53 protein-coding genes, 4 tRNA genes and 2 pseudogenes (1 of these 59 cut by a window edge) are annotated in these 57,283 nt (G+C 65.7%); 37 read left to right on the top strand and 22 right to left on the bottom strand.

The window, feature by feature from the left end; translation table 11 throughout:
- From ACZ60G_RS08125 to hemQ, 3 genes are all read left to right on the top strand, one after another.
- Nucleotides 1–860, top strand: partial view of an acyl-CoA synthetase gene (locus ACZ60G_RS08125; RefSeq protein WP_465808334.1) — the 3' portion only. It extends 676 nt beyond the left edge of the window; the window shows 860 of its 1,536 coding nt (coding positions 677–1,536); the start codon falls outside the window, past its left edge; the stop codon is at nt 858–860.
- Nucleotides 861–962: 102 nt separating this feature from the next.
- Nucleotides 963–2,321 (top strand): protoporphyrinogen oxidase, encoded by a 1,359-nt coding sequence (locus tag ACZ60G_RS08120; protein ID WP_465808332.1) that lies wholly within the window; start codon nt 963–965, stop codon nt 2,319–2,321.
- 430 nt (nt 2,322–2,751) lie between these two features.
- On the top strand, nt 2,752–3,447 hold the full coding sequence (hemQ, locus tag ACZ60G_RS08115) for a hydrogen peroxide-dependent heme synthase (protein WP_465808330.1): 696 nt from the start codon (nt 2,752–2,754) through the stop codon (nt 3,445–3,447).
- Nucleotides 3,448–3,537: 90 nt separating this feature from the next.
- Here hemQ and msrB read toward each other — a convergent pair whose 3' ends face one another.
- The 4 genes from msrB to ACZ60G_RS08095 form a co-directional block, all read right to left on the bottom strand.
- On the bottom strand, nt 3,538–3,981 hold the full coding sequence (gene msrB, locus ACZ60G_RS08110) for a peptide-methionine (R)-S-oxide reductase MsrB (protein ID WP_465808328.1): 444 nt from the start codon (nt 3,979–3,981) through the stop codon (nt 3,538–3,540).
- 47 nt (nt 3,982–4,028) lie between these two features.
- Nucleotides 4,029–5,375 (bottom strand): glycosyltransferase family 87 protein, encoded by a 1,347-nt coding sequence (locus ACZ60G_RS08105; RefSeq protein WP_465808326.1) that lies wholly within the window; start codon nt 5,373–5,375, stop codon nt 4,029–4,031.
- A 310-nt stretch (nt 5,376–5,685) separates the two neighbouring features.
- A complete protein-coding gene (locus tag ACZ60G_RS08100; protein ID WP_465808324.1) occupies nt 5,686–7,242 on the bottom strand; it encodes an alpha/beta hydrolase in 1,557 nt (518 codons plus the stop codon).
- Between the two features lie 32 nt (nt 7,243–7,274).
- Nucleotides 7,275–8,036 (bottom strand): pyrimidine reductase family protein, encoded by a 762-nt coding sequence (locus tag ACZ60G_RS08095; RefSeq protein ID WP_465808322.1) that lies wholly within the window; start codon nt 8,034–8,036, stop codon nt 7,275–7,277.
- A 35-nt stretch (nt 8,037–8,071) separates the two neighbouring features.
- On the opposite strand from ACZ60G_RS08095, the gene zapE reads away from it, so the two are divergent.
- Nucleotides 8,072–9,088 carry a cell division protein ZapE gene (zapE, locus tag ACZ60G_RS08090; RefSeq protein WP_465808320.1) on the top strand — a complete coding sequence of 339 codons (1,017 nt, stop codon included), beginning with the start codon at nt 8,072–8,074 and terminating at the stop codon, nt 9,086–9,088.
- The gene (locus ACZ60G_RS08085; protein WP_465808318.1) at nt 9,085–9,894 is read left to right on the top strand and encodes a tyrosine-protein phosphatase; all 810 of its coding nucleotides are present in this window, start codon (nt 9,085–9,087) and stop codon (nt 9,892–9,894) included. The genes zapE and ACZ60G_RS08085 overlap by 4 nt, the downstream gene beginning before the upstream one ends.
- Nucleotide 9,895: 1 nt before the next feature.
- Here ACZ60G_RS08085 and ACZ60G_RS08080 read toward each other — a convergent pair whose 3' ends face one another.
- From ACZ60G_RS08080 to ACZ60G_RS08070, 3 genes are all read right to left on the bottom strand, one after another.
- On the bottom strand, nt 9,896–10,387 hold the full coding sequence (locus ACZ60G_RS08080; protein WP_465808316.1) for a GbsR/MarR family transcriptional regulator: 492 nt from the start codon (nt 10,385–10,387) through the stop codon (nt 9,896–9,898).
- 75 nt (nt 10,388–10,462) lie between these two features.
- Nucleotides 10,463–11,227 (bottom strand): ABC transporter permease, encoded by a 765-nt coding sequence (locus ACZ60G_RS08075; protein ID WP_465808314.1) that lies wholly within the window; start codon nt 11,225–11,227, stop codon nt 10,463–10,465.
- Nucleotides 11,228–11,267: 40 nt separating this feature from the next.
- Nucleotides 11,268–12,155, bottom strand: coding sequence for an ABC transporter ATP-binding protein (locus ACZ60G_RS08070; protein ID WP_465808312.1), 888 nt, complete (start codon nt 12,153–12,155; stop codon nt 11,268–11,270).
- Nucleotides 12,156–12,256: 101 nt separating this feature from the next.
- Between ACZ60G_RS08070 and ACZ60G_RS08065 the strand changes: the two genes are divergently transcribed.
- Entirely contained in the window at nt 12,257–13,009 is a 753-nt protein-coding gene (locus ACZ60G_RS08065; RefSeq protein ID WP_465808310.1) for an alpha/beta fold hydrolase, read from the top strand.
- A gap of 5 nt (nt 13,010–13,014) precedes the next feature.
- Here the strand turns inward: ACZ60G_RS08065 and ACZ60G_RS08060 are convergent, their stop codons facing one another.
- Together ACZ60G_RS08060 and ACZ60G_RS08055 are read right to left on the bottom strand one after the other, a co-directional pair.
- Complete coding sequence (locus tag ACZ60G_RS08060; protein ID WP_465808308.1) at nt 13,015–13,554, bottom strand: GNAT family N-acetyltransferase; 540 nt, start codon at nt 13,552–13,554, stop codon at nt 13,015–13,017.
- Nucleotides 13,551–14,777: an MFS transporter gene (locus ACZ60G_RS08055; RefSeq protein ID WP_465808306.1), complete on the bottom strand. Its 1,227-nt coding sequence runs from the start codon at nt 14,775–14,777 to the stop codon at nt 13,551–13,553. The genes ACZ60G_RS08060 and ACZ60G_RS08055 overlap by 4 nt, the downstream gene beginning before the upstream one ends.
- Nucleotides 14,778–14,975: 198 nt before the next feature.
- Between ACZ60G_RS08055 and ACZ60G_RS08050 the strand changes: the two genes are divergently transcribed.
- The 4 genes from ACZ60G_RS08050 to ACZ60G_RS08035 all read left to right on the top strand — a co-directional run bounded on the left by ACZ60G_RS08050 (nt 14,976) and on the right by ACZ60G_RS08035 (nt 20,565).
- A complete protein-coding gene (locus ACZ60G_RS08050; RefSeq protein WP_465808304.1) occupies nt 14,976–16,205 on the top strand; it encodes a cytochrome P450 family protein in 1,230 nt (409 codons plus the stop codon).
- A 149-nt stretch (nt 16,206–16,354) separates the two neighbouring features.
- On the top strand, nt 16,355–17,671 hold the full coding sequence (locus ACZ60G_RS08045; RefSeq protein ID WP_465808302.1) for a cytochrome P450: 1,317 nt from the start codon (nt 16,355–16,357) through the stop codon (nt 17,669–17,671).
- A 51-nt stretch (nt 17,672–17,722) separates the two neighbouring features.
- Complete coding sequence (locus ACZ60G_RS08040) at nt 17,723–19,246, top strand: flavin-containing monooxygenase (RefSeq protein ID WP_465808300.1); 1,524 nt, start codon at nt 17,723–17,725, stop codon at nt 19,244–19,246.
- A 407-nt stretch (nt 19,247–19,653) separates the two neighbouring features.
- Nucleotides 19,654–20,565, top strand: coding sequence for a LysR family transcriptional regulator (locus tag ACZ60G_RS08035; RefSeq protein WP_465808298.1), 912 nt, complete (start codon nt 19,654–19,656; stop codon nt 20,563–20,565).
- A gap of 5 nt (nt 20,566–20,570) precedes the next feature.
- On the opposite strand, the gene ACZ60G_RS08030 is transcribed toward ACZ60G_RS08035, so the two are convergent.
- Nucleotides 20,571–21,761 (bottom strand): hypothetical protein, encoded by a 1,191-nt coding sequence (locus ACZ60G_RS08030; protein WP_465808296.1) that lies wholly within the window; start codon nt 21,759–21,761, stop codon nt 20,571–20,573.
- Between the two features lie 400 nt (nt 21,762–22,161).
- Here ACZ60G_RS08030 and ACZ60G_RS08025 point away from each other — a divergent pair, with 400 nt between their 5' ends.
- Nucleotides 22,162–23,145: a hypothetical protein gene (locus ACZ60G_RS08025; protein ID WP_465808294.1), complete on the top strand. Its 984-nt coding sequence runs from the start codon at nt 22,162–22,164 to the stop codon at nt 23,143–23,145.
- On the opposite strand, the gene ACZ60G_RS08020 is transcribed toward ACZ60G_RS08025, so the two are convergent.
- Entirely contained in the window at nt 23,117–24,367 is a 1,251-nt protein-coding gene (locus ACZ60G_RS08020; protein WP_465808292.1) for a sigma factor-like helix-turn-helix DNA-binding protein, read from the bottom strand. The genes ACZ60G_RS08025 and ACZ60G_RS08020 overlap by 29 nt on opposite strands.
- A gap of 179 nt (nt 24,368–24,546) precedes the next feature.
- Between ACZ60G_RS08020 and ACZ60G_RS08015 the strand changes: the two genes are divergently transcribed.
- Nucleotides 24,547–25,554, top strand: a complete 1,008-nt coding sequence (locus ACZ60G_RS08015; RefSeq protein WP_465808290.1) for an MASE1 domain-containing protein — start codon at nt 24,547–24,549, stop codon at nt 25,552–25,554.
- 56 nt (nt 25,555–25,610) lie between these two features.
- Here the strand turns inward: ACZ60G_RS08015 and ACZ60G_RS08010 are convergent, their stop codons facing one another.
- The 4 genes from ACZ60G_RS08010 to ACZ60G_RS07995 all read right to left on the bottom strand — a co-directional run bounded on the left by ACZ60G_RS08010 (nt 25,611) and on the right by ACZ60G_RS07995 (nt 29,172).
- Entirely contained in the window at nt 25,611–26,318 is a 708-nt protein-coding gene (locus ACZ60G_RS08010) for an alpha/beta fold hydrolase (protein WP_465808288.1), read from the bottom strand.
- Nucleotides 26,319–26,353: 35 nt separating this feature from the next.
- On the bottom strand, nt 26,354–27,319 hold the full coding sequence (locus ACZ60G_RS08005) for an alpha/beta hydrolase (protein WP_465808286.1): 966 nt from the start codon (nt 27,317–27,319) through the stop codon (nt 26,354–26,356).
- A 27-nt stretch (nt 27,320–27,346) separates the two neighbouring features.
- Nucleotides 27,347–28,069, bottom strand: a complete 723-nt coding sequence (locus tag ACZ60G_RS08000) for an alpha/beta fold hydrolase (RefSeq protein WP_465808284.1) — start codon at nt 28,067–28,069, stop codon at nt 27,347–27,349.
- Between the two features lie 92 nt (nt 28,070–28,161).
- Nucleotides 28,162–29,172, bottom strand: coding sequence for a GlxA family transcriptional regulator (locus ACZ60G_RS07995; RefSeq protein ID WP_465808282.1), 1,011 nt, complete (start codon nt 29,170–29,172; stop codon nt 28,162–28,164).
- Nucleotides 29,173–29,250: 78 nt separating this feature from the next.
- On the opposite strand from ACZ60G_RS07995, the gene ACZ60G_RS07990 reads away from it, so the two are divergent.
- Nucleotides 29,251–29,853, top strand: coding sequence for a TetR/AcrR family transcriptional regulator (locus ACZ60G_RS07990; RefSeq protein ID WP_465808280.1), 603 nt, complete (start codon nt 29,251–29,253; stop codon nt 29,851–29,853).
- Nucleotides 29,854–29,949: 96 nt separating this feature from the next.
- Here ACZ60G_RS07990 and ACZ60G_RS07985 read toward each other — a convergent pair.
- From ACZ60G_RS07985 to ACZ60G_RS07975, 3 genes are all read right to left on the bottom strand, one after another.
- Nucleotides 29,950–30,024: transfer RNA gene (locus ACZ60G_RS07985), tRNA-Val, on the bottom strand.
- A 1-nt stretch (nt 30,025) separates the two neighbouring features.
- Nucleotides 30,026–30,096 (bottom strand) — tRNA-Cys (locus ACZ60G_RS07980).
- A gap of 44 nt (nt 30,097–30,140) precedes the next feature.
- Nucleotides 30,141–30,213, bottom strand: a tRNA-Gly gene (locus tag ACZ60G_RS07975).
- A 390-nt stretch (nt 30,214–30,603) separates the two neighbouring features.
- On the opposite strand from ACZ60G_RS07975, the gene ACZ60G_RS07970 reads away from it, so the two are divergent.
- Nucleotides 30,604–30,675: transfer RNA gene (locus tag ACZ60G_RS07970), tRNA-Val, on the top strand.
- Nucleotides 30,676–31,005: 330 nt separating this feature from the next.
- Here ACZ60G_RS07970 and ACZ60G_RS07965 read toward each other — a convergent pair.
- Nucleotides 31,006–31,882: pseudogene (locus ACZ60G_RS07965) on the bottom strand (IS3 family transposase); the annotation flags it as partial.
- Between the two features lie 116 nt (nt 31,883–31,998).
- On the opposite strand from ACZ60G_RS07965, the gene ACZ60G_RS07960 reads away from it, so the two are divergent.
- The 12 genes from ACZ60G_RS07960 (at nt 31,999) to ACZ60G_RS07905 (ending at nt 41,846) form a co-directional block, all read left to right on the top strand.
- Nucleotides 31,999–32,502 (top strand): TnsA-like heteromeric transposase endonuclease subunit, encoded by a 504-nt coding sequence (locus ACZ60G_RS07960; protein ID WP_465808405.1) that lies wholly within the window; start codon nt 31,999–32,001, stop codon nt 32,500–32,502.
- Between the two features lie 611 nt (nt 32,503–33,113).
- Entirely contained in the window at nt 33,114–33,503 is a 390-nt protein-coding gene (locus tag ACZ60G_RS07955; RefSeq protein WP_465808278.1) for a TcmI family type II polyketide cyclase, read from the top strand.
- Nucleotides 33,504–33,761, top strand: coding sequence for an acyl carrier protein (locus ACZ60G_RS07950; RefSeq protein WP_465808276.1), 258 nt, complete (start codon nt 33,504–33,506; stop codon nt 33,759–33,761).
- The gene (locus ACZ60G_RS07945) at nt 33,761–34,666 is read left to right on the top strand and encodes a cupin domain-containing protein (protein WP_465808274.1); all 906 of its coding nucleotides are present in this window, start codon (nt 33,761–33,763) and stop codon (nt 34,664–34,666) included. The genes ACZ60G_RS07950 and ACZ60G_RS07945 overlap by 1 nt, the downstream gene beginning before the upstream one ends.
- The gene (locus tag ACZ60G_RS07940; RefSeq protein ID WP_465808272.1) at nt 34,663–35,925 is read left to right on the top strand and encodes a beta-ketoacyl-[acyl-carrier-protein] synthase family protein; all 1,263 of its coding nucleotides are present in this window, start codon (nt 34,663–34,665) and stop codon (nt 35,923–35,925) included. The genes ACZ60G_RS07945 and ACZ60G_RS07940 overlap by 4 nt, the downstream gene beginning before the upstream one ends.
- The gene (locus ACZ60G_RS07935; protein ID WP_465808270.1) at nt 35,922–37,169 is read left to right on the top strand and encodes a beta-ketoacyl synthase N-terminal-like domain-containing protein; all 1,248 of its coding nucleotides are present in this window, start codon (nt 35,922–35,924) and stop codon (nt 37,167–37,169) included. Before ACZ60G_RS07940 ends, ACZ60G_RS07935 begins: the two co-directional genes overlap by 4 nt.
- Nucleotides 37,169–38,002, top strand: coding sequence for an SDR family NAD(P)-dependent oxidoreductase (locus tag ACZ60G_RS07930; protein WP_465808269.1), 834 nt, complete (start codon nt 37,169–37,171; stop codon nt 38,000–38,002). The genes ACZ60G_RS07935 and ACZ60G_RS07930 overlap by 1 nt, the downstream gene beginning before the upstream one ends.
- Nucleotides 38,003–38,004: 2 nt before the next feature.
- Entirely contained in the window at nt 38,005–38,331 is a 327-nt protein-coding gene (locus ACZ60G_RS07925; protein ID WP_465808267.1) for a hypothetical protein, read from the top strand.
- Nucleotides 38,328–38,684, top strand: coding sequence for an antibiotic biosynthesis monooxygenase family protein (locus tag ACZ60G_RS07920; protein WP_465808265.1), 357 nt, complete (start codon nt 38,328–38,330; stop codon nt 38,682–38,684). The genes ACZ60G_RS07925 and ACZ60G_RS07920 overlap by 4 nt, the downstream gene beginning before the upstream one ends.
- Nucleotides 38,681–38,923 (top strand): hypothetical protein, encoded by a 243-nt coding sequence (locus tag ACZ60G_RS07915; RefSeq protein WP_465808263.1) that lies wholly within the window; start codon nt 38,681–38,683, stop codon nt 38,921–38,923. Before ACZ60G_RS07920 ends, ACZ60G_RS07915 begins: the two co-directional genes overlap by 4 nt.
- A 77-nt stretch (nt 38,924–39,000) precedes the next feature.
- Nucleotides 39,001–39,948: a class I SAM-dependent methyltransferase gene (locus tag ACZ60G_RS07910; protein ID WP_465808403.1), complete on the top strand. Its 948-nt coding sequence runs from the start codon at nt 39,001–39,003 to the stop codon at nt 39,946–39,948.
- Nucleotides 39,949–40,007: 59 nt separating this feature from the next.
- Complete coding sequence (locus tag ACZ60G_RS07905) at nt 40,008–41,846, top strand: MFS transporter (protein WP_465808261.1); 1,839 nt, start codon at nt 40,008–40,010, stop codon at nt 41,844–41,846.
- Here ACZ60G_RS07905 and ACZ60G_RS07900 read toward each other — a convergent pair.
- From ACZ60G_RS07900 to ACZ60G_RS07890, 3 genes and pseudogenes are all read right to left on the bottom strand, one after another.
- Nucleotides 41,843–42,271, bottom strand: a complete 429-nt coding sequence (locus ACZ60G_RS07900) for a DMP19 family protein (protein ID WP_465808259.1) — start codon at nt 42,269–42,271, stop codon at nt 41,843–41,845. The genes ACZ60G_RS07905 and ACZ60G_RS07900 overlap by 4 nt on opposite strands.
- Nucleotides 42,268–42,876 (bottom strand): tetratricopeptide repeat protein, encoded by a 609-nt coding sequence (locus ACZ60G_RS07895; protein WP_465808257.1) that lies wholly within the window; start codon nt 42,874–42,876, stop codon nt 42,268–42,270. Before ACZ60G_RS07895 ends, ACZ60G_RS07900 begins: the two co-directional genes overlap by 4 nt.
- A 229-nt stretch (nt 42,877–43,105) precedes the next feature.
- Nucleotides 43,106–43,285: pseudogene (locus tag ACZ60G_RS07890) on the bottom strand (site-specific integrase); the annotation flags it as partial.
- Between the two features lie 535 nt (nt 43,286–43,820).
- Between ACZ60G_RS07890 and ACZ60G_RS07885 the strand changes: the two are divergent.
- From ACZ60G_RS07885 to ACZ60G_RS07835, 11 genes are all read left to right on the top strand, one after another.
- Nucleotides 43,821–46,085 carry a SulP family inorganic anion transporter gene (locus tag ACZ60G_RS07885; protein WP_465808255.1) on the top strand — a complete coding sequence of 755 codons (2,265 nt, stop codon included), beginning with the start codon at nt 43,821–43,823 and terminating at the stop codon, nt 46,083–46,085.
- A 279-nt stretch (nt 46,086–46,364) separates the two neighbouring features.
- Nucleotides 46,365–48,620 carry a solute carrier family 23 protein gene (locus ACZ60G_RS07880; RefSeq protein WP_465808253.1) on the top strand — a complete coding sequence of 752 codons (2,256 nt, stop codon included), beginning with the start codon at nt 46,365–46,367 and terminating at the stop codon, nt 48,618–48,620.
- Between the two features lie 70 nt (nt 48,621–48,690).
- Nucleotides 48,691–49,116, top strand: coding sequence for a TIGR02611 family protein (locus ACZ60G_RS07875; RefSeq protein WP_433526421.1), 426 nt, complete (start codon nt 48,691–48,693; stop codon nt 49,114–49,116).
- Entirely contained in the window at nt 49,083–49,787 is a 705-nt protein-coding gene (locus tag ACZ60G_RS07870; RefSeq protein ID WP_465808251.1) for a (2Fe-2S)-binding protein, read from the top strand. The genes ACZ60G_RS07875 and ACZ60G_RS07870 overlap by 34 nt, the downstream gene beginning before the upstream one ends.
- A 446-nt stretch (nt 49,788–50,233) precedes the next feature.
- Nucleotides 50,234–52,285, top strand: a complete 2,052-nt coding sequence (gene thrS / locus ACZ60G_RS07865; protein WP_465808249.1) for a threonine--tRNA ligase — start codon at nt 50,234–50,236, stop codon at nt 52,283–52,285.
- A 71-nt stretch (nt 52,286–52,356) separates the two neighbouring features.
- A complete protein-coding gene (locus tag ACZ60G_RS07860; protein WP_465808247.1) occupies nt 52,357–52,956 on the top strand; it encodes an ATP adenylyltransferase in 600 nt (199 codons plus the stop codon).
- A gap of 1 nt (nt 52,957) precedes the next feature.
- Nucleotides 52,958–53,641: a phosphatidylinositol phosphate synthase gene (gene pgsA / locus ACZ60G_RS07855; protein WP_465808245.1), complete on the top strand. Its 684-nt coding sequence runs from the start codon at nt 52,958–52,960 to the stop codon at nt 53,639–53,641.
- 23 nt (nt 53,642–53,664) lie between these two features.
- Entirely contained in the window at nt 53,665–54,663 is a 999-nt protein-coding gene (locus ACZ60G_RS07850; protein WP_465808243.1) for a phosphatidylinositol mannoside acyltransferase, read from the top strand.
- Nucleotides 54,660–55,784 carry a glycosyltransferase family 4 protein gene (locus ACZ60G_RS07845; RefSeq protein ID WP_329411205.1) on the top strand — a complete coding sequence of 375 codons (1,125 nt, stop codon included), beginning with the start codon at nt 54,660–54,662 and terminating at the stop codon, nt 55,782–55,784. Before ACZ60G_RS07850 ends, ACZ60G_RS07845 begins: the two co-directional genes overlap by 4 nt.
- Before the next feature lie 28 nt (nt 55,785–55,812).
- Entirely contained in the window at nt 55,813–56,856 is a 1,044-nt protein-coding gene (locus ACZ60G_RS07840) for an NUDIX hydrolase (protein ID WP_465808401.1), read from the top strand.
- An 88-nt stretch (nt 56,857–56,944) separates the two neighbouring features.
- Complete coding sequence (locus ACZ60G_RS07835; protein WP_465808241.1) at nt 56,945–57,142, top strand: hypothetical protein; 198 nt, start codon at nt 56,945–56,947, stop codon at nt 57,140–57,142.
- Nucleotides 57,143–57,283 lie beyond the last annotated feature (141 nt).

Below are 57,283 nucleotides of genomic sequence, written 5' to 3'. Positions count from 1 at the left end.
TGATGCCAGCCCCGGATCTCGGTGAATTTCTCACGTTGATCGAGCGGCACCGGATCACCCACACCTTCCTGCCGCCGACACTCATCTACATGCTGCTGGATCATCCGGCGCTGTCGGAAGCGAATCTCGGTTCGCTGCAGTGCCTTTGGTACGGCGCCGCCCCGATGTCGACGGCCCGGCTGGCCGCGGCGCTGGACCGGATCGGCCCGGTCATGGGCCAGCTGTTCGGACAGTCCGAAGCGCCCATGATGGTTGCTACGCTGGCGCCGAAAGATCACTTCCGTCCCGACGGCTCGATCGCCACCGAACGACTGTCATCGGCCGGACGGCCGACCCCGCTCACCCAGGTGGCCATCATGGATGCCGAGGGCCGGCTGCTTGCCTCGGGTGAGCGCGGCGAAATCGTGGTCAGGGGTCCGTTGGTGATGGCCGGGTACCACAAGAATCCGGATGCGACCGCCGAGGTGTCGCGGTACGGCTGGCATCACACCGGGGACATCGGTTACCTCGATGCCGACAACTACCTCTACGTCGTCGACCGGGCCAAGGACATGATCATCACCGGCGGATTCAACGTGTACTCCGCCGAGGTCGAACAGGCGATGCTGACGCATCCGGCGGTCCAGGACTGCGCGGTCATCGGACTTCCCGACGATAAGTGGGGTGAGCGGGTCACCGCCGTCGTGCAATTGAACCTCGGCCATACCGTGACCGTCGACGAACTGCGCGAGCACACCAAGGCGCGACTCGGCGGGGTGAAAACTCCCAAGCAGGTGGAGATCTGGCCCGATCTGCCGCGCTCGAAAATCGGTAAAGTGCTCAAGCCGGAGATCCGGGCGCAGCTGCGCGGCGACCGTTGAAAACACCCGCCCGGTCCTCGGACTCGGGCGCCGACCGTGTGCTCGGTCACGAAGGCGAGGGGTGTGGTCGGTGCGGATCCGGTGGCGGGCTACGGTCGCGACATGAGAATCGCGGTGGTCGGTGGCGGGATCAGCGGGCTTGTCGCGGCGTACCGGTTACGGGGGCTGCTGGGGACGCAGGCGGAGATCGTGGTCATCGATCGGGGCGCGCGGCTGGGTGGGATTCTCTATACCGGCGAATTGGCCGGGGAGCCTTTGGATCTCGGGGCGGAGGCGTTCGTCGGGCGGCGGCCGGAGGTGCCCGCGCTGCTGCGCGAGCTCGGGCTGGAATCGGAGTTGGTGGTGCCCGCCGGGTTGCGGCCGCTGGTCTGGGCGCAGGGCAGCGCGCATCCGCTGCCGGAACGCACATTGATGGGCATTCCGTCGGATGCCGAGTCGATGCGCGGGTTGGTCGATACCGAGACGCTCGAGCGGATCGATGCGGAGACGCAACGGCCGCTGGCCTGGTATCCGGACGCCGACATCGATGTCTACAGCCTGGTCGCCGACCGGTTCGGTGCGCAGGTCGCCGAGCGCAGCGTCGATCCGCTGCTCGGTGGCGTCTACGCGGGTAGTTCGCGCTCCATCGGGGTGCGCGCCGCACTGCCGACGCTGGCCGCCGCACTGGACAACGGCGCGTCGAGCCTCACCCAAGCGGTCGCGGCCGCGATGCCGCCGCCCTCGAACGCACCGGTTTTCGGCGGCCTTCGCGACGGCTACCGGGTGCTCCTCGACGCATTGGCCACCAAGTCCGAGGCGGAATTCATCACCGCGACCTCGGCCACCCACCTGACCCGCGCGACCCACGGCTGGGTAGTCGAACCGATCGGCGCGGTGGACGCGGTGGTACTTGCCACCCCCGCCCCGGTGACCGCGAACCTGCTGCGCCCCTTCGCGCCCGTCGCCGCATCGGCCGCCGGTGGCATCGAATTGTCCTCGTCTGTCGTGGTCGCCCTGGCCCTTCCGCGTGACACCGCGCTGCCGCAGAACTCCGGCGTCCTGGTTGCCACCGGAGAACCCTTGCGCGCCAAGGCCTTCACCCTGTCGAGCCGCAAGTGGACCCACCTTGCCCAACGCGAAACAGCCGCCGTCCGAGCCTCATTCGGCAAATTCGGCGACGACTCAACCCAGACTTGGTCCGACGCCGAACTCATCACCGCCGCCACCGAAGACCTCGCCACCGTCACCGGTGCCACCATCGAACCGATCTCGGCCGTGGTTCAGCGCTGGCCCGGCGGTCTCGCCCAATACGCCCCTGGCCATATCGACCGCATAGCCGAAATCGAATCCACCACAGCCGATTTCGATGGCCTCGCGATAGCGGGCGCTTACCTCCACGGCGTCGGTGTCCCCGCCTGCGTGGCCTCCGGCACCGCCGCCGCCCACCGCATAGCCAGCACCCTGACCCACACCGCCGCCTGATCCGCGCAGCGCCACCCGGTTCGGCTGCCGGGTAGGCAGCACCTCGAGCTGCGGTGTCTTGATGGCACTGCGCTGCGCAATGCGACTACCGGGTCGGCAGCGCCACATCCTGAGCCGAGGCAGCTGTGCCACAGACCGCGACTTTGGGCTGGCCAGCGCCAGATCTGAGCTCCCGCATCGTGATCGGCGCCGCGCCGCGCAGTGCGACTTCCGGGTGGTCAGGGCCCGACCTGCGGCGTCCAGTTCGGCGTTGCGCCTGCGCGTGCTGCGACCGGGCTGCAGCGCCCTGACCTGAGCCGCGGCGACCTGATCGGCACAGCGTCGCACACTGCCCGCCGCGGTGTGATGGTGGAGATATACGGCGCACGCATCCGCGTCGGGAACGGCCCGCACGGATGCATCGATTCGGCGCAGTGGCACGATAGGAATCATGGCGCGACTCGACTATCAAGCACTCAATTCCACCATCCGCTACCTGATGTTCTCGGTGTTCCAGGTGCAGCCGGGGGTGCTGGGGGACGACCGTGAGGCCGCCATCAAGGAGGCGCGGGCGTTCTTCGATGGGCTCGGCGAGCGTGATGTCGTAGTTCGCGGCATCTATGACGTCGCGGGGATGCGCGCCGATGCCGATTTCATGATCTGGTCGCATGCCGAGCGGGTCGAGGATCTGCAGTCGGCGTACGCGGATTTCCGGCGCACCACCGAACTGGGCCGGGCCAGTGCTCCGGTCTGGAGCAATGTGGCGCTGCATCGGCCTGCCGAATTCAACAAGAGCCACGTTCCGGCGTTCCTGGCCGGTGAGGATCCAGGCAACTACATCTGCGTCTACCCGTTCGTGCGCTCCTACGAGTGGTATCTGCTGCCCGACGACGAGCGCCGCAAGATGCTCGCCGACCACGGCAAGGCCGCACGCGGCTACCCGGATGTGCGCGCCAACACCGTCAGCTCCTTCGCTCTCGGCGACTACGAGTGGATCCTCGCCTTCGAGGCCCCGGAACTGCACCGCATCGTCGACCTCATGCGTGACCTGCGCGCCACCGAGGCCCGCCTGCACGTGCGCGAAGAGGTCCCCTTCTTCACCGGCCCTCGCGTCGAAATCGAAAAACTCATCGCCGCGCTGCCCTGAGCTACTGACCGATGGCACATGCCCCGGTTTTTCGGGGCATGCGCAACAAGCCGGTCGGTCTGTATCTTTCGCTCAGCGCCACAAGTCGTTCTACTGCGCTGCACTGCCCGAGGGGTGCAGTTGCAGGGCGATGGAGTTGATGCAGTAGCGCTTATCGGTGGGCGTGTTGTATCCCTCGCCCTCGAAGACGTGGCCGAGGTGGCTGTGGCAGTTCGCGCACAGCACTTCGACCCGGTGCATGCCGAGTGTGTCGTCGGAGCGCAGAATGACCGCCTCCGACTTCGCCGGGTCGAAGAACGAAGGCCAGCCGCAATGGGAATCGAATTTCTCCGTGCTGCGGAACAATTCGGCCCCGCATGCCCGGCACACGTAGACGCCCTCGGTCTTGGTGTCGGTGTACTCGCCGATGAACGGACGTTCGGTCGCGGCCTGTCGCAGCACCGCGTATTCCTCCGGATTCAGCTTGGCCTTCCACTCCTGTGGGGTCAGCTGGATCCTCGGCACGGGTAGGGACGTGTCGGCGTCAGAACTCATTGCTCCACGCTAATAGGTTTTCGAGGCCCGCGCCGACTGTCCAATCGCTACTTGAGTGCACTCGCCCGCGGGGCATCGAGCAATTCGCTGCCGTTCGTCGCCTCGCCGGGAGTGCTTTCGTATGCCTTCTCCGGCTCGACCACCTGCGGCGCGTCCTCGGCGGCATCCCGCGAATCCGGCGCCGAGCGCATCCACTCCGGATCGATTCCGAACTGCAGCCGACCTTCCCGTCGCGCCGCCAGATACCGATCGCCGAGCACACACGCGACGACGATCAGCAGCAGACCCCAGCCGAAGGTGATGCGCAGATACTCCAGATTGCGCCCGAGGCCCTGCCAGCGGTCCGAGAGCCACTTGTCGTAGGACATGAATCCGAAGACCGCCAGCCACGCCGGCCAGTTCCGCAGCACCGAATTGCGCAGCACCACCGACATCAGCAGCGGGAACAGCATCATCGAGTAGTACATCTGCCCCAGTGAGGACAGCAGGAACGACGCGGTCATCAGCACACCGGAGGATGTCGTCACGAAGAATAGTTCGTCATCGCGGTAGTACCGGTACAGCAGCCACAGCGAGATGGCCACCGCCACGCCCATCACGATGCGAATGCCCCAGGTCAGCCACAGCGGCAGACCGTAATACGCCGCATTGCCGACGATCGCGCTGTTGAAGTAGTCCCGGGATTCGAAGAGATAGCGCATGGTACGGGTGAAGAATTTGTCCGCGTCCTTCGACAGCGGCCATGCGACAGCGGTGAGTGCCACCGGAACACCGATGGCGGTGTAGAACACCTTCCACTGCCCGCGCGTCGCCGCGATCAGCACCAGTGGTGCGAGCGTCGGTTTCACCGCGATACTCAAACCCAATATCGCACCGGCCCACAGATCCCGCCGCGCGAGCAGCAGCATGATGAAGGCCACCTCGGCGAGCAGCACGCATCCGTTCACATTGGTGAAAACCAGTGTGTTGATGACGGTTTCGGAGCTGAACATGGCCAGCAGCAGGGCCGGCGCCGCCACCGACGACACCGTGAACTTGAACAGCTTGAGCAGCAGGTACCAGGCCAGGATGATGGCCGCGGCATTCAACAGGATGAAGCACCAGCGCGACTTCTCCGGATCGATCAGCGCCAGAGGTGCGATCAGCAGCGTGCCGCTCGGGGGATACAAGTAGTGCGGATCCACCAGGTTGTAATTCGCGGTGTACACCGGTCGGTGGTTGAGGAACGCCAGCGACGCGTTGTAGACCGGTTTGAAGTCATCGGTGATGAACCCGTTGACTGCCTTGATGAAGACCCGGTTGAGCACAGTCATGACCGCGAGGGGCCAGAGTGCGAACTTGATCACCTCGGCGGTGGTGCGAGCAGTGCGAGGCTCGAGCTGTCGAAGTAACACTGGGGCACGGTACACCGGATCCGCACACGACGGTTGCCTGGACCTACCTGGCGCGCCGAGGTTAGGGGAAATGACTGCGCCTCGCTGGCGCTCGGCTCCGCCATATCCCCTAAAGGGGCTGTGTCATCGATTCGCCCGCTGCGCTCGCTCATGCGACTGCGCCTCACTGGCGCTCGGCTCCGCCATATCCCCTAAAGGGGCTGTGTCATCGATTCGCCCGCTGCGCTCGCTCATGCGACTGCGCCTCGCCGGCGCTCGGCTCCGCCATCCCCCTAAGGGGCTGTGCCTTTGATTCGCTGGCTGCGCTCGCTCATGCGGGGCATGCCGTCCCGTCAGCAGGCAACTTGGCGTCCTTCAGGTAGTCGATGAGAGTCCGCTGCGCACAACCGGAATGGGCGAAAACCGGATGTCCCCAACCCTGCCAGGTGATCGCGGCCTTGCGTGCGCCTGCGGCGCCGAGCGCACCGGTCACCGAGGCTTGACCGCCGTCGCCGACCAACGGATCCGCGATTCCGCCGAGCACGAGAACCGGCAGGTCCAGCTTCTCCGGCAGCGGCGGTGCGGCACTGACCGGCCAGGCGACGCATTCCATCATCCCGATCGCGGCAGACCTGCCGAAGACCGGATATTTGGTGCCCCAGGTGTCCGCGAGCTCCTTGGCCTTGGTGGGGCTCGGCGGCAGCTGGTTATCGGTGCAGCGGTTGACGAACTGGCCGTCGGCCGCGGTGGCGGCGGTTTCGCGCTGGATCAGCGTCCCGAGCGGGCCGCGATCGCCGCGCCCGGCGGCCGAGAGCGCGTCGGCGAGTTCGGCGATGTGCGCGGATTGGTCGCGCGGCGCGGCCAGGAAGCCCGACAACCCGGTCAGCAGCGCATTCGCGGAGATATCGCCGAGTCCGCCACTGCTCGCCTTGCGCACCAGATCGATGATCGCCGCGCGTGGGTCGGCACCGAGTGAGCAGCCGACGCCGGTACAACGCTGGGCGAATGCGGTTACCGCGGCCTCCGCGCCCTGGACGCGCTGTTCGGTGCGGGTGACGGCATCGGCGCCGACGGCCTCCGGCGAGTCCAGCACCAGGCGCGCCAGGTGGTCGCCGAATTTGCGCGCGTAGCTGAGTGCGACCTTCGCACCGTTGCCCGAACCGAGCAGGTCGATCCGGTCGACCTGCCATTGCCTGCGCAGCTGCTCGATGTCGTCGGCGGCGTGCGGTGCGTCGAAGGTGCCCTCATAGGGCTGCAGGAAGTCGCGGCAGGCGATAGTGGCGTCCTGGCTGAATCCGGTCACCGCTTCGACGGGATCGCTTGCGCCCGGCCCGAATTGCCCGTTATCGGCCAGGCCGCGGCGGGACTCGACGGTCATGCAGTCGATCGGTTGCGAGGTGCCGAGACCGCGCCGGTCCACGGCGACGATCGGGCGGCTGGCCAGCAGCCCGTTGCCCGCGCCGACGGCGAGCCCGGCAAGTGTCGCGGTGGAGGAGCGGTCCGCGCCGGAGGTGATGACCAGCGGCGCGACATCGGTCGGGGTCTGCGGCAGCCGAGCCCGCATGGCGCCGGTGCGGAAGTTGCCGAGCACACCGCCGGTCGAATCGATCGGGGTGGTGTATTCGGCGCAGTCCAGGACCAGGCCGGACGGCGCGGGGCCGAGGCCGAGTAGGTCGAGCGTGGGTGTGGTGCAATCGCGCCAGGTCAGATCGGTTTTGGGGACACCGGCATCGGGCGGCGGCGCGATGACCGTGGTCGGGTGCGGACCCGCCCCGCCCTGCGGCGCGCGCTCGACGGCGACGCCGGGGCGATCGGAAGGTCCCGCACCGCATCCGCCGATCATGATCGAGAGTGTCGATGCCAGCACGACGGCCCGAGTCCAGCGCATGCGCTACAGCCTGCCAGGTTCGTGCGGTTTGTTCATGAACGGGTCCAGCGGGTCAGCACGGTGCCGTCGTCGTCGAGCAGGATATGCCTGCGCACCATCGGTACCCGGAACTCGTGTGCCGAGAGCGAGATTCGGCGCGCGGTACCGCCCACCAGGATCGGTGCGGTGGTGATGCACAGTTCGTCGACCGCATCCGCCTCCAGCAGTTCACCGAACAGATGTGGACCGCCCTCGCACAGCACGCGCTGCAGCCCGAGGCCGGTGAGTGTGTTGAGCAGGCCCTGCGGGGTGATAGCGACACCGCCCGCCTCGATGACGTGCGCGCCCGCATCGGCGAGTTGCTGTTTGCGATCTTCCGGCGCGGTGCTGGTCGTAATGATCAGCGTCGGAACTTTGGTATCGGTGAACAGCGGCGCGCCCGCCTCCAGCGAAGCGCTCGCGGTGACAACGGCGATCGGTGGCGGTGCCCCGTCGCGATGTCCGCCGATGCCGCGGTCGTACAGTGCGCGCCGGAACACCGGATCGGTCCCGGCGCCGCCGTAGTTCTCCGCCCGCGCGGTACCCGCGCCGACCACGATCACATCGGCCAATTGGCGCAACAGCATGAAGACGGTTTTGTCGGCGGGGGTGCCGAGGCCTTCGGAGACATTGCCGCTGGTGGCGGATCCGTCGATGCTGGAGACGAAATTGGCGCGGACCCAAGGGGCCTCGAGTTCGGCGGGGTAGGCGTACAGGTCGGCGAGCTCGTCCCGGGTCAGTCCTGTGAGCTGGATCGCATTGTGGATACGCTGCATGAAGAAAGATCACACCACGTCATTAGGCTTCCAGCATGCAAGAGCGCCTTGTCGATCGCCATCCGGAGGTTCCGGCGGACCAGTTGGTCGCCCAGATGGTGCCACCGCCCATGTTCGACGAGGTCAGTTTCGCCTCCTACATCCCCGATCCCAACGAGCCGACCCAGGCGGCCGCGGTCCGCAAGGCCGAGGATTTCGCCGGTCAGGTCGCCAAGATCCATCAGGCGGCGAACAAGAAGAGCCTGTTCGGGAAGAAGAAGCCGATCAGCGGCGCCGGGCTCTACCTCGACGGCGGCTTCGGTGTCGGCAAGACCCACCTGCTGGCCTCCATCTTCCACAGCGCGCCCGCGCCGAAATCCTTCGGCACCTTCGGTGAACTCACCAATCTCGTCGGCGCACTCGGCTTCAACAATGCCGTCGAGCGGCTCGCGGCGAACAGCGTGCTGTGCATCGACGAATTCGAACTCGACGATCCCGGCGACACCATGCTGGTCTCGCGGCTGCTGACCGAACTGTCGGCGCGCGGCGTCTCCATCGCCGCCACCTCCAACACCCTGCCCGGCCAGCTGGGGGAGGGCCGCTTCGCCGCCCAGGACTTCCTGCGCGAGATCAAGAAGCTCGGTTCGATCTTCGAGCCCGTGCGCGTCGACGGTCCGGACTACCGGCACCGCGACCTGCCGCCTGCTCCCGAACCCACCTCATCGGAGCTGCTCACCGAACGCGCTTCTGCCACAACGGGTTCCACGCTCGACGAATTCGACGCGCTGCTGAAGCATCTGAGCACACTGCACCCGTCGAAGTACGGTGCGCTGATCTCCGGGGTGTCGTCGGTCTTCATTTCGAATGTGCATCCGGTGACCGATCAGGCGGTCGCGCTGCGGATCGTCGTGCTGGCCGACCGGCTGTACGACGCGAGCGTTCCGGTGACGGTTTCGGGTGCGAAGCTGGACGAGATCTTCTCCAAGGAGATGCTCGACGGTGGTTACCGCAAGAAGTACCTGCGTGCGATTTCGCGTCTGCTGGCGCTTTCGCGCTTCGAGGTTGCCGCGTGATCGGAGCAGTCGTGGTCCGTCGTTCCGTTCGAGTTCCGGTCGCACTGGCTGCCGGTCTGACCGTGGCCTTCGGACCGGTGACAGGCGTCGCACTGGCCGACCCGGTCAGCGTTGCCGATCCGGTCGCCTTCGACCGTGCACTGAATCTGCAGGGCGTGCAGAACGGCCGTGACGCGGGCGGCTATCGCACCACCGACGGATACTGGGTGCGCACCGGGCTGGTCTACCGCACCGGTCAGCTCAACAATGCGACCCCGGCCGATCTGGCCGTGCTGACCGACCGTCAGGTGCGCGTGGTCGACGATCTGCGCACCGTTTACGAGCGGACCATCGCGGCCGACCGCCTGCCCGCTGGTGCGGTCGCGGACTGGAACGACGTCATCGGTCAGGCGCCGCCGCAAACCCTGGTCGCCACCCTTACCGGTGGCAATGACCTGTACCGGGCATTCATCACCGCGCCCGGCGCGAACGAGGCCTTCGCCTCGGTGCTACGCGACATCATCGCCGCCGACGGCGCCGTTCTGTTCCACTGCACCGCGGGCAAGGACCGCACCGGCTGGACTTCCGCGGTCCTGCTGACCATCCTCGGCGTGGACCGCGACACCGTCACGCAGGACTACCTGCTGTCCAACCAGTACCGCGATGCCAGCCCGAACGATCCGCTCAACGGCGTCTCGGCCACATGGCTGGATGCAGCCTTCGACCAGGCGAACCAGAGCTACGGCAGTTTCGACAATTATGTCCGTGCGGGATTGAAGCTGTCGGCCACTGATGTCGCGGCACTGAAGGCGAAGCTGCTGGCCTGATTCAGGAGGGACGCTCGGCATACCACCGATCGATCAGCGCGGGCAGTTCCTTGCCCATCCACACGAAGAACTCGTGCATATCCCGAACCCGTTCGGCGTCAGCACCATTCGGGTCGTCGAATAGTGCGAGCCCGCGTGCGGTCATATTGGTGAGGTCGGTGTACATGCCGCTCTGCTGACGGGTCAGCTCCGGCAGAATTCCGGGCCGGATCGAGTAGTAGTCCTTGCGATCGCCCGGCTTGGAGATCTTGTCCACCCAACGCATGGTGACCAGCGTCTTCAATGCCGACGAGATGGAACCCTTGGACGCCTGCAGCGCATCGGCGATCTGGCCGAAGGTCTGCTCCGGCGGATCACTGACCAGCAACCACCCCGCGGCCCGACCCGTCATCCGGACCAGGCCCATCCGCTCCAGTACGAGCGCGAAATCCTCGACGAATGCCAACTTTTCCGGAGCCGGACCGGTTGTCTGCTCGTTGTCGGTGGTGCCCATCGGAGAAGTATCCCTTCCAGAATGTGGAGAGCGGTAAACGGGGCGGACCGTGTCGGCCCGCCCCGTATCGGTCGATCAGACCGCCAGATCGCGGCGATCGAACGCGCCCAGCGCCAGCACCAGGGCGACCGCGGCCACGGCGACCAGCACCACCAGGTGGATACCGTTCCAGCCGTGTACCAGTGGAGCGCCCCCATTGGCCCAGTAGAAGGGCGACAGTTTGCGCACGAATTCACCGCCGAGGTTATTGGCCAGATAGCCCGCCACCGCGATCAGCGACGCCGAACCCAGTGTCACCGAACGCTTTCCGGTGGCCGCGCCGATCAGCAGCGTGATCGCGCCGACGACCAGTGCCAGCAATCCGAGCCCCGCACTCGCGGCCACGATATTGCCGGTGGGTACCTCCAGCCCACCCCGCTCGGCCCCGGCGATCACGCTCAGGGTGAGTACGGTGGTGGCGATCGCGGTCTGCACGGCCAGTGCGGCGAATCGCTGCAGCAGCAGGTTCATCCGGTTGATCGGTTGCGCGAGAAGCAGATCCAGCATCCCGTTCTCCTCCTGCACCACCGAACGGCTCGCGAAGGTGACCGTGAAGATCAGCATCAGCAACAGCCCCATCAACGAGTACACCGTCGCGTTCAAATATCCACTGGCGCTGGCGAAGTCGCTGACGCCCATGGCCTCGTACATCGTGTTCTGCTTGATATCGAGCGAGCCCTGCTCCTTCAGCGACTGGTAGGACGGTAGATACATCATCGGGATGACGGCGAAGCCGATCGACCAGCTGATCAGGCCGCGCCGCTGTTCCGTCAAGGTCTGCGTGAAGACCGATCGAGTCATGACGATTCTCCTGTGCGATAAATGATTCGGGGATGTTTGATCAACGGCCGTAGAGGCTGAAGAAGATCTGTTCGAGATCCGGCTCGCTGGACAGCACGCTCACCAGTTGGTATTTCGCGGCCATCTTGAACAGCCCGTCGACCTCGCCTTCGGTGGTGCAGCGCAAGGTCTTTCCGTCGACGGTCAGATCGCGCAAACCGGGCAGTCTGGCGAAGTCGTCGCCGAAAATGTCCTCGCCGAAGACCAATTCGACCGAGCGTGGTGAACGCCCGCGCAGATCCTCGACATTCTCGGTGCCGAGCAGTTGGCCCGCGCGCATGATGACCGCCCGATCGGCGCTCTGCTGCACCTCGCTGAGAATGTGCGAGGACATGAACACCGTCTGCCCGTTGCGTTTGGCCGCGCCGACGAGATCCAGAAAGCGTTGCTGCAGTAGCGGATCCAGTCCGGAGGTGGGTTCGTCGAGAATCAGCAGATCCGGGTTGTGCATGAAGGCGGCGATAATGCCGACCTTCTGCTTATTGCCCTTGGACATCGCGCCGACCTTCTTGGACAGGTCCAGATCGAGCAGATCGGCCAGGTCGGTGATCCGATTCGGTGCGACATCGCCATGTAGATCGGCGAGGAAGGCGAGCAGGTCTCGAGCGGTATTGCGACCCTCGATCTCGAGTTCGCCCGGCAGGTAACCGATGCGCCTGCGCAATTGCGCACCACCGACGCGTGGTTCGATGCCGAACACCTCGACACGGCCCGAAGTCGGTCGGATCAGATCCAGCAGGATGCGCATGGTGGTGGACTTTCCCGCACCGTTGGGCCCGAGAAACCCGAACACCTCGCCCTGGCCGACCTCGAGGTTCAGATCGGTGAGTGCGACATGCTTGCCGTAGTGCTTGGTCAGGCCCTCGGTGCGGATCGCGGCGGTCATCATGATGCTCCTTTAGTTCCTGCATGTTCCGCAAAGACTGATAGGTTCAGTAAATACTGAACACAAAGAACTTGTCAACCTATGGGTCGGGCTACGATCCGGTCATGACGACGTTCAAGACCTGGGACGGACTGGAGCTCAACTACCGCGTGTGGGAGGGCGAAGGCATCCCGGTCGTACTGCAGCACGGGGTAGTGGCCGATACGAACGCCAACTGGATGGCCACCGGGGTGGTCGGCGCCCTGCAGGCGGCCGGGCACACCGTGGTGTCACTGGATGCGCGCGGACACGGTCGTTCCGAGAAACCCCATGATCCGGCGCGGTATTCATGGGCGGGGATGGCGCGCGACGTCACCGCGCTCTACGACGAGCTGGGCTTCGATGACGTTGTGCAGGTGGGCTATTCGATGGGCGCGATCATCTCGCTGCTGGTGGCGGGAGCGGATGAGCGGGTGCGCAAGCTGGCAGTGGGCGGCATCGGCTCCGGTGTGCTCGATTGCGGCGGCGTCGACCGGCGCGTCATCGATATCGACGATCTGCGCGCCGCCATGCGCGGTGACGGCGCGGGCACACCACCGATCGCGATGATGTTCCGCATCCTCGCCGACGCGGTGCGCGCCGACCGCGATGCCATCGAGGCGGTCGCGACCGGCCTGGACGACGAGCCGATAAAGACCCTGGCCGAGATCACCATGCCGAGCCTGGTACTGGCGGGCGATAAGGACCCGTTCGCCGCCGAGCCCGATCGACTCGCGGCCGCACTGCCCGACGCGACCTTGCGGATCGTGCCCGGCGATCACCTGATGGCCGTCGTGGATCCGAGCTTCCATGCGGCGTTGGTCGAGTTCGTGGCCTGAGCCGGTCAGAGAACCCGGCGCATCACGAAATCGTGCTGCAACTGGCTACCCACGGTGAAGGTCTTGGTGCCGACCCGCTCGAACCCGTGCTTGAGATAGAACCGCTGGGCGCGTTCATTCTCCTGGTTGACCCCGAGCCACACCCCGGCAACCGCCTCCTCGCGAGCTTGCTCCAGCGACGCGTTCATCAGTGCCTTCGATACACCGGCACCATGGTGGCCGGGCAGTACGTACATCTTGCTGATCTCGACGGCCGGGCGCAGGTCGACGGCCTTGGCGACATCGGGATCGGCCGGGTCGCCGTAGTGCAACATCGCGTAGCCGACGATATCGCCGCCCGCGACCGCTTTGAGCACGATCCGGGTGGGGTCGGTCAGATATTCGCCGAAGCGTTCACCGGAAAGCACCTCGGCGATGAAGATCTCGATATCGTCCGCGGTGGCGTGCGGTGGACAGGCGAGCGGAAAGGTCGCGGCCGCAACGTCACTGAGGGCCTCGGCGTCCCATAATCCGGCCCGGTCGACGGTGACTGGGATGTTGCTCATGTGTCCAGTACAGCACGACCTCCGTTCGAAGCCGAAAGCTCATCCGGTTCGGAACGGGAATGGAATACACGCGCGAGTCCGATAACGATTGCCATGAACAGGACGGGGATCACGAAACCGATCCGATGTCCGAAGCCGGCGGCAATCGCGCCGACCAGCCCGCCGCCGACGAGGGTGCCAACGTAGTTGAACAGATTCAGGCGCGCGATCAGCGCGTCGAGTTGCCGTCCGCTGGTCAGTTGTCCGGCCTCGCTGAAGCACAGCGGTGCGACGACGCCGGTTCCGAAACCGCCGATCAGGAAGCCGATGATCGCGACAATCGGCCCGGGCGCGACCACCGCGACGGCCAGTCCGAGCACGCCGACCGCCCCGGCGATGCGTACCACCCGGCGTCCGCCGAGCCGCCGCACCCACAGATCCCCGCTCAGCCTGGCGGCCAGCGACGCGCATTGATAGACCGCCAATGCCAAAGCCGCGGTGGACGAACTGGCCAGCAGATCCTCCTTCAGATACAACGCCGACCAGTTGCTGACGGCGAGATCGATCGCGAAAACGAGTGATGCCGCGATGCCGAAGGCGAGATACATACGCAGCGGAACCATCCGGGATGCTGAGGGTTCGCTGTTGGCCACCTCCGCCGGGCCGGACTCGGCCTCCGCGGCGCCGAGCAGGCGTGGGCCAGTCACCAACCCGACCACGAGAACTACGCCCGCTGCCGCCAACAGCGATTCGCGCAGCGTGACGTCCAATGCCTCGCAGGCGGATACGAACAGCGCGCCGAGGATCGATCCGGCACTCCACGCCCCGTAGAACGAGGACAGGATGAACGTCCCGTACCCGTGCTGAATGAATACACCCTGCATGTTCGTGCTCGCATCGACAATGCCGACCGCGATTCCGTAGCAGCCGAGGGCGATCGCCAGCACAGGGATATTCGGGGCCAGCGCGACGGCGCATCCGGTGACCGTGATGCCCAGCAGTCCGATCCGCACCGTGACCCGGCTCGACCACCGCATGGCCACCTGCTCGGCCGCCACGCTGCCGACGCCGGCGAGGATCGAAACCAGCACCACCGAACCGGCGATCAGGCCATCTGACAGGTCGAAGCGATCCTTCTGCTGGGGCAGTTCGGTGAGCACCACCGCGAAGAAAAAGCCCTGCAACCCGAACGCGAACGAATTCGCGATCCGGGCTCCGCGCAAGACGGGAGAAATCGATCCCATCTGCGGAGAGTATCGGCCCGGCCGTGGCCGTGCCCGGGCAGACGGTCGCGGTCATCCTTTTGGTGGATGCGGCGCGCGCGACGGTCATACCTTGGTCAGATACGGTCGCTGCGGTCGACGCGCGGGTGGTCGAGATCGCCATCGCGTGCCACTATCGAAGGGGCGCAAGACAACTCGCGAACGGGGAAGGGCCGTCGAATGAGAAAGCTGCCACAGGACTTCTTTCGTACACCGTATGCCTTCTATGCGAAGCTGCGCGCCGAAGGCCCCGTGCACCCCATCGAGTTGAATAGCGGCGTTCGCGCTTGGCTGGTGGTGGATCTGGACGTCGCACGCGAGGTGCTGCGTCATCCGGCCATCCGCAAAGACCCGCGCACCGAGTCCAGCCGCCGGGCCCGTGGCCTGCCCACCGGTGACACCGGCGTCGGCGCGGTAAATGCCCGGATCAGCTACCACCTGCTGAATACCGATCCGCCCGCGCACGCCCGGCTGCGCCGACTGGTCGCCCCCGCATTCGCACCCGCTCGGATCGAGGCACTGGCCCCGCGTGTGCTGGCGATCGCCGATGAGCTCCTGGACCGGATGGCCGCGGACGGCACGGGCCCGGTGGATCTGTTGTCGGAGTATGCGTTTCCGCTTCCCATCACCGTCATCTGTGAACTGCTCGGTGTGCCGGTGGCCGATCGCGCGGACTTCCGGGAGTGGTCGCGCATCATCGTCGAGCTGTCGACCGCGACCCCCGAGGAAGTCCGGCACGCGACCGATGCCATTGCCGACTACTTCGAGCAGTTGATCACGCGGCGGCGGGCCGAGGGGCTGGGGGAGGACCTCGTCTCGGACCTGATCGCCGCCAGTGCCGACGGTGACCGCCTCACCGATGACGAGCTGATCTCCATGGTGTTCCTAATCCTGGTCGCGGGCCACGAGACCACGGTCAATCTGATCGGCAATACCGTGCTCACCCTGCTGTCGGATCCGGTGCGCTACCGCGCGCTGCACGGGAATGCCGAGGCAGTGCCCGCCCTGATCGAGGAGATGCTGCGCTACGACGGTCCGGTGAATGTCGCGACCTTGCGCTACACGACCGAACCGATCACGCTGGGCGGCACCGAGATTCCCGCGGGCGAGATGGTTCTCGTCGCGCTGGGTTCGGCCAACCACGACGAACGGCACTTCGGCGACGCAGCTGAGTTCGACCCGGAGCGCTCCGCATCTGGCCACTTGGCGTTCGGCCACGGCATCCACTACTGCCTGGGTGCGGGCCTGGCTCGGCTGGAGGCGCGCATCGCGATCACGAGGTTGGTCGAGCAGTATCCGGATCTGCGCTTGGCGGCCGCCGGTGGGGAATTGCGCTGGCGGGAGAGCATGCTCATCCGGGGGTTGCAGGATCTGCCGGTCGAATTGGCAGGGGCACCCGCCCTGCGTTGAGTCCGGCGTTCGGGGTGGTGCGCACAGCGGCGGACGGCCCCACTGATCAGGCGTTGTGCCCCAGGGGCTTCCGCCACGCCGGACAACTGTGCAACAGTGCAGAGAACCGGGCGTAACGATGCGTCCGGCGCCGGATGCGGAGGGAAACGATGACTGCGGCGTATCCACCCGGTCCGCCGATCCCCGCATTGCTACAGGGCTTGCTGTACATCCGTAACCGCGCCCAGGTGCTGCCGCCGCTACGACGACGCTACGGCGATGTCTTCTCGCTGCATGTGCCGCCGTTCGCGCAGAACCTCGTGGTATTCACCCGCCCCGAACACATCAAGGAGATCTTCGCGGGCGACCCACGCGACCTGCACGCGGGCGAAGGCAACCAGATCCTCGGCCCCATCATGGGCGAGCATTCGGTGCTGATGACCGACGAGGCCGAACACGCAAGGGCGCGCCGATTGCTCATGCCCGCATTCAATGGCGCGGCCCTGCGCGGCTATCGCGATCTGGTCGCCGAGATCGCGGCCGCGGAGGTCGACCGCTGGCGGCCCGGTTCGACGGTCATCACCCTCGACCGGATGAACGCGCTCACTCTCGAGGTGATCATGCGGGTGGTGTTCGGCGTCACCGATGAGCGCACTCGGGCCGCGCTCGCACCGCGCCTGGGTCGCATCGTCGATATCGGGCCGCTGCAGTACATCGGCCTGATGAAACCGGCGCTGCAGAAGTATCCGCCGTGGAAGTCCTTCCACGGCAATATGGCCGCCATCGATGATCTGCTGTACGCCGAGATCACGGCCCGGCGCACCGCCCCCGACCTGGCCGAACGCACCGACGTCCTGTCCCGGCTATTGCAGGCGGGCGGCGATACCGAGTCCGATCCGCCCCTCACCGACCCCGAACTACGCGATCAACTCATCACCCTGCTGCTCGCCGGTCACGAAACCACCGCGGCCGCGCTGTCCTGGGCGCTGCACGAACTCTCGGTCAACCCGCAGGTACAACGCGACGCCCACGAAGCGGTCCGCATCGATGACGACAAGGCGCTCGAGGCCGTCATGAAGGAGGCGATGCGGATGCGCACCGTCATCCCCGGCGCGGTCCGCAAACTCACCAGGGATATGACCATCGGCGGCTGGGAGCTGCCCGCGGGCACGGTGGTCAGCTGTTCGATCCTGCTGGCGCACCGCAGCCCGGCCAACCATCCCGACACCTGGACCTTCCGTCCGTCGCGCTTCCTCGACGGCGAGGTCGAACCGAATACCTGGCTGCCCTTCGGCGGCGGCGTGCGCCGCTGCATCGGCGCCGGATTCTCGCTGATGGAGGGCACCACGGTGCTGCGCGAAATCCTGTCCCGCTACACCCTGGCCCCGCCCGAGGGGGCGAAACGCGAGCGCGGACGGGTGCGCAATATCACCACCGTGCCGCGCGACAAGGCCAGGATTGTAGTCACTCCCTGTTCAACTTCGTGAAATCGCACCGAGGCTTTGCCGCATTCGCGCGAGCGACGTAATCTCCGTGCCATGACGAGCGGGAACCGCATCGCAATCGTAGGTGCGGGCATCGCAGGCCTCGCCTGCGCGAAGGTGTTGCGCCGGGAGGGTTTTCCGGTCGAGGTATTCGATCGGGCCTCGGACGTCGGCGGAGTGTGGAGTGCGACGCGCCGGTATCCCGGCCTGCGCGCACAGAACAGCAAACACACATATCACTTCTCCGACTTCCCGATGCCCGATGACTATCCGCGTGTGCCGGATGGGCAGCAGATGCAGCAGTACCTCGACGGGTACGTGCGGCACTTCGGCTTCGGCGAGAGCCTGCGTCTCGGTACCGAGGTGGTCGCGGCCGATCCGGTCGACAGTGGTTGGTTGCTGGAGATCCGCGACCACATCGGTGTCCATCGCACCTCCTGCGACCATCTGGTCATCGCCAACGGAATATTCAGTGAGCCCGCGGTGCCCGACTTCCCGGGCGTCGAGCGGTTCCGGCAGGCGGGCGGGCAGATCGGGCACGCCTCGGAGTTCCTGGATGTCGAGTGGGCGCGCGGCAAATCTGTCGTGGTGGTCGGCTATGGCAAGTCGGCCTGCGATATCGCCGAGGCGGTCAGTCACGTCGCGGCCTCGACGAATGTGGTCGCCCGCCGACTGCTGTGGAAGATGCCGCGCAAGTTGGCGCGCGGACTGGTCGACTACGAACGGCTGATGCTGACCAGGCTGGGGGAGGCGCACTTCCGCTATCAGGAGCTCGGGCGGATCGAACGGTTCCTGCACGGTTCCGGGCGCAGCTTCCGCGACAGCAACCTCGATGTGATCCAGGAACTCGCCACCAAGAAGTCGCATCTGCGCGAGCTGGGACTGGTGCCGGAGGGGCGCTTCGAGGACATCGCGGAGAGCACGGTCAGCCTGGTCACCGAGGATTTCTTCGAGCGGGTGGGGATGGGACTGATCGCGGTGCACCGCGACAGCACCATCACCGAGATGGCCCCGAACCACGTGCGACTGTCCAACGGCACGACCCTGCAGGCCGATATCGTCATCTGCGCTACCGGGTTCCACCAGCGGGTGCCGTTCCTGACCCCGTACGTGCAGCGTCAGCTCACCGACGACGAGGGCAATTTCCGCCTGTACCGGCAGATCTTGCCGATCGGCGTGCCGAATCTGAGCTTCGTCGGGTACAACTCCTCGGTCATCAGCACGCTCGGCGCCGAGGTCGGTGCGCACTGGACCGCCGCACTGTTACGCGGCCGCCTTGCCCTGCCGACACAGGAGGAGATGACCGCGCACGTCGATGAGCGGCTGAGCTGGATGGCCGAGCGCACGGGCGGCCATCACGCGCACGGCGGCGCCATCACCCCGTTCTCGATCCACAATATCGACGAGATGCTCGCCGACCTGAAATTCCGCCTGCCGCGCAGAACCCGTGCGGCACAATGGTTCCGGATGATCAAGCCGTCTTCGTATCGTGGACTCGCGGAGCGGTCGAAGGGGCCGGTGGTCACAGCGGCGCCGGAAATGGCGCCTCAGGTCTCCGCCGAACAGCGCACGCCGTAGGTCGATTGCCCGGAGTGCGCCTGGGGATTGCCGGGGTTCTCCTCGGCGCTCACGTGTTGTAGGTCGGACACGGCGTCGCGTATGGAGCACATGCAGGTTCGATCGACGTCGACGATCACCGGGGAGGGATCTCTCGGCTCTCGTCGGCCAATGGCCCCGGCGATGGTTGCCGCCGGAGGATGCGGGATCGGAACAGGGTCCGTTCCCTCTGCGGAGCACATCGATTTGCCCAGTGCGACTGTGGGTTTCGAGTCGAAGAAGTTCACAGTGTGACGGGCGTCGCATGGGCGTGCCGTCGTTCCGGCCGGAGTCGGCAATCGGGCCGGACAGCGCCGTCGAGGTCGGCACGACGGATTATCACCAATGCAATGTTGGTTACCAGTCTTTCCGTTCTGGATAATCCAGGTGTGGACGCCCTCGACATGAATCTGCTGGTTGCTCTGGATGCGCTGCTGGAGACCAACAGCGTCACCCTGGCCGCCGAGCGGCTACACACTTCGGCGCCCGCGATGAGCCGAACGCTGGCCCGGCTGCGTCACGTGCTCGGCGATCCGCTGCTGGTGCGCGCGGGCCGCAATCTGGTGCCGACGCCGCGCGCACTCGAATTGCGTTACGAGGTAAGCGTTCTGGTGGAGCGAGGGCGGACGCTGCTCACCCCGCGCGGCGCACTCGACCCGGCCACGCTGAAGCGCGACTTCGCCGTGCAGGCGGGCGATATGGTCCTCGGGGAATTGGCGACGCCGCTGCTGGCCGCCGTCCGCGCACAGGCGCCCGGCGTGACACTGCATCTGCTCCCGGATCGCGACGAGGGCACCGCCGCACTGCGCGATGGTCGCGTCGATATCGAGGTCGGCGTCATCGAGCACACCGATCCCGAGACCACCGTGCAGCGGGTATTGCGCGATCGCGTGATCGGCGTTGCCGCACCGGAACATCCGCTGATCACCGATCGTGTGACCGTGGCGCGGTTCGCCGCTGCCGCCCACCTCGGCATCTCCCGCCGGGGTCGCGCCCGCGGCCCCATCGATGACCGCTTGGCCCTGCACGGCCGCACTCGCCGCGTCGTGGCCACTGTCCCCGACCTCACCAGCGCCCTGCTAGCGATCCGCTCCAGCGATCTGATCTGCGCCGTCCCCGCCGCCCTCACCGCGACAACGCGCACCGCACTCGGCTTGTGTGCCTTCGAAATCCCCCTGCCCCTCCCCGAAATCGCCATCGCCATCGCGTGGCACCCCCGTAATACCGCCGACAGCGCCCACCGATGGCTACGCGAATTGATCCGCGGCACCCTCACGGGGCTGGACTCGTCCGGGCGGTGAGTTGCTCAGCCCTCGGTGCGGATCGCGAAGTTCGGATCCACGCCGGGTAGTTCGTTCGGCGCGGAGGACGGGTCCGGGCGACCGAAGGGGCCGTGCGGGTTGCGTTTGAGTTCGTCGAGCATGGCCTGCAGCTTGTCGACGTGCGAGGTGTCCTCGCCGGTCCCCGCGCGGTGCGCGCCAGGGGTCAGTGCGCCGTTGTCCTCGGTGCGTGGTGCGGTCATACCGGTGTCGGGACGGGTTGTTGGCGTTGGGGATTCGTAGCCATTGCGGGGCGGGGACGTGAGCGGCTCCAAGCGGCCGTTACTCGAGCCGATCGAGCCGTAGTCGAGCCGGTCGCCGGTGGTCGCGGGTTGGGAGTTGGTGTAGGTCGGCGCGGAAGGTTCGGTGCCGGCCGGTGTGGCCGAGTCGAGCCATTCGGGGCGCGAGGTGGGTGCGGAGAGCGGCTCGCTGCGATAGGTCGGGGGGACCGCGGGCGGCACGGGCTGCGGTGTCCGTGAGGGGAGGGACAGAGAGTCGTTGTGCGTTGCGGGGCCGAAGGGTTCGAGGTGTTCGGCGCGGGTGTTCGGCGCGGTGAATTCGGTCCGTGCGGGGCGGGGCGCGATGTCTTCGGGCGCTTTCAGCCGCTCGTTGCGCCCGGTGGTGGCGTCCAGAGGTCCGGTCGGGGTCGCTAGGCGCCCGTTGGCTCCGGTCGTCGGCGTGACGAGCTCGTTGCGGCCGGTCGTGGGCTCGAGGCGCTCGTTGGTTCCGGTGGTGTCGGGGCGATTGTTGCGTCCGGTCGGCGTTTGGCTGAGCACGGTGGTGATGTCGGGGAGGTCGTTGCGGCCGGGCTCGGTGTGCGCGCTCGTGGTGTCGGCTCGCCCGTTTACGGCATCGAGGCGGTCGCGACGCGACGGAATCGGTTCGCGCCGTTCCCTGGTCGCGGGCGTGGGCTCCGGGCGGACCCGCTGCGCGGGTTCGGCCGGTTCGTCAGTGGGCTCGACGGTGGCGACCTGCTCCAACCGTGACCCGATCTTCGAAACATCCTCCCCGGTACGGAAAGCCCACGCCTCCAACTTGGCCAGGCGACCGGCCAGGTTACGGTCGTCATCCACGTGGGCGGCGACCGCGTCGAGTTTATTGCTCACCTCGCGCAGGGTCGTCGCGAGACTCGACAAGAGTGCGCCGATCGATTCGCCACTCCGCTCGTCGTGGTCCATCCCATACCTTCTTCCCCGTATCGCCCGAAACTCCGCTCGTGGCCGGCCGATTCTATCTGTCGATCGGTACCGACGCGGTTCGAGGACCGGCCGTGGCCGCGCCGTGCACCTTTCGTCCGGTTGCGCGGCGGCTTTCGTTCGCTCGTTCGGCGGCATCGGCCGTGTCCGAGGAATGGCCGCAACTATCAATCATCGAATTAACTGTGGCAATGCTCTCGCGTGTCGCAATGAAATCGCTTGTGAGACAGCGCACATCGGCTGGTCGGAGCGTGTTCGCGGGTTGTGGCGCACCCGAGCGCGGGGTATAGGGGGCTGGCGGGCGGGCCAAAGCTGACGCACTCTTGATCTATGGCGTAGGTCGTACCTGACCTGCGGTGGTTTTGGGCAGGGGTGAGGTCGCGTGAGAACGAAGCAGCGCGTCGAGCGGGCGTGCGGGCGTCGGGCGATGCTCGCCGAATTGGGGTTGTCGGACGGTCGCGTCGCGGACACCCGGGTGCCGGATGGTCGCGCACCCGTCGGCGGAGCGGTTGGGGCAGCGGGATACGGCTGCACATGCCCGGAATGTGCCGCCGCGCAATGGGATATCCAGCGGCTGAAGTATTGGCTGTGCGGGCGGCTCGCGTCCTACGGTGCCGAGGTGGCCGAGGTGGACCGCCGGGTGGGTGACATTCCGGTGGACGTGCTCTGGCGCAGCGGTGATCGGCAGTACGCCATCGAGGTCCGTACCGGCCCGCTGGATCGGGAATCGGCGCAGCACCACACGACGCGGCTGCGCACCTCCGGATGTGACGGGGTGTTGTGGCTGTGCCCGCCGGGCTATTGGGTCGGGCATCTGCCCGCGCTCGGCATCGCCGACTTCGCGCCGCCCGCCTGCGATTACCGCGCCGAAGAGGGCATGCTGGACGCTTCGAACAGCGCGGTCGTCCTGCCGCGCCGTGAACCCTATGAACTGCGCGATTTCCTGGGCGGCTGGGTGCGGGGCGAAATCGCGTGGGGCTACCGCGATGTGATGACAGGAGGATGGGCCACCGTGACCGACTGGGAACACCACACGAGGACGCAGGCCAGCGTCATCGCTCGGCAGCGCCAGGAGTTGGTCAACCAACGCACCACGCTGGCCCTGTCCCGAAAATCCGTGCGGGACAAGCAGAAACAGGTGATGAAGCTCACCACCCGGCTGGAACGTGCCGAGGAGTCCGCGCAGGAGCGTGCGGACTCGCTGGCCGAGGTCAAGCGCAAGCTCGACAACCACCACCGCATCGACGCCAGCCTGCGTGCCACCATCGTGAGTCTGCAGAAGGCGATCGGTCACTGGCAGCTGATCACCTATTGCGCGATGATGCTTATCGTGACATTCATCGCGGGAGCGATGTTCGTGCGCTGAGGTGGTCGGCTGGGTGGTTGCCGGTCAACCGGAACGGCGCGCGGTCCCAACGCCATTCGTTGCACAGGACCAGCGCGATCAGGTCGAGCAGGTCCAGCTCGACCTCCGCGCGCAACTGCCGCAGCGCGGACCAGTACACCGGTCCGCGCTCGACCAACTCCCGCAGTCGACTCTCGGCCTCCGCGGCTACCTTGCGCCGCAACAGATCTGGGATCCCGATCTTGCTGCCGGTCCACACCAGCCAGCCCCAGCCGTTGGCATGCGCATGTGCGCGCCCTGCCGCCGATTTGATCCGATTGATGTGGAAGCCGACATGTCCCAGCGGTTCGACATCGATCAGGACGACGCGGCCGTCGGCCAGTCGTGCGGCGATGGTCGGGTAGAAGCTTCGTTCCATGCCGTCTATTTCGAAGGCGACCGCACTCGGTTGCTCCTGAAATGTCTCGACCAGATCGCTCGCGTTCACCGTCTGAAGCAGCCGAGCTTCCAAGCCGGAATCGAACCCGATATCGCGCCCGACCTTGTCGAGATAGAACCGCCCGCGTCCTTCGTCGTCGCCGTCGACCGTGCGCGCCGAGGCGATCGGCAGGGGAGCGGGTCCTGGTGCGGAGGCCGGCCAATCGACCTGTCCCAGCCATGAATTCAGCTCACTCGTCGCCAGCGGCTCGTGCAGTTTCGCCAACCGCCGGTTCGTCTTCTTCTGCCACCCCATGATCCGCTGCATCACATATCCGGCGACCCGCTTGGCATCCTCGCCCGCATGCCCCGCCAGCCGCAGCTTCAGATAAGCCAACTCATTGGCGGCCAGATCGGTATCCGTCGCATAGGTCTCCACCAACAGTGCCCGCACCAACTGCTGATCTCGTGCCCCCACCGGGTACCGCGTCCCGAACACCTCGGCTGCCCGATGTCCACTCAGCTGCGCTTCCCGCAGAATCTGCGCCACTGCCCGGGTATGCAACTGTCGAACCCGATCCCGCGACAGATCGAATCGAGCACCGATCCGCGCCAACGTCTCCGGCGCCTCCCCGCTCACCCCGAGCCGAAACCCCACGATGTCGGCATCGCGCCGCTTGCGTTCCCCCCGCATCTCGATCAATTCCCCCAATAGCTCGTTGATCTCCTCGAGATCGAACGACACATCCCCGGCGATATCGTCGAGCACCTCGGGATCGGCATAGTCAGCAGCTCGATCCCGCCCATCGGCCTCACTTGCCGTCACCTGCACCCCTGACCACGACTCGGCTCCACTCGATATGTGCGCCGTAGCCTAACGCCGACCACCGACAACCCGGCCCATCCCACCGATCGGCCGCATCCGTCTCCGCCAGCTCGGCGTCGCTGTCCGAGCTGTCCTCGATATTTCCTGATCGTCGTGGGAAACGGTTCTATGCTCACGTCGTGGGTCGTTTCCGCAGCAACGCCGAGCTGGCGCTGTGGATCATTGTGGCGGCGGTCGCGTATTTTGCGGCTGCCGAGGTCGGGTTGCGTTTTGCCTTGGTCGGCAATCAAGTCACGCCGCTGTGGCCGCCGACCGGGGTTGCCCTCGCATGTCTGTTCTTATTCGGCCTCCGTGCCTGGCCGGGGGTCACGCTGGGCGCGTTGGCGGTGAATGCCCTGCTCGGGCCGACGCTTCCTGCCGTCCTCATGATCGCCCTCGGCAACACGGTCGCTCCGGTGGTCGCGTACCTGCTGCTCAAAAAGGTCGGGTTCCGCAGCGATTTCGTCGGCGTCCGTGACGTACTCGAACTCGTCTTCCTCGGTGCCCTCGCCGCGATGCTGATCAGCGCGACGCTCGGTACCGTCACTCTGCTCGTGGCCGGTGTGGTTTCCGCACACGGTTTCTGGGGCGCCTGGTTGGTGTGGTGGACCGGCGACGCCATGGGCGTGCTGCTGATCGCACCGCTCATCCTCGTCGGCAAAGGTATTCGCATACCCAAGGCCCTCAGCCCATTGCGGGTAATCGAGGCCGCGATGCTCGCGGTGGGCACATTCGTCGTCGCGGTATCGGCCACCGTGGTGTCGGCAAACCTGCTCTTCCTGGTCTTCCCCTTCCTGATCTGGGCCGCGATGCGCTTCCATCTCGCCGGCGCACTGCCCTGCGCGCTCATCGCCTCGACGGTCGCCATCGTCGCCGTGACCCGCGACTTCCCGGCCTTCAGCGGCCTCGACCTGACCGCCAAAATGATCACTCTGCAAGCATTCAACGGCTCGGTCGCACTGACCGCCCTCCTGCACGCCACCATCACCGCCCAACGCGACCGCGCCCGCCAAGCCGTCGACGACACCTGCACCCAACTGGCCCAAACCGTCCTCACCATCAGCCAGGGCCGCCCTTTGGAAGGCGTCATCGACAACGCACGCCCCCGCCGAACCAAACCCCCTACCCCCGACACCGCACCAAGCTGAACAGGCCGTCCGACTCGCGCCGCAATCCGCTGCGGCGCGAGTCGGTTCGAGGCGAACTAGCGCTCGACCGACCGGATGATCAGGTCGGCGACCACGTCGGGCTCGGCGACCGAGACCGCGTGCGAAGCGGAGATTTCGACGGTGTCGGCCCCGGCACGTTCGGCCATGAACCGCTGCGCCTCGACGGGGATGTTCTTATCGTCCGTGGTCAGCAATGCGAATGCCGACACCGACTTCCACGCGGCCGCGGTGGCTGTCTCCTGCAGTGCGGCAAGGGCGACCGGTCGCTGTGTCGCGGCCATCAGTTCGGCCGTTGCCGCGGGGACGTCGGCGGCGAACTGCCGGTGGAACTCCTCCTGACGGATATAGAGTTCGGTGCCCGTGCTCCCGTCGGGCAGCGGGTAGCTCGCGGGACGGGTCGTCGGCCCTAAGGTGGAGCCGGGGAACTTATCGGTCAGCTGCAGCGCGCTCTCGTTCTCGTCGGGAATGAACGCGGCAATGTAGACCAATGCGGTGATGTTCGCCTTCCCCTCGGCCGCCACCGTGATGACGCTGCCACCGTAGGAGTGTCCGACGAGCACGCACGGGCCCTCGATACCGTCGACAACCGACGCGATATACGCCGCGTCACTGCCTAGGCCGCGCAGCGGGTTTGCGGCGGCGATGACGGAATGTCCTTGTGCGCGTATGCGTTCGATGACGCTGTTCCAACTGGAGGAATCGGCGAACGCGCCGTGGACGAGCACGATGGTTGGAGCGGTCATAGATTTCTCCTGATCTGCTTGCGGACGAGGCGTGATCACGCTGTGTGCAGGGCCGCCTTCAGCGTCGCAACCGCCTGTGCGACAGCTGCCTTGGCCGCGTGGGTGTCGTGCATCGCGTTCACCATCACAAAGTCGTGGATGATCGCCCCGTAGCGCACCTGGGTCACCGGCACGCCCGCCGCGCGCAGCTTGCCCGCGAAGGCTTCGCCCTCATCGCGCAGCACATCGGCTTCGGCGGTGATGACCAATGCCGGCGGCAGCCCGGTCAACTGCTCGGTGCTGGCCCGCAGCGGCGACACGGTGATCTGCGCACGATCTTCGGAGCTGGTGGTGTACTGATCCCAGAACCATTGCATCCCTGTGCGAGTCAGGAAGTAGCCCTCGGCGAACTGCTGGTACGAGCCGGTATCGAAGTTGGCGTCGGTCACCGGGTAGAACAGCACCTGCTGCGCGAAGGACACGTCGCCGCGCTCCTTCGCCATGAGTGTCAGCGCGATGGCCATATTGCCGCCGACCGAGTCGCCCGCGACCGCGATCCGGGACGCGTCGAGACCGTGGTCGGCGCCGTTGGTCGTAATCCACTGGGCGACCCGGTAGGACTGCTCGTTGGCTACCGGATACCGTACCTCCGGCGAGCGGTCGTATTCAGGGAAGACAACGGCCGCGTGCGCACCGACGGCGAGATCGCGCACAAGCCGATCGTGGGTGTGCGCATCGCCGAAAACCCAACCCGCGCCATGGGTGTAGACGATCACGGGCAGCACCTCGGTGACACCCTGCGGCTTGACGATGCGCGCCCGCACCGAACCGGTCGGACCGCCCTCGACCGTGACCCACTCCTCATCGATCTCGGGCTTGAAAATTGGCGCGTCCTGCACCGAGTCCACTGCCTTGCGCCCCTCGTCCGGGGCGAGCTGGTAGAGGAACGGCGGCTGCGAGGTGGCGTCGACGAACTCCTGCGCCGCCTGCTCGAGCGAGATACCCAACGGGTTACCTGACATGGTGGTGCCTTTCTCTTGTGTTGTGGATCAGGACAATTCGGCGATCGCGTCCGTGATGACGGCCGCGACCCGGTCCGGATGGGTCTGCATCACCAGGTGCGGTCCGTCGATCTCGACGACCGCCCGCAGCGCGGCCCGCCGATAGCCGTAACGCTCGACATCCGGATTGATGGTGCGGTCGGCGCTGGACACAATCCCCCAGGCGGGCTTGGTCTTCCAGGCCGCGGCGGTGGCGGGCTCACCGAATGCGGTTGCCGACAGCGGCCGCTGCGACACCGCGAGCACCCGCGCCGTCGCCGCATCGACACCGGCCGCGAAAATGGCTGGGAATGCATCGATTTCGACGGATACATCGGTTCCGGTCGTTTCGCCGTCGACCGGGTACGAGGTGTAGACCAGATGTGCCGCCAGCTCGGAATCCGGGAACCGGCCCTGCAATTGGCCGAGGCTCTCGCCCTCCTCCAACGCATAGCCGGAGACATAGACGAGACCGACGACATTCTCGGCGACACCGGCGACTGTGATGACCGCGCCTCCGTAGGAATGCCCGGCCAGCAAGACCGGGCCATCGATCTGTTCGACGACCGACCGGATGTAAGCGGCGTCGCCGGACAGGCTGCGGTTGAACACCGGCGGCGCCACCACTCGGTGGCCATGGTCGAGCAGCCGCCGGGTGACCGGCGACCAACTCGACGCATCGGCGAAGGCGCCGTGCACGAGTACAACGGTCGGGGTTGACGCGGGGGACATCGCGGTCCTTTCTCGATATGACGCTGTGTCCAGAGCAGTTTCCGCTGCTTCCTGCCCCCGCGCCCCCCTTCACCGGCCGGAAATACCCCCGATCAGGACACGGCCGCCGCGAACTCGCTGTCGATGGTCGATCCGGTCGTTCGGAACCGCTGCTGATACTTGCGCGGCGAAATGCCGAGCCGCGCTACGAACGCCCGCCGCAGTGCCTCGCTACTGCCGTATCCGGCGGCCATCGCCGCCTCGGTCACGCTGCGTCCAGCGTGCAACATATCCCGAGCCACACCGAACCGAATGAACGCGACGTACTCCGCGGGCGACCGTTCGAGCTCCGTGCGGAACAGCCGGGTCAGGTGCCGGACGCTGACCCGCGCGTGCGCGGCGAGGCTTTGCACGGTATGCGGATACGAGGGATCCGCGCAGATCAGATCCACGACCCCGCGCAACAGCGGACTGCGTGGCGCGGGCCCGCTCAGTGATGCCGAGAACTGCGACTGTCCACCGGCACGCTGCATGTACACCACCAGTGACTGTGCCACCCGTCGGGCGACATCGGCACCATGATCCTCCTCGACCAGCGCCAGCGCGAGATCCACACCGGCCGCGACACCGGCCGAACTGTAGAGATTGCCGTCGCGCACGAAAATCGCATCCGGTTCCACCATTACCGACGGAAACCGGCGTGCTAGGTCGGCGGTGAATTTCCAATGTGTCGTCGCCCGCCTGCCGTCGAGCAGTCCGAGTTGGGCCAGAACGAACGCGCCGCTGCAGATCGACGCCATCCGCCGGGTATGCCACGACAGCTGCCGCGCCGCCGCTGAAACGTCGGGGGTCGCGAACTTTTCCACGGGCAGCTCGCTGCCCGGAATCACGACCGTATCGAAGTGACCCGCATCGGCCGCGGCACAGCTCACCTGTATGCGCGCACCGATCGAGGTGTGCACGTCCTTGCCGTCGGCCGAAACGAGTACCACCTCATAACCGGCCACCGACTGGTTCGCCTCGACGAATACCTCTGCGGGACCGACGAAATCGAGCATCTTGACGCCGTCGAAAACCAGCACACCCACCCGCTTGCGGGCCGTACCACCGAATCTTGGGGACATGTCAACCAGTATTATGGAGGCGTACCTCCAGAACAAGTGAGGTGCTCGACATCACGACCAGGTTGGTACGGTGAGCGCATGGGACGGCCACGACAGTTCGATGAATCGAACCTGCTCGACGCCGCGACGGAACTGTTCTGGTCGAAGGGTTTCGACGAAACATCGGTGGAGGACGTATCCCGCGCGACCGGTGTCGGGAACGGCAGCATCTACGCCGCCTACGGCAATAAACGCGGCCTGTTCCTCACCGCTTTCGAGCGCTACTGCGAACGCCGCGCTCGCTTCGTCCGCGAGGTCGTCACATCCGCGTCCGGCTCACCGCGCGCCGCCGTCCGCGCTCTCTTCGCGGCGGTCATCGCCGACTGCGCCGCCCACCCCGACCGCCGCGGCTGCCTCATGATCAACAGCATCGCCGAACTCGGCACCCGCATCCCCGAAGTCGCCACCATCAGCGCCCGCACAACCACCGCCATGGAAGAAGGCGTAGCCGACCGCCTGCGAACCGCCCGGCCCGAAGCCGGCCCCGCCACCCTCTCGGCCCTCAGTGCCCACATAATTGTCATCTCCCAGGGCCTGATTCAACTGAGCCGCTTGGGAATCCCCACCCCCCGCCTCCAGGAAATCGCCGAGGTATCAAGCGCCGCCCTACCATCCCCTTGGGTCGACCACTTAGTTCATTGATATCCGCTGCGCGGCTACCGCGTGCACGCTGTCGGTCAGGGGCCTGGTGCAAACAAGAAAGGCCCCCTTGAAAGGGGGCCTGACCTGGGGAAACGATGGTGCGCGATACTGGGATTGAACCAGTGACCTCTTCCGTGTCAGGGAAGCGCTCTCCCGCTGAGCTAATCGCGCGAGGTGGAGACGGGAATCGAACCCGTGTGCACGGCTTTGCAGGCCGTTGCCTCACCACTCGGCCACTCCACCGTGCGAAGGGGGAAGGCTTTACTATTGCCTGGCCCTACTCCTCGAGCGGATGACGGGATTCGAACCCGCGACCCTCACCTTGGCAAGGTGATGCGCTACCAGCTGCGCTACATCCGCATTTGCATCTCCGGGGGCTTGCGGCCCTCCGTGGTGCGAGACAGAACATTAGCCGACATTCGGCGCAACCTACAAATCCGCTGGTAGAAGGGCCTGAAGTTGAATTACACAGATGTTGTTCGCGCGGTTGGGTAGGGCGCATCCCGGGGGTGAGCGCTCGGATGGCGAAGCCCGCGAAGCCTGATGGGCGATCCCGCGGCTATACATGTGCACGGCCCCTCCGGACTTACTGCGCCACTTTGCAATTCACGACCCCACAGCAATGCCGGCCGCAAGGCTCGACGGCCGATCGCCCGTGTCGGGGTGGCGATTTGGTGGGACGCCGGTAGTGCGTGCTAAGGTTCCATCTCGTTCGAACGGCTGCTCTGCCACCGCTCGAACGCCAAGTTCGGTCCCATAGCTCAGCGGGAGAGCGTCCGCCTCACACGCGGAAGGTCGCTGGTTCGAAACCAGCTGGGACCACTCTTAAATCGGTGGTCAGCGAGTTTTTGGGCGATTTTTCGCCATCCGTTGGCTGCGACCAGCACGCCGAGTTCGCAATTGCGATCCTGGATTTTTGCGCGGAAATCCCCGGTTGGGGTGCGGCCAAGTCGGTCACGGAGTTCATGATCGGCAAGGAGAAGGAGCCGATCCTCGGGGCTCGCGCGATCATGAAGATGAACCATGAGAACGACGGGTTCGACTGTCCCGGCTGCGCGTGGCCCGATTCGATCAAAGGCATCCACCTCGACATTTGTGAGAACGGGATCAAGCACGTCACCTGGGAGATGACGCACAAGCGGGTGGGCCGGGGATCGCGGAGTTCACGAACGCGGTCGCCTTGCTGGTCGAACATTCCCAGCCCAGGATCCGCCCCGCGTAGGCATCGATCACGAACGCCGTATAGACGAACGATCCCCGTCGCCAACCGGACATTAGGTGAAGTCCGCGACGAGCAGCAGGTTCGGTGCCGACACCCGGAACTGGCGATCCACCAAGTCCGGTGCCCGCGACGCGGCCGGGTCCGCTTCGGTGGTGCGGATCTTCTTGCGCCGCACCACACCTCGCCAGCGGTTGGCATGCATCAGCCGCTCGATCGTGCACCGGGCCACCGGGATGCCCTGGCGTTGCAGATGCGCCCAGGTCTTCTCGGCCCCATACAGCGATTCCGGTGCCCCGTCGGCCAGTGGCGTCGCGTTCGTAGATACCGGCCAGGATCTCGGTCACCGCTGTGTCCCACAGGGTTCGCTTCGACGGCGGCCGCGACAGCCACGCATAAAACGTTCTCGGGGCGATCTTGCACCCGTGCGCGGTCAGCGCACACGACAGATCGGAGCGACCCCGAACCGAGCCCGGTGCTCGGCGATGAACGCACAGATCACCCGCGTCGCGGGTCGCCCTCCCGCACGAAGAAACTCGTTGCGGCCTCGAGGATTTCGATCGTCTGCTCCAGCTCGGTGATCTTGCGTTTCTGCTCCTGGATCACCCGCGCCGACTCGGTCGAGATGGGCTCGGCCTCACCCGCGTCGACCGCGCCCTGGCGGATCCGCTTGCGCAGGGTCTCCGCGGTCATGCCCAGCCGGGCCGAGACCGCCTTGATCGCGGCCCACTCACTGTCGTAGTCGTCGCGGTGATCGACAACCAGCCGCACAGCCTTGGCCTTGGTCGCTTCGTCATACTTCGATGGCATGGTCTGCCCATCCTCCTCAACTAAGGAGGTGAGCACCAAACCCGGCGGGGTTCATGGTGGAGTTCTGCTCGGTATGAGGCGAGTACTTGCGGTTGGGCTTGTTGTAGGTCGTTGGGCTGGCGTTCGAGCGGTTCGCGCCGGTCCGGTCATTTCCGTCATATCGGGGTCAGTCCGCCTTCGCGGGTTGGTGGTGGTTGGCCACCACGGGTGAGCATGTTGGCCATGAGTCCTGGCTCGAGCGGGACAATCTGATCGCGTTGGATTTCGATCCGGATGTGGTTGGTGTTGCGTCTCAACCGTTTTGGCTGCACTGGACCGATGGCGTCCGGGACAGGAGGCACGCACCGGATTACTTCGTGCGGATGCGTGATGGCGCGGGCTTGGTGGTGGATGTCCGGGCTGACGATCGGATCGAACCTGATGACGCGGCGGCATTCGCGGCCACCGAACGGGCCTGTGATCGGGTCGGGTGGGGTTACCGGTGCGTCGGTGCACTGGATCCGGTGCTGGCGGCGAATCTTCGATGGCTGGCCGGATATCGGAATCCGCGGTGCCTGCGCCCGGGTTTGGTTCGCGGCAATCCTCTTGGCGCTGAAGATCTTCAAGGTATAGCGCTGTAGATTCTTCTCGTAGCTGTCCAGGGTGTTCTGCTTCAGTCGGTTCTGCTTCACCTTCATCTGAAGGCTGTCCAGCGAAGCTCGCGCGCAGTACCCCGGCGGCAGATCGCCCACCTGGCGAGCGTCGGCGAGAGTGCTGGTGCTTGTGGTGTGCCGGGCGGCGTTCAGCTCGTCACGGCGGGCTTCGGCGGCTTGGCGGGTGCCCGGCTCACGGCCGTTTCGCTTTTATTGACTATTGCAATTCGCTTTGTAATTTCTATTTCAATCCTCGCGTCGGCGAATCGCGTGCAACTACATTATTGTTAACACCATTTCGGCAATGTTCCACGATCGTTGCTACGAAAGTCGTCGAAATATTATCCCACCGTCCGGTGTCACCATGGTGTTGTTTATATCAACCCCCGGGTGCTGTATCGAGCACATCAAGGGGTGTGGTTTCCGCCCGGATTCGCCAATAAAGTTCATGGCATGCGCCTGGCATAGTCCGGCGTCTAGCTCATTTGCTCCGCAAATCTGGATAGGAGAAGCTCCATGGTTATTCAACGTTGCAGCAACTGCACCGCAATGGCGCGTGTGCCCGAGCAAGTCGTTTTCGGCAGACGTGGGGTCGCGAGATGAATCGTTCGTTGATCGTCGCTCGAATACTTCCGCACGCTACTTCCCGCGTTGCCGAGATCTTCGCTGATTCCGACGCGACAGATCTGCCGGAGATCGCGGGCGTTGCCCGGCGAGAACTCTACGTTCTGGGTGATCTCTATGTGCACTTGCTGGAGACTGCGGACCCCGGCGCGGCCGCAATCGGTACGGCTCAGCAGCATCCGGAGTTCGCGCGCGTGAGCTCCCGGCTGGGTGAATTCATTTCACCCTACCTCGCGACATGGCAATCCCCGGCGGATGCGCGCGCCCATATGTTCTACAGCTGGACACCGCAAACCGGTCCCGTCCTGGAAATTCCGAACCGATCGGCGTCGGATGTCGACACAAAATGTAATGAGGAGAAGTAAGTGCACGAAACATTCACCATTGAAACCCTCCGCGCGATCCTGGAGAAGCACGTCGGGGTCGATATCGGCCCGCACGAGTTGCAGTCAGCAGAAAGTTCGACAATGGCAGAACTCGGCGTAGATTCGCTTGCCGTCTTCGAGATCCAGAGTGTTGTGGAACGCGACTTCGACGTCAGGTTGCCCGCTCAGCTACTCAATATGACCGGTGGCGAATTGGTCCGGTACGTCGAGCGCGCAGTGAACGTGGAGGTCGCGTGATGTCCGGCCACACAGAAAACACGATCCACATCGACGCACCCCTCGACGTGGTATGGAACTCGACCAACGACGTGCGAGGCTGGCCGGACCTGTTCTCCGAATACGCCGCCGTCGACGTTCTCGCACAGCACGGCGACACCGTTCGATTCCGGCTCACGATGCACCCGGACGAGGCGGGGCGAGTATGGAGCTGGGTCAGCGAGCGAACCGTTGATCCGATCAACCGAACCGTTCACGCACATCGCGTGGAGACCGGACCGTTCGAGTACATGCGCATCCGCTGGCACTATGCCGAGTCTGGAGCGGGAACCCGAATGACCTGGGTCCAGGACTTTCACATGCGACCGGATGCACCGCTCGACGACGCTGGCATGACCGACCGAATCAACACCAACAGCGTGGTCCAGATGCGGCTCATCAAGGAAAAGGTCGAACGGCGCCACACCCTGGCACCCGACGCCCAAGCCACATCGCCGCATCACTTATCGAGCAGCATTCGACCCTGCCGCGTCGATGCTTGCGACCTTCCCGCTGATCGCCGCCGGGGCGGTGAAATCAGGACTGTGCTGAGCCCGAAAACCGTCGGCAGCAAGTCCGGGTTTACCGGCGTTGCCACGTTGGAGGCGGGTGAGCGCATCGCCGAGCACTACCACCCGTATTCGGAGGAGTTTCTGTTTTGCGTACAGGGGGACCTCACCGTCGACCTCGACGGTGCGGAGTGGTCGGTGACAGCGGGGCAGGGACTGTTCATCCCGATCGGTGTCCGGCACCGGTTGCGCAATACCGGGACCGAGACCGCGAGCGTCGTCTTCCATCTCGGACCACTCGCCCCACGACCCGAACTCGGCCACGTGGACACGGAACCGTCGCAGAGTGCCGCCGTGACGGCGGAGAGAGCGCGATGACCCGAGTCGCCGTCACGGGGATCGGGGTCGTCGCTCCGGGCGGAATCGGACGCAGGTCGTTCTGGGACTGTTTGTCGTCCGGGCGAACAGCGACCCGTCGCATCAGTTCTTTTGATCCGACGGGGTTCCGCTCCCAGGTGGCGGCGGAATGCGATTTCGATCCGCAGGCATACGGGCTGTCGCCCAGGCAGGCGCGCCGCAGTGATCGGATGACTCAGTTCGCGCTCGTTGCCGCCCGCGAGGCGATGCAGGACAGTGGTCTGGAGTTGTCCGACGCCGCGCGTGACGTGTTCGGGGTGTCGTTGGGCTCGGCGGTCGGAGCGACCATCACCCTGGAGAACGAGTACGTCATCGCCAGTGACGGTGGCCGGGAATGGCTGGTCGACGAGGGCTCCACGCTGCCCCACATGTATCAGGCCCTCATCCCCAGCAGCATGGCCGCCGAGGTTTCGGCGTTGTACGAGTTGCACGGTCCGGCAGCGGTCATCTCGACGGGCTGCACATCCGGGATCGACTCGATCGGTTACGGACTTCACATGATCGAAGACGGTGACGCCGACTTCGTTCTTGCCGGCGCATCGGACGCGCCTATCTCACCGATCTCCGTCGCCGCGTTCGACGCGATCCGGGCGACCACCGATGACAACGACGATCCCGCGCACGCGTCCCGCCCCTTCGATATGACGCGGGCCGGATTCGTGCTCGGGGAAGGTGCGGCGGTGCTGGTGTTGGAGAAGCTCGAACACGCCCTGGATCGGGGTGCCCACATCTATTGCGAGATCGGAGGGTATGCCTCGCGCTGCAACGGCTACCACATGACCGGACTCCGCCCGGACGGGCTCGAGATGAGCATTGCCATCAGGGCCGCGATGGACCAAGCCCGGCTCAATGCCGACGCGATCGGGTACATCAGCGCCCACGGCTCGGGCACTAAGCAAAATGACCGCCATGAAACGGCCGCCTTCAAGAAGGCGCTCGGTGCAGCCGCGTACGAGGTGCCGATCAGCTCGATCAAGTCGATGGTCGGGCATTCGCTCGGGGCGATCGGCTCTATCGAAATGGCGGCCTGCGCGTTGGCGATCGACACCGGCGTGATACCGCCGACCGCCAACTGGAGTAACCGAGACCCTGAGTGCGACCTGGACTATGTCCCGAACATCGCGCGCAACGCCACCGTCGATACGGCGTTGTCGGTCGGCAGTGGGTTCGGCGGTTTCCAGTCCGCGATGGTCTTCACACGTCCGGAGGAATTGCGATGACCCGCCGAGCGGTGATCACCGGGATCGGCGTTGTCGCCCCGAGCGGCACGTCGGCGAGCGAGCACTGGAAGACCGTCGTGGCAGGTGAGAATCGGATCGCACCGATCACCCACTTCGACGCCTCCGGGTATTCGACCACGCTGGCCGGAGAGGTCCGCGACTTCGTGCCGGAACAGCACCTGGACCGCCGTTTGATCGTGCAGACCGACCGGTGGACGTGGATGTCGATGGCGGCAACAGCGCAGGCCTTGGCGGATGCGGAGCTCGATCCGTCCAGCCTGGATCCGTACCGGATGTCGGTCGCGTTGGCGAGTTCGTCGGGTGGAAATCATTTCGGCCAGCGGGAGCTGCAGCGGCTGTGGTCAGGAGAGAAACGCACCGTCGGTACCTATCAATCGATCGCTTGGTTCTATGCGGCAAGCGTTGGGCAAACGTCGATTCTGCATCAGATGAAAGGTCCGTCGAGCGTGCTCGTCTCCGAAGCAGCGGGCGGCCTGGACAGCCTCGGATACGCAGTTCGCGCGATCCGTCGCGGAGCCGACGTCGTCCTGGCCGGCGGCACCGAGGCGCCACTGGGCCCCTACGCGCTTGCGTGCTTGCAGCGCAGCGGATGGCTGAGCCGGCGCAAGGACCCCGCACGCGGATATCTCCCCTTCGATGCCGATGCCGCCGGATATGTCCCCGCCGAAGGCGGTGCCATCTTCGTTGTGGAAGAAGAGCAGCACGCACTGCGGCGCGGCGCACCGTACGTGTACGCGGAGGTCGCAGGGTATGCCGCCAACCACGACGGACGTACCTCCCACCCCTGCGGCGACGTGACCGGCGAGCAGCCATCGACTTACCTTGCCGCCGCATTACGAGGAGCACTGCATCGTGCGCAGACCTCGCCGGGGCAGACAGATGTCCTGTTCGCCGACTCGGCCGGCGTGCCATCTGCCGACCGGGCCGAAGCCAACGCGATCCGCACCGTCTTCCCCGACGGGGTACCGGTCACCGGTCAGAAGGGACTGCTGGGCAGAGCCGCCCACGGCAGTTCCGCGCTCGACGTGGCAACCGCCGTGCTGGCAATGCGGGAGCAAACCCTGCCCGCGTTCGGGGCGGTGGTCAACCCGGCCCCGGGATGCGAACTCGATTTCATCGCTGCTCCGCAACGAGCGGCCGTCCATGTCGCCGCCGTCGCCGCACGCGGATACGACGGCTTCAACAGTGCATTGATTCTGCGCCGACCCGAAGGAGTCCAATAGTGAACGACAACGAGAACACCGGCGCCAGCCGGCGCGGATGCGCTGCTGTGCGCGAGCGCGAACATCCGACAACCGACAACCCCACAGCCGTGCAGCAGGCGCAGCTGAACCTGCGGCTGACCGGCAAGACCGCGATCGTGACCGGCGGCACCCGCGGCATCGGCCTGGGCATCGTCCGCGCGTTGGCCGCGCAAGGCGCGCAAGTGACAGCGATCGGCAGCAAACCCAGCCCCGCCGCCGCCGACCTCGCACGCGAACTGGACAAGGCCACTGCACCCGGCCGCGTGTGCTTCGCGAACGTCGCAGACCCCGCGGAAGTCGCCGCCATCGTCGAGATTGCCCCGGCCACCGTCGACATCGTCGTCAACAACGCAGGGGTCGTGTCGAATACGCCACTGCTGAAGATGGATCCGGCTGAATGGCACCGCATCGTCGACACCAATTTGACCGGGATGTACCTGATGGTGCGGGCGCTGCTGCCTCGCCTCGGCGAGTCCGCGTCGATCATCAACATCTCCTCCGCCGTCGCGAATGTCGGAATGCCCAACCGAACGCACTACACCGCGTCCAAAGCCGGCGTGCACGGCCTGACTCGCTCGCTGTGCAAGGAATTGGGGCCACAGGGCATCCGCGTCAACACCGTCGCCCCGGGAATCATCGAAACCGACCAGCTCATCGGTCTGGCCGAACCTCAGAAACAGCGCTACGCAGCCCTGGCGGCCCTCGGCCGGCTCGGCCGCCCCGGCGACGTCGCCGGCGCCGTGCTGTTCCTCGCCAGCGAACTCGCACAGTTCGTCAACGGCATCTGCCTCAACGTCGACGGGGGAATCTGACGATGACCGCCTTACGAGCCACCATCACCATGACTGTCGCCAGACGCGACGCTACCCGCCTGCTCGAGGGTCTGCGACCGGTGTTCACCTTGGCCGCACAGTCCCCGGGTTTCCTCCAGCAGCACATCACCCGAGCCGTATCCGCGGAACCGGACGTGTGCACTTTCGTCGTCACCAGCGACTGGGCGGACGAGGGCTGCTTCCATGCCTTCGAACGCAGCCGCAAACAGGACGCTGCCACGGCTGCGTTGCGTGCCGTCCGCACCAGCAGCGACATGCAACTGAGCACGGTGAACGTAGCGGCCCGTACCGGCCAGGTGATCGCATGACCGCGCGAGTGATGGTCCGAGCCCGCATACGGGCGGGGGAGGAAGCAGCATTCGAAGCCGCATATGCGCAGGTCACTGCACAGGTGGCGGGTACGCCGGGCCATATTCGTGACGAACTGCTGCGGCCGTGCGCCGACGACGACCACTACATCCTGCTGTCGGAATGGACCGACGAAGAGGCGTTCCTCGCCTGGGAAGACGCCCCGATCCACCGGCAGACCACCACCCCCATGCGCCCGTACTGGGCGGGGCGAGTTCGCCGCGACATCCACATCGTCGCGCACTCCAGCACCGCACACACCCCCGCGCCCACGAACACCGCCGCGCCGGCGCAGGAAGGAGAACTCCCGTGACCGCGAACGCCCCACCACCCGACACGCCCGTCGAATCCGCCGACCTGGACTCATCCGACCCCCGCCCATCGACCTTCACCGTGCGGGTCATCCTCGGCCGCACACTGCAGTGGTTTCTCGAAGGCTTCTGCATTTACGGGCTCTCGCTGCACGGCTACAGCATCGAGCAGGTCCTGGCCGCCGACCACAGCACCCGGTCGCGTCGTCCTTTTGAGCACGGTCCCGGTGGAACGCCATGACGAGTTCCTCGCCGCCTACGACAACATCCCCCACTCATCGCACCAGTGACCCGACCCTGAATGGAGAAAAAGTGAGCATCACACGCAACGACAACGATTCCTGGGACATCAAGACGAGCGTCGGCGCCACGGCGCTGTTCGTCGCGGCAGCTCGCGGCCTGGCAGCTCGGCACCCGCAGGCCCTGGCCGTCGACGAGTTCGCCGAAGTGTTCTGTCGCGCCGCAGGCGACGAATGGGCCGAGCTGTTCACCGCCGACCCGGAACTGACGAAGCAACATCCGTTGCGCTCGGCCGACTTCGGAGCGCTGTTTCAAGCTTTCCAAGCCGGACGCACCCGGTACTTCGACGACTATCTGCGCTCCGCCACCGAGGCGGGTGTGCGTCAAGTCGTCGTCCTCGCCGCCGGACTCGACTCCCGCGCGTACCGCCTGCCCTGGCGGGACGGCACGGTCATCTACGAACTCGACCGCCAGCCAGTACTCGAATTCAAACGCGCCGTGCTCGACGACGTCGGCGCGACGACTACCGCCGAACGTCACGAAGTCGCCGTCGATCTGCGCGACGACTGGGCAACTGCCCTGCGCGACAACGGCTTCGACCCATCGCTACCGACGGCATGGCTGGTCGAAGGTCTCGTCATTTACCTCACCCCCGCCGCCCAAGATCAACTGTTCGGCACCCTGAACGCACTGTCGGCCCCCGGCAGCTGGCTGGGCATCGAGGAAATGGGCACGATCGATTCCGGCGTCTACTCCACCATGACCACGCCGTCCACCGATCCGGACAGCTACGACCACGGTGAGGGCGCACGCTGGGCCGGGCTCATCTACAACGATCGCAAAACCCAAGCGCTGCAATGGTTCACACCGCAGGGTTGGACCGGTGCCGCTATCGGCCTGGTCGACTACCTGCAATCCGTAGACCGTGCCGTCCCCGGCGGCGGTGCGCCGGTGGGGCACTTCAACCCGTCCCTGATGAGCCTCGCGACCATGCGGAAGCCGACGTCGACCAACGCTCAGCTGTGACCGAAACAATTTGGGGTACAGCATTTTCAACGATGGGAGGGCCATAGATGGTGTGGCAGTTGAGTCGTACTGTCACCAAGAGGGCCGGAGCCGCTTCGTCGACCAGCCGGCAGGTCGACACGGTACAACCGTCGATTCGCGATTCGGAGGCTCGCGACGTCTGCCAGGCCGTCGCGAGCGCGCCGGTATCCCAACGGCGTTCGACGCCGCCGGATCACAAACGCTGGATCGCGCTCGTCGTCGTCCTCGTCGCGGGGTTCATGGACCTGCTCGACACCACCATCGTCAACGTCGCGGTACCGAGCATCCAACGCGACCTTCAGGCGCAGTATGCGCAGCTCGAATGGATCGTCGCAGGATATGTGCTGGCGTTCGCCATAGTCCTCATCACCAGTGGCAGGCTCGGCGATATATACGGCCGCCGCCGGTTGTTCCTGACCGGAGTCGCAGGGTTCACCATCGCGTCAGCGCTGTGCGGCATCGCCGGTAGTCCAGGCATGCTCATCGTCTCGCGGTTTCTACAGGGAGGCACCGCCGGACTGATGGTGCCGCAGATCCTCGCGATCATCCACGTCACCTTCCCGCCCAACGAGCGGGGAAGGGTGTTCGGCATCTTCGGTGCCATCGTCGGATCGGCGGCGATCGTCGGGCCGACCGTCGGTGGTGTCCTCGTCGACTGGAATGTGTTCGGCCTCGACTGGCGGCCGATCTTTCTGGTCAATGTCCCGGTCGGTATCGCAGCCATCGCTGCGGCCCGGTTCGTCATGCGCGAATCGAAGTCCGCGACCGCTCCGAAGCTCGACCTAGTCGGCGCCGGGCTCGTCACGGCCGCGATCGCGATGCTGGTCTACCCGCTGACGGAAGGCCGTCGATTCGGTTGGCCGGCGTGGACGTTCGCGATGATGGCCGGTGCGGTCGCAGTGCTCGCGGTCCTTGTGGTCTACGAACACCGACGCGCCCGGACGACCGGTTCACCGCTGGTCGTTCTCGAATTGTTTCGGGCGCGATCGTTCACGATCGGCAGCGTGCTCTGGCTGATCTTCTGGATCGCGCTCGGCGGATTCTTCCTCGTCTGGACGCTATACATGCAGCTCGGCCTCGGCTGGTCGCCACTGCGGGCCGGTCTGACCTCCGGCGCTTTCGCCGTCGGCGCTGCCGCGGCGGCAGGTATATCCGTGCAGGTGCTCGTACCCCGGTACGGGCGGCGAGTGCTGATGGCGGGAGCACTGCTCAACGCGACGGGCTTCGCCAGCTGTGTGTGGGCCGCCGGGCGGTACGGCCCGGCGATCACATCGTGGCAGTTGATTGCACCGCTTGCCATTTCGGGACTCGGCTTCGGCCTGATCGTCTCACCGACCATCGACTTCGTGCTGGCTGTGGTCCCCAAAGACGATGCGGGTTCGGCGTCCGGCCTGCTGAACACCGCCCAGCAACTCGGCGTCGCGTTCGGCGTCGCGCTCGCCGGGGTAATCTTCTTCACCCAGCTCGACAGCGGTTCCGATCGCGGCGTCGATACGGTCATACCCCGTGTCCGCACCGAACTCGCCGTGGCGGGCCTGGACGAGCAGGCGCAGGCGCGGATCATCTCCGGCTTCCGAATTTGTATGCAGGACAGATCGGCCAGCACCAACCCCACCGAGACGCCCATAAGCTGCCGGGGCATCCAGGCGCAGGCCACCGAGCCCGGAAGACCTGATCGGGTAGCCGAAATCCTCAGCGAAGCAGGCGAGAAGGCCAACGCGGAGAATTTCTCCCGCGCGTTCGGGCGCACGCTGTGGTGGGCCGTAGGAATTCTCGCTGCCGTCTTTGTGGGATTGCTCGCGGTCCCTCGACACGCAGGACAGCACGGTCCGAATCGGCCCGGGTTCGATGCGCACGGGACTTCCTCGTCTAGTTAGAAGCGGGCATCCACGACATCGAGAAACTCGGTGATCTCGTCATCGAAGTCGGTGTCGCTACGGAGGTACTCAACGCTGAGTAGTGTCATGTCCTGGCCGACCTTGGTTGGTGTGGTGAAGTCGGCCATGAATTGATCGAAGTCCACCAAGTCGTCAGTACAGCGCGCCACCGCTCGTAGGTAGTAGGACAACGCGATTGGCGCGCCCACCGCACGCAGCATGCCGTCGCATTGCTCGAGCCGCTCACGCCCCAGGTTGTAGATCAGCTGTCCGAAGCCACCGTTTTTCACCTGGTAGTCGAAGTCAGCTGCTAGGACGGTGAGATAAACCAGATCGCGTGTCGATTCATCGAGATCCTCGGCATTGTCGATGAGTTGCGCTGCCCGCTTGCCCAGATCTTGCAGTCGTTCGTTGTACACGCTCACCCCAGACAGCCTAGAGACGCGAGGACCCGCCAGCGGAACAGCGTCTTCGGATCATCCGGGCCGAGCACGCGTTTGCTGGTGGCGAGAATCTGCTCGTAGCAGTCGACAGAGCGATCGTGCCGTCCCAGCTGTTGGTAGATCGCGGCCAGATTGTGCAGGCTGGTGAAGGTGTCCGGGTGATCGGATCCCAGGGTGTCCGTGCGTATGGCGAGGACGCGTTCGTGCAGAGCCACCGCCTCCGGGATGCGACCGGTCTTGTGGTAGGCGTGAGCGAGGTTGTTGCATACGACGAGGGTCTCGTTGCGTTTTGGACCGAACTTTCGTTCGTAGTGCGCGAGCAGATGCTCGCACTGGTCAGCTGCCTTGTCGAACAGTTCGAATTGGGCGTAGAGGTGCGACAGGATCCGGCGCACGGGAATGGTGTCGTCGTGCCCGGGGACGCGCAGTCGCTCATGGTCGTCGAGGACGTGCTCGAACAGCGGTAGCGCGTCGTGCGCGTGGCCGGATTGCCATGAACTCCAGCCGAGCTGGAATTTGGCTTCGATGGTGTCGTCGTGGTCGGGACCGAGCTCTCGCTCGCAAACGACCAGATCGTAGGCCAGCAAGGGAATCTCGGAGGCGTATCGTTTGGTCGCCCGTGGGATTGATGTGATCTCGTAGCAGGTAGTTGTACGAGTCGACGGTGAGGTGTGAGAGCGGTTTGCCTTGGCGGGACACGCGCGTCGTGATGACTTTCTTCGCGTACTGGCCGAACAGGACAGCGGTTTGGTCAGCGGCGGTAGCAGCAGCGGCTCGCTCGGCGGGGGAAGTCCATACGTCGAGATCGATGAGCTTGCGCTCCTCCGAGGTCCAATCCTCCGCGCGTCCCTTCGTGTCGAAGGTGTTGGGCGCATTGTGGAGCTGCAGATCGGGTCCGAGGTACGACGCTTGCCATCGTCCTGATGGAAGCTCCCGGATCCGGCCGAAGGCGCGGCGCGCGGCCCGCGGCTTGGGCTTCTTGGGCGGCGATGGCATTGGCCCGCCCTGAGTTCTGGCGTGCAATATACGTGCAATATCGCAGCCCATTCCTGCATACTTTTGCGGTCGGATGCAACTCGGGTGCGAGTGGAATCACCTGGTAGAGGCTACTTCAGTGCAGATTGAGGCGCTATTGGCGATCGCTCTGTCGCTGGTTCGAAACCAGCTGGGACCACCCACTGGACAAGGTCGGTGCACTGCGAGTGCCCGGCCTTCTTTCTTTTCGGCGCAGTGTCCGCCGCATCTCCTATCGACCCCACTCGGGATTCCGCTCGTCATGCTGTGACTTGGGTCACATTTTGATAGCAGTTGGCCCCATTTGCAACATAAGCCTTTCCATGTGCTTTGCGAAGTCTTTACTATTGCGCCTGACCTTCGCGTCATGGGTCACCAGCTTCACGAAGCTGCTCCATGCAGAGCAGCTGTAGCACCCAGCGTTCTCAGAAAGCTTCGCCCGCCGCTCGCTTTCGATGCCAGTACATGTTCGACCGATGAACCGATCGGCTCCACGCCGTTTCGGCGAAGGAGAATAATGTCCACCGACACCGATCCTGTACCACGGACGTCGCCGCTTCGCGCAAGTCTTCCAGTGAGTCTCGCCGCCGTCGGCCGCCATGACCTACCCGCCTCGGTCGTGGTTTTCCTTGTCGCACTACCACTTTCGCTCGGCATCGCGGTCGCCTCCGGCGCCCCGGTCGCCGCCGGCCTCATCGCCGCTGTCGTCGGCGGTGTCGTCGCCGGGCTACTAGGTGGCTCGGCCGTCCAGGTCAGCGGGCCGACGGCCAGTCTTACCGTTGTCGTCGCCGAGAGCGTCCACCAATTCGGTTGGGCCGCCACCTGTTTCATCACCATCGGCGCGGGCCTATTGCAGATTCTGTTCGGGCTCAGTCGCGTTGCGCGCGGCGCGCTCGCCATCGCACCGGTGGTGGTCCATGCGATGCTCGCCGGTATCGGCGTGATCATCGCCCTGCAGCAGGTTCATATTCTGCTCGGCGGCAACTCGCTGAGTTCGTCGTTCGCCAGCCTCACCCAGCTGCCCCATCAGTTGATGTCGGTGCATCGCGGCGATCTGTTCGTCGGTCTGGTGGTGATCGTCATCCTGATCGGCTGGAAGTTCCTGCCGCTCTCGATCCGCGTCGTGCCAGGGCCGCTCGTCGCCGTGGTCGTCGCGACGATCCTGTCGCTGATACTGCCGACCCATGTCGAGCGTGTCGTGCTGAACGGGTCGCTGCTCGATTCCATCGGTTTGCCCGCGATCCCTTCCGGCAGTTGGTTCGCCGTCGCGATGGCCATGGTGACGGTCGCGCTGATCGCCAGTGTGGAGAGCCTGCTCTCGGCGGTCGCGGTGGACAAGTCGCGTCCCGACCATCGAACCAATTTCGATCGCGAGCTGATCGGGCAGGGCTCGGCCAATGTGGTGTCGGGTCTGCTCGGTGGTCTGCCGATCGCGGCCGTGATCGTCCGCAGCATCACCAATGCCCATGCTGGGGCGCGAACCAGGGCCGCGACGGTGCTGCACGGTGTGTGGATCCTGCTGTTCGCGGTCGCGCTGGCCGGGTTGGTGCAGCAGATTCCGAAGGCGGCACTCGCGGGGCTGCTCATCCTCATCGGCGTGCAACTGGTGAAGCTGGCCCATATCCGGTTGGCTCGGCGCAACGGCGATCTGTTCGTCTACGTGGCCACGGTACTGGGCGTGGTGTTCCTGAACCTGTTGCAAGGCATGGTGATCGGGCTCGTACTCGCCTTCGGCCTGCTGCTGTGGCGGGTGGTGCGGGTGAGCATTCATGCCGAACCGGTGGCCGATACCCGCCGCTGGCTGATCACCATCGATGGCACCTGCACCTTCCTCGCGCTGCCCAAGCTGACCGCGGAACTGGCGAAGGTCCCCGCCGAGGTGGACGTGACCATCGAGATGACGGTCGACTTCCTCGACCACGCCTCCTATGAGCTGATCGCCGACTGGGCCGGTCTGCGTGAGACCACTGGTGGCACAGTCGATTTCGTGGAAATCGGCAGCGCGCGGATGGCGACCGCGGTGGCGGGCCCGCCGGAACGTGGGCGCTCGCGTCAGGTCATCGATGAGGTCATCGGGCCGTGGCGGCGGACGGGTAATCGGGAGGATCCGATCGCCGCGGGTATCGCCGCCTATCATCGCGGCCACGCCCATCTGATGCGTCCTCATCTCCACGGCTTGCGCAACCGGCCCGACGCCGACACCTTCTTCCTGACCTGTGCCGATGCCCGCATCGTGCCGAATGTCATCACCAATAGCGGGCCCGGGGATCTGTTCACTGTCCGCAACGTGGGCAATCTGGTCCCGTCCGGGGGCAGCGATGTCTCGGTGGAAGCCGCGCTGGTCTATGCGCTGGAGAAGCTGGACGTGCGGGCGGTGGTGGTCTGCGGGCATTCCGGTTGCGGGGCGATGGACGCACTGCACCGAGAGGTTCGCACGGGGCCGGGGCTGGGCGACTGGCTCGCGTACGCGCGGCCCAGCCTGGACCGGTTCCGGCTCGGACATCCGGTCGCCGATGCCGCCGCATTCGCCGGATTCGGCCCGGTCGACCAGCTCGGCATGGTGAATGTGGCACTGCAACTGGAGCGGTTGCACGCCCATCCCGTGGTCCGTCGCGGGGTGGAGGAGCGGGGAGTGGCGGTATCCGGACTGTTCTTCGATCTCGCGACCGCCCGGGTCATCGAGGTCACCATGGACGGCATTGCCGAGTTCGACGACGAGCTGACGGTCGAAGCATTCGATGAGTTGGCCGATGTGCGCGGCGTGGCTGCCGAGCCCGCCTAGTCGCCGAGTGTCGGGCCGAATGATGCGGCCCGACAGGCGAACTCGGCACGGATGTGTTGCGTTTCACACCGATCCGGAGGTATGGATTCGGGCATTTTGCGGCAACTCTCAGGCTTTGCTAAGTCTTTACTAATAGCCTTGATGCGATTTACATCTCGGCCCATCGCTGTGTCGGGAACTGCTCCACCGCGAGATGCCGGTTCGCGGTCTGTGCCCTGCTGGACATTTTGATCGTCAACCGACCTCGGCGTTCGCGCCGAGTCGGCGAAGGAGAAGTCAATGGCTATTGATAGCGCTGTAGCCGCACCACCGTTACCGCCTACTGAACAGGGCGAGGGCCATCGCAGTTCCGTACCTCTGTCCGATCGATTGACATCGATCCTGCGCCACGATCTGCCGTCCTCTATCGTGGTCTTCCTGGTCGCGTTGCCGCTGTCCCTCGGCATCGCCGTCGCCTCCGGCGCGCCCGTCGCCGCCGGACTCATCGCCGCGGTCATCGGTGGCCTCGTCGCGGGTACGCTCGGCGGTTCGATACTGCAGGTCAGTGGGCCCGCCGCGGGTCTGACCGTTGTCGTCGCCGAGTCCATCAACCAATTCGGTTGGCGGACAACCACGTTCATTGTCGTCGCAGCCGGTGTGCTGCAAATCCTATTCGGGCTCAGCCGGATTGCGCGGGCCGCGTTGGCCGTCGCGCCGGTGGTGGTGCACGCGATGCTCGCGGGCATCGGCGTAACCATTGCGCTGCAACAGGTTCACGTGCTGCTCGGTGGGTCCTCGCACAGTTCCGCCTGGAACAACATCACCCAGTTGCCGTCGCAGCTGTTGTCGCTGCACGGCGACGACGCGATCATCGGCGCGGTGGTCATCGCGATCATGCTCGGCTGGCGCCGAGTGCCCGCCAAGGTGCGGGTGGTGCCGGGACCGCTGGTGGCGGTCTTGGTCGGCACGGTGTTGTCGCTGGTGCTGCCCTTCGAGGCCGAGCGAATCGTGTTGAACGGCTCGCTGTTCGACGCAATCGGCCTACCCCAGATCCCCAGTGGTAACTGGTCCGCGGTGGCGCTGATGATTCTGACCATCGCGCTTATCGCCAGCGTCGAGAGTCTGCTATCGGCGGTGGCCGTGGACAAGATGCACACCGGTAAGCGCACCAATTTCGACCGCGAGCTGATCGGTCAGGGCTCGGCAAATGTGCTCTCGGGTCTACTAGGCGGCCTGCCGGTCACCGGCGTGATCGTGCGCAGTGCCACCAACGTGCAGGCGGGTGCGCGCAGCCGCGCCTCGGCCGTGCTGCACGGCTGCTGGATTCTGCTGTTCTCGGTCGTCCTGGCCGGGGTGGTGCAGCAGATCCCGAAGTCCGCGCTCGCTGGTCTGTTGATCGTCATCGGTATCCAGCTGGTGAAGCTGGCCCACATCAAGATGGCCAGGCGCACCGGCGATCTGCTCATCTATGCCGTCACCATCCTCGGCGTGGTCTTCTTGAATCTGCTGGAAGGCGTAATCATCGGTCTGGCACTGGCCTTCGGGCTGCTGCTGTGGCGCGTCGTTCGAGTTGCCGTGGCGGCCGAGCAGATTCCCGGTTCACAGCGCTGGCTGCTCACCATTGATGGTTCCTGCACCTTCCTCGCGCTGCCGAAGCTGTCCGCGGAATTCGCGAAAGTGCCCGCAGGCGTGGACGTCACCGTCGAGATGACGGTCGACTTCCTCGACCATGCCGCCTTCGAAGCCATCGAGGACTGGGTGCGGCAGCAGGAAAGCGCCGGCGGTGCAGTCGATTTCGTGGAAATCGGCAGTGCGCGGATGGCGCACGCGACCGCGGGTCCGCCCGCCCGCGGATTCGGGCGCGCGGTGCTCGACGAGATCCTCGGCCCGTGGCGCGGCGACGACGCGAATGCCGACCGGGTGACCTCGGGTGTCGCCGCCTACCACCGCAGCCACGCCCACGTCGTGCGGCCGCACCTGGACGAACTGCGTGACCGTCAGGATCCCGACACCTTCTTCCTGACCTGCGCGGACTCCCGAGTTGTTCCGAACATCATCACCAACAGCGGTCCCGGTGACATGTTCACGGTGCGCAATGTGGGCAATCTGGTGCCGGACAGCGGCGACGCGTCGGTCGAGGCCGCGCTGGTCTTCGCGCTCAACGAGCTGAATGTCCGGTCCATCGTGGTGTGCGGGCATTCGTCGTGCGGTGCCATGAAGGCGCTTCATTCCGGCACCGATGACGGACCGGGGATCGGGCCGTGGCTCGCGCATGCGCATCCGAGCCTGGAGCAGTTCCGGCTCGGGCACCCGGTGGCGCAGGCGGCCGCGGCCGTCGGCTTCGGTGAGGTCGACCAGTTGAGCATGGTCAATGTGGCCGTGCAGTTGGAAACGCTGCACCGGCATCCCACGGTGCGTGCGGCGGTGGCCGAGCGTGGCGTGACGGTGTCGGGGCTGTTCTTCGATATCGCCAGCGCGCGCGTCATCGAGGTGACCGTGAACGGCCTCGCCCATATCGACGACACCGGCGCGCGGGTCACGCCGGAACTCGTCTGAGCCGATGACAGCTGGACCCGCCCGAACTCGCTCGGGCGGGTCCACGCATGTCGCTCGTAGGCTGATGGAGATGAGTGTCGAGTTGGAATCCGAACCCACGCGCACCGGATGGCGCGCCTTCCGCGCCCGGCTGGCCGCGCGGCCTACGCTGAACCTCGCCTACCGGATCGGGGTCGCGGTGGTCGGCATCGCGGTGCTGGTCGTCGGAATCCTGGCGATTCCCTATCCCGGCCCCGGCTGGGCGATCGTATTCGCCGGACTTGGCATTCTCGCCACCGAATTCGCATGGGCGCGGCGGGCGCTCGGCTGGCTGCGTGACAAGTACCGGCAGGGTATGGCGTGGTACTCCGCGCGGGGCCCGGCCATGCGGGTGTTCGCGGCGGTGGCGACCTTCGCGCTGGTCCTCGCGACGCTATGGGTATTGGGAACATTCGGGTTGGTCGGCGGCTGGATCGGAGTCGAATGGCAGTGGTTGCACAGTCCCCTGGAACGGTGAATACGGTCCCCGGCCGCACCCTGACCGAACCGGACTGGCTGTCGGCACGCATCGCGGAAATGGGCCGCTCCTGGGGCACCGCCGAACCGCGCGTCTCCGGCACGCTCTGGTGGTGCATGGTCGCATCGGCACTGGTCGAACAACTCGCATGCGCCTACGCGAACGAGGAACCCGCGCCGGAGCCGTTCCTGGACCGCCTCGACTGCGAGGTCCGCCCGGACGGCGGCATAGAACGAGTCCATATCCACCCCGACGCAGGTGTGGGCGCAGGGCATGGTGCCGACGGTGGCAGCGGTGCACCGCACCAGTCCGACGCCGCGCTCGGCCATGCCTGCGCGAAGGCGTTGCGGGAGACCTTGGCGGCCGTGATCGGCCCCGTAGCGTTGGTCTCCGGTGCGGGAGTGCCGTCACTCTGGGCGATTGCCGCCGATGCCATCGGGAACCGGGCACTCGACGCGGGGAAACCCGGGGCCGGGACGCGGCTCGCAGGCGAGGTCGGTGGGAAGCTGCCGGTACCGCGGTTCGTGGACGTCGACGGGCGGACCTTTGTCCGCCGGATCTCGTGCTGCCTGGTCTTCGAGGTGCCCGGCTGCGAAATGTGCACCAGTTGCCCGAAGCGGCCCGCCGCTGAACGCAAGGCGCTCCTGGCCCGGCTCGCCGCCGAAAGCTGATCGCCCGCAAGGTATTCGGCGTCCACGCGGCGTACCTGAACATCCGAGATGGGCTGTGCGCGCACTTTCCCGGCATGGGCGTGGAGCGAAACTGTTCGCGCGAACATGGCGGAAATCGCCGGATCGCCCGAGCAGAGCACACTCAGCGCAATCCGTCGAACCCGGCGCCGGTTCCGAACGAGGCGGGTCCGCGGCGCCGGCGGGCGCACCGCATCGAACCGGCGACAGTCCCATGACGGAACCGATTGCGGGATGTCACGTTCTGGTCTCGCGCAACGGCGCCGGTCGGCCCGCGACGCGGCGATCCGAGTCCATCGACGCGGGGCCGCCAGGGTGCCGATAGCATGGTCGCGCCGGAGCAATTCGCCTCCGACGATGACCTGTGGGCAACCGCCCGCACCAGCGCGGGAACACGCCCGCCAGCGAACGCCAAGGAGTCTCTCGCCGTGACCACCTCAGCACCTATCAGCCCTGTCGCCCTCGTTCGGGTGCCGGCCGGGACGACGGCGGGTGCCGCGGTGCGCGAGGCGGGGCTGCCGACGAAGGGGCCGGACACCATAGTCGTGGTCCGCGATGCGGAGGGGCTCAAGGATCTGTCCTGGACCCCGGACACCGATGTCGAGGTCGAGCCGGTCGCCGCCGATACCGAGGACGGCCGCAGCGTTATCCGGCATTCGGCAGCGCATGTGCTGGCCCAGGCCGTGCAGCAGGAATTCCCGGAGGCCAAGCTCGGCATCGGCCCGCCCATCAAGGACGGCTTCTACTACGACTTCCAGGTCGACCGGCCGTTCACCCCCGAGGATCTGGCCAAGCTGGAATCCCGGATGAAGAAGATCGTCAAAGGCGCGCAGCGGTTTTCGCGCCGAGTGGTCGAGGTCGATGACGCGCGCGTCGAACTGGCCAAGGAGCCGTTCAAGCTCGAGCTGATCAGCGATAAGTCCGGCATCGACGATCCGGAGGTCATGGAGGTCGGCGGCAAAGAGCTGACCATCTACGACAACCTGGACCCGCGCACCGGCGAAAAGGTCTGGGGCGATCTGTGCCGTGGTCCGCATATTCCGACCACCAAATTCATCCCCGCCTTCAAGCTGACCCGTAGTTCCGCCGCCTACTGGCGCGGCGACCAGAACCGCGAGGATCTGCAGCGCATCTACGGCACCGCCTGGGAATCGCAGGAGGCCCTCGACGAGCATCTGCACCTGCTCGAAGAGGCCGAGCGCCGCGACCACCGCAAACTCGGGCTGGAGCTGGATCTGTTCAGCTTCCCGGACGAACTCGGCTCCGGTCTGCCGGTGTTCCACCCCAAGGGCGGCATCATCCGCAAGGAACTCGAGGAGTACTCACGCCGCCGCCACGTCGCCGCGGGCTATGAGTTCGTCAATACGCCGCACATCACCAAGGGACATCTGTTCGAGGTCTCCGGTCACCTGGACTGGTACAAGGACGGCATGTTCCCGGCCATGCACCTGGACGCCGAACTCAACGAGGACGGCACCGTCCGCAAGCCCGGCCAGGACTACTACGTCAAGCCGATGAACTGCCCGATGCACAACCTGATCTTCCGCTCGCGCGGCCGGTCCTATCGGGAGCTGCCGCTGCGGATGTTCGAATTCGGCTCGGTCTACCGCTACGAGAAGTCCGGTGTCGTGCACGGCCTGACCAGGGTGCGCGGCATGACCCAGGACGATGCGCACATCTACTGCACCAAGGAGCAGATGCACGCCGAGCTGACCAGCACGCTGCAATTCGTGCTCGGGCTGCTCGCCGACTACGGCCTCGACGACTTCTACCTCGAGCTTTCCACCAAGGATCCGAAGAAGTTCGTCGGCTCGGAGGAGATGTGGGAGGAGGCCACCGAGACTTTGCGCAAGGTGGCCACCGACTCCGGACTGGAGCTGGTGCCGGATCCGGGCGGCGCCGCCTTCTACGGTCCGAAGATCTCCGTACAGGCCAAGGATGCGCTCGGGCGCACCTGGCAGATGTCGACCATCCAGCTCGACTTCAACCTGCCCGAGCGCTTCAACCTGGAATACACCGCCTCCGACGGCACCAAGCAGCGGCCGGTGATGATCCACCGCGCACTGTTCGGTTCCATCGAACGCTTCTTCGGCGTGCTCACCGAACATTACGCCGGCGCCTTCCCGGCATGGCTCTCGCCGGTCCAGGTCGTCGGCATCCCGGTCGCGGAAGCTTTTGCGCCGCATCTGGATTCGGTCATCGAGCAGCTGCAGGACGCGGGTATCCGCGCGCAGGTCGATCGCAGTGACGACCGGATGCAGAAGAAGATCTTCAACAACACCGCGCAGAAGATCCCGTTCATGCTGCTCGCCGGTGAGCGCGATGTGAACGCGGGCGCGGTCAGCTTCCGCTTCCGCGACGGCACCCAGGTCAACGGCGTGCCGGTCGCCGCCGCGGTGGCCACGATCGTGGAATGGATCGCGAACCGGGAGAACGCCTCGCCGACCGCCGAGGGTTTTGTGGTGAAGGGCCCGGTATGAGCAGTCAGGGCCCGGAGGAGGCAGCGGGCGTAACCACGGAGGGCCCCCGCACATACCAGATCGGACAGAGCATGACTGAGCGCACGGTGCCGGACGGGCTCGTGGATTTGAACGCGGACTCGGACGAACAGGGGAGCATCGTGGATACCGGTGCCGGTGAGCCGGATCGGCTGCAGCGGCTGTGGACTCCGTATCGGATGTCCTATATCGCCGATGCCGCCACCGCCGATCCGAAAGACACCACGGGCCATCCGTTTACGGATATTCCGAAGATGTCGGATGAGGACGGTCTGGTCATCGCCCGTGGCGAGCACGTCTACGCGGTACTGAATCTGTATCCGTACAACCCGGGGCACATGATGGTGGTGCCCTACCGCAAGGTGGCCAACCTCGAGGATCTGACGCTCGAGGAGAGCGCCGAACTGATGTCGTTCACCCAGCAGGCGATTCGGGTGATGAAGCGGGTCTCGCGGCCGCACGGTTTCAATGTCGGCCTGAATCTCGGTGGGGTGGCAGGTGGTTCACTTGCCGACCACCTGCATCAGCACATCGTGCCGCGCTGGGGCGGAGACGCCAACTTCATCACCATCGTCGGCGGTGTGAAGGTCATGCCGCAGTTGCTGCGGGAAACTCGGGCGCTGCTTTCGGCGGCGTGGAAGGAAGTCGAGTAGGGTGCTCAGCTTCTTCGGCCGCGAGACGTTCTCCAAAGCGACTGCGCCGCTGGGCAGAGCGCTCGTCAGTACCGGACTCACCCCCGACGCGGTGACGGTGATCGGTACCGTCGCCTCGATCACGGCCGCGGTCACCTTGTTCCCCACCGGACATCTGTTCTGGGGAACCATGGTGATCTGGCTGTTCGTCATGTTCGACATGCTCGATGGCGCCATGGCGAGAGCGCGCGGTGGCGGCACGAGATATGGTGCGGTGCTCGATGCCACGTGCGACCGCGTCGCCGACGGCGCCATTTTCGCCGGGTTGGCCTGGTGGGCGGTGTATCACGAGAACAGTAGGCCGCTGTTCTTCGCAACCCTGGTGGTTCTGATTACCTCCCAGGTTATTTCGTACGCGAAGGCGCGCGCCGAGGCCAGTGGCCTATCCGCGGATGGTGGACTCATCGAGCGGCCGGATCGGCTGATCATTGTGTTGGTCGGCGCCGGATTCACCGGAATCGGCGGGTATTGGGGGATCGAATGGCTGACCTGGGCCGTGCATGTGGCGATGTGGATTCTGGCGGTGTTGAGCATTGTCACGGTGTTCCAGCGGGTGCTGGCGGTCCGGAATTCGCCGGGCGCGCGGGACGTGATTCCGCCCGCGCCGCCGCAGAATCCGGCGGACGCGACGGAGTTGCCCTCGTGAGCGAGCCTCAGCGAGGCGCAGTCGTGAGTTCCCAGTCCGAAGGCGTCGGCTCGCGAATCAAGTCCGGACTGACGGATTGGGCCTATGCGGCGGGTTGGCGGGTTGTGCGGGCGCTGCCCGAATCCACGGCGCGGCGGGCCTTCGATTGGGGCGGCAATCGGGTCGCGGACAAGGCGAATCGCGCCTTTCGTGCTGGTGGTGAACCGAATCAGTTGCGGCGCAATCTCGCTCGCGTGCTCGGTGTGACTCCGGCGCAGGTGCCCGACGAGTTGATCCGCGCGAGCATGCGTTCCTACGCCCGCTACTGGCGCGAAGCCTTCCGGCTGCCGACGATGGATCACTCGGCACTGACCGGTTCGCTCGTGGAGGGTGTGGAGAATCTGGACGCCGCCCTGGCACGGGGCCGCGGTGTGGTGCTTGCGCTGCCGCACTCCGGGAACTGGGATGCGGCCGGGGTCTGGTTGGTCGGCCACAGCGGCACCCTCGCGACCGTCGCCGAACGGTTGAAGCCGGAATCGCTGTTCGAGCGGTTCGTCGCCTACCGGGAGAGCCTGGGTTTCGAGGTATTCCCGCTGACCGGTGGTGAGCAGCCGCCGTTCACCGCGCTGGCCGCCCGCCTGCGCGCGAACAATGTCGTATGCCTGATGGGCGAGCGGGATCTGACCGGTAAAGGTGTCCCGGTGACCATGTACGGCGAGCGCACCTGGCTGCCCGCGGGTGCGGCGAAGCTGGCCATCGAGACCGGTGCGGCGCTGATTCCGGTGCACGTCTGGTTCACCGTAGATGCCGATGGTCGCGAGGGTTGGGGGATGAAGACCGAAGCGCCGCTGGATGTTTCGGACGGTGTCGCGGCGGTCACCCAGGCGCTGGCCGACCGGTTCGCGGCCAATATCGCCGAGCATCCCGCCGATTGGCATATGTTGCAGCCACAATGGGAGCAGGACCTTTCGGCGGAGCGGCGAGCCAGGATCGCCGCGGCGCAGGCCGGGTTGGACAGTGCCAAAGGGGAGAAGACACCATGAAAATCGGCATGGTCTGCCCCTATTCGTTCGATGTCCCCGGTGGCGTGCAGGCCCATGTCGTTGAATTGGCGCGGGTGTTCATCGAACGCGGCCACAAGGTGAGCGTGCTCGCGCCCGCATCGGAGGACACCCCGCTGCCGGATTTCGTGGTCTCGGCCGGTCGCGCGGTGGCGATTCCGTACAACGGTTCGGTCGCCCGGTTGTCCTTCGGTCCCATGGCCTACACCAGGATTCGGCGCTGGATCGATGGCAACGACTTCGATGTGCTGCATATCCACGAACCGAATGCGCCGAGCCTGTCCATGCTCGCGCTGAAGATCGCCGAGGGGCCGATCGTGGCCACCTTCCACACCTCGACCACGAAATCATTGGTGCTGAGCACCTTTCAGGGTGTGCTGCGGCCCTATCACGAGAAGATCAGCGGCCGGATCGCGGTCTCCGAGCTGGCGCGGCGCTGGCAGGTGGAGGCACTCGGTTCGGACGCGGTCGAGATCCCCAACGGCGTCGCCGTGCCCGCCTTCGCGCGGGCCCCGATGCTGCCCGGATATCCGCGCGCGGGCGGAACGGTGCTGTTCCTCGGTCGCTACGACGAACCGCGCAAGGGGATGGAAGTCCTGCTCGGTGCGCTGCCCGAATTGGTGCGCAGACATCCGGATGTCGAGATCCTCATCGTCGGGCGCGGTGACGAGGAGCGGCTGCGCCGCGAAGCCGGGCCGCTCGCCCGGCATCTGCGTTTCCTCGGTCAGGTGTCGGACGAGGAGAAGGCCTCGGCGATGCGCAGCGCGGACGTGTACGTCGCGCCGAATCTCGGTGGGGAGAGCTTCGGCATCATCCTGATCGAAGCGATGGCGGCCGGAACCGCCGTGGTGGCAAGCGAATTGGACGCCTTCCGTCGGGTATTGCGCGATGGCACGGCGGGAATGCTCGTCCCGGTGGGGGATTCGGTTCGGCTCGCCGCCGCGCTCGACACCCTGCTCACCGACGATGTGCGCCGCGAAGCCCTGATCCACACCGCCAACCAGGTGGTCGGCGAATACGACTGGCCGGTGGTCGCAGAACAGATCCTGCGGGTCTACGAAACCGTCACGGTGGGCGATACGCGCGTCCGGGCCGCCGGATGATCGATAGCACGATGAGGGCTGCTGGATGATTACGTTCTCCGCCACAACGGTTCTCGTACTCGCGCTCATCGCCGCGGTGGTCGTCGCGATCGGTCTGTGGGCGGCTTCGACGGCCAACCGGCTCGACCGGTTGCACGTGCGGTCGGATCAGTCCTGGCAGGCCCTCGACGGTGCGCTGGCGCGACGAGCGGTGGTGGCCAGGTCGGTCGCCGTGGCCATCGCGGGCCCGGTTGCCGATTCCGCGCTGGGCGAGCAGGCCAAACGGCTCACCATCCTCGCCGATCGGGCCGAGCGGGCGGGCCGTGCCGATCGTGAAACCATCGAAAATCAGCTCTCGGCAGCGCTTTCCGCGATCGATATCGCCCAGTTGCGCCCACAGCAGGTCGCCGAACTCGCCGATGCCGAGGCCCGAGTGCTGATCGCGCGTCGCTTCCACAACGACGCGGTGCGCGACACCCTCGCCCTGCGCACCCGCCGCCCGGTCCGCATCCTGCATCTGGGCGGTACCGCGCCGCTGCCGACATATTTCGAGATCAGCGAACGCGCCACCCCGGCCGCCTCGACCGGCTTGGCCGTCGATACGGTCCGCACCTCGGCGCGCGTGGTGCTGCTCGACGAACAGGACCGTGTGCTGCTCATGCGCGGCAACGACCCAAAGGCACCTGACGTCTCCTTCTGGTTCACCATCGGCGGCGGCGTGGAACCGGGGGAGACCCTGCGCAGCGCGGCGGTGCGCGAACTCTGGGAGGAGACGGGGTACACCGCGGATCCGGCCGCCCTGCGCGGTCCCATCTGGCGGCGGGTCGCGGTATTCCCGTTCGACGGTGAACTCATCCGGGCCGAGGAGCTGTTCTTCGCCCTGCGTGTCCCGGTCTTCGACCCCGAGCCGGGCAATTTCACCGCGGTCGAGCGACGCAGCATCACCGACAACAAGTGGTGCACCGGGTCGGATATTGTCACCCTGGACCACACCGGCGAGACCGTTTACCCCTACCACCTGGACCAACTGCTTCCCGAAGCTGCCAAAGCCGCGTCGGGCGATTCCGATCCCGAGGTGCGGTCTATCCGGTGATCGGGGGGCTGCCCTGAGCGCGAACAGCGTGCGCGCCTGGATCTTTCGGCTGTGATGTGTTTCACGATCGTGATACCGTCGCGACTGGATGGCTGCCGCCTGGGTAGTGCTGGTGGGGGAGCGCTACCAGGAGCTCTGGTGGTACTTCCACAGCAGTGAGATGGTCCGTTGGCGTGTGGAAGGTAAGCAGTACATGTCCTACCTGTTGTTCGATTTCCTATTGCCGTTGTTGGGTTCCGATGCCGCGGGGTATTGGGCCCAGTTGCTGGTAGTCGGCCCGCTGTAGTTCCTGTCGGGTGTTCGTCGGGGCGGCGCAAGACTTGCGTCGGCCCCGGCGGATCCGTCTCGGGACCGGTCCAGTGGTTGCGGACCGGACGCGGACCCGCTGGTCGGGGCAAGGCCAGTGGTGTCCAACTGGCTATCAAGT

This window comes from Nocardia sp. NPDC102475, assembly GCF_055584605.1.
Note: the sequence above shows the minus strand (reverse complement) of the source record. Positions and strands in the feature narration are given on the sequence as shown.

Coding starts and splice junctions, on each gene's coding strand:
- ACZ60G_RS08120 (WP_465808332.1), top strand. CDS start 963: ATGAGAATCGCGGTGGTCGGTGGCGGGATCAGCGGGCTTGTCGCGGCG.
- hemQ (WP_465808330.1), top strand. CDS start 2,752: ATGGCGCGACTCGACTATCAAGCACTCAATTCCACCATCCGCTACCTG.
- msrB (WP_465808328.1), bottom strand. CDS start 3,981: ATGAGTTCTGACGCCGACACGTCCCTACCCGTGCCGAGGATCCAGCTG.
- ACZ60G_RS08100 (WP_465808324.1), bottom strand. CDS start 7,242: ATGCGCTGGACTCGGGCCGTCGTGCTGGCATCGACACTCTCGATCATG.
- ACZ60G_RS08095 (WP_465808322.1), bottom strand. CDS start 8,036: ATGCAGCGTATCCACAATGCGATCCAGCTCACAGGACTGACCCGGGAC.
- zapE (WP_465808320.1), top strand. CDS start 8,072: ATGCAAGAGCGCCTTGTCGATCGCCATCCGGAGGTTCCGGCGGACCAG.
- ACZ60G_RS08080 (WP_465808316.1), bottom strand. CDS start 10,387: ATGGGCACCACCGACAACGAGCAGACAACCGGTCCGGCTCCGGAAAAG.
- ACZ60G_RS08075 (WP_465808314.1), bottom strand. CDS start 11,227: ATGACTCGATCGGTCTTCACGCAGACCTTGACGGAACAGCGGCGCGGC.
- ACZ60G_RS08070 (WP_465808312.1), bottom strand. CDS start 12,155: ATGATGACCGCCGCGATCCGCACCGAGGGCCTGACCAAGCACTACGGC.
- ACZ60G_RS08065 (WP_465808310.1), top strand. CDS start 12,257: ATGACGACGTTCAAGACCTGGGACGGACTGGAGCTCAACTACCGCGTG.
- ACZ60G_RS08060 (WP_465808308.1), bottom strand. CDS start 13,554: ATGAGCAACATCCCAGTCACCGTCGACCGGGCCGGATTATGGGACGCC.
- ACZ60G_RS08055 (WP_465808306.1), bottom strand. CDS start 14,777: ATGGGATCGATTTCTCCCGTCTTGCGCGGAGCCCGGATCGCGAATTCG.
- ACZ60G_RS08050 (WP_465808304.1), top strand. CDS start 14,976: ATGAGAAAGCTGCCACAGGACTTCTTTCGTACACCGTATGCCTTCTAT.
- ACZ60G_RS08045 (WP_465808302.1), top strand. CDS start 16,355: ATGACTGCGGCGTATCCACCCGGTCCGCCGATCCCCGCATTGCTACAG.
- ACZ60G_RS08040 (WP_465808300.1), top strand. CDS start 17,723: ATGACGAGCGGGAACCGCATCGCAATCGTAGGTGCGGGCATCGCAGGC.
- ACZ60G_RS08030 (WP_465808296.1), bottom strand. CDS start 21,761: ATGGACCACGACGAGCGGAGTGGCGAATCGATCGGCGCACTCTTGTCG.
- ACZ60G_RS08010 (WP_465808288.1), bottom strand. CDS start 26,318: ATGACCGCTCCAACCATCGTGCTCGTCCACGGCGCGTTCGCCGATTCC.
- ACZ60G_RS08005 (WP_465808286.1), bottom strand. CDS start 27,319: ATGTCAGGTAACCCGTTGGGTATCTCGCTCGAGCAGGCGGCGCAGGAG.
- ACZ60G_RS08000 (WP_465808284.1), bottom strand. CDS start 28,069: ATGTCCCCCGCGTCAACCCCGACCGTTGTACTCGTGCACGGCGCCTTC.
- ACZ60G_RS07995 (WP_465808282.1), bottom strand. CDS start 29,172: ATGTCCCCAAGATTCGGTGGTACGGCCCGCAAGCGGGTGGGTGTGCTG.
- ACZ60G_RS07990 (WP_465808280.1), top strand. CDS start 29,251: ATGGGACGGCCACGACAGTTCGATGAATCGAACCTGCTCGACGCCGCG.
- ACZ60G_RS07955 (WP_465808278.1), top strand. CDS start 33,114: ATGAATCGTTCGTTGATCGTCGCTCGAATACTTCCGCACGCTACTTCC.
- ACZ60G_RS07945 (WP_465808274.1), top strand. CDS start 33,761: ATGTCCGGCCACACAGAAAACACGATCCACATCGACGCACCCCTCGAC.
- ACZ60G_RS07940 (WP_465808272.1), top strand. CDS start 34,663: ATGACCCGAGTCGCCGTCACGGGGATCGGGGTCGTCGCTCCGGGCGGA.
- ACZ60G_RS07935 (WP_465808270.1), top strand. CDS start 35,922: ATGACCCGCCGAGCGGTGATCACCGGGATCGGCGTTGTCGCCCCGAGC.
- ACZ60G_RS07925 (WP_465808267.1), top strand. CDS start 38,005: ATGACCGCCTTACGAGCCACCATCACCATGACTGTCGCCAGACGCGAC.
- ACZ60G_RS07920 (WP_465808265.1), top strand. CDS start 38,328: ATGACCGCGCGAGTGATGGTCCGAGCCCGCATACGGGCGGGGGAGGAA.
- ACZ60G_RS07885 (WP_465808255.1), top strand. CDS start 43,821: ATGTCCACCGACACCGATCCTGTACCACGGACGTCGCCGCTTCGCGCA.
- ACZ60G_RS07880 (WP_465808253.1), top strand. CDS start 46,365: ATGGCTATTGATAGCGCTGTAGCCGCACCACCGTTACCGCCTACTGAA.
- ACZ60G_RS07875 (WP_433526421.1), top strand. CDS start 48,691: ATGAGTGTCGAGTTGGAATCCGAACCCACGCGCACCGGATGGCGCGCC.
- ACZ60G_RS07870 (WP_465808251.1), top strand. CDS start 49,083: ATGGCAGTGGTTGCACAGTCCCCTGGAACGGTGAATACGGTCCCCGGC.
- ACZ60G_RS07860 (WP_465808247.1), top strand. CDS start 52,357: ATGACTGAGCGCACGGTGCCGGACGGGCTCGTGGATTTGAACGCGGAC.
- ACZ60G_RS07845 (WP_329411205.1), top strand. CDS start 54,660: ATGAAAATCGGCATGGTCTGCCCCTATTCGTTCGATGTCCCCGGTGGC.
- ACZ60G_RS07835 (WP_465808241.1), top strand. CDS start 56,945: ATGGCTGCCGCCTGGGTAGTGCTGGTGGGGGAGCGCTACCAGGAGCTC.